The sequence below is a fragment of the Kordiimonas aestuarii genome, assembly GCF_025574465.1.
Taxonomy (GTDB): domain Bacteria; phylum Pseudomonadota; class Alphaproteobacteria; order Sphingomonadales; family Kordiimonadaceae; genus Kordiimonas; species Kordiimonas aestuarii.
In genome coordinates, this window is sequence record NZ_JAOBPP010000020.1 from 290,549 (window position 1) to 348,219 (window position 57,671).

General features: G+C 56.2%; 50 protein-coding genes and 1 pseudogene (1 of these 51 cut by a window edge). 38 read left to right on the top strand and 13 right to left on the bottom strand.

Going from position 1 to position 57,671, the window contains the following annotated elements:
• Positions 1-1,931, bottom strand: a pseudogene (locus OEU85_RS10765) (hypothetical protein); the annotation flags it as partial.
• A 182-nt stretch (positions 1,932-2,113) separates the two neighbouring features.
• On the opposite strand from OEU85_RS10765, the gene OEU85_RS10770 reads away from it, so the two are divergent.
• The 14 genes from OEU85_RS10770 (at position 2,114) to OEU85_RS10835 (ending at position 21,618) form a co-directional block, all read left to right on the top strand.
• Positions 2,114-3,049 carry a nicotinate-nucleotide--dimethylbenzimidazole phosphoribosyltransferase gene (locus tag OEU85_RS10770; protein WP_262691484.1) on the top strand — a complete coding sequence of 312 codons (936 nt, stop codon included), beginning with the start codon at positions 2,114-2,116 and terminating at the stop codon, positions 3,047-3,049.
• 146 nt (positions 3,050-3,195) lie between these two features.
• Positions 3,196-4,593 carry a TIGR03013 family XrtA/PEP-CTERM system glycosyltransferase gene (locus tag OEU85_RS10775; RefSeq protein ID WP_262691485.1) on the top strand — a complete coding sequence of 466 codons (1,398 nt, stop codon included), beginning with the start codon at positions 3,196-3,198 and terminating at the stop codon, positions 4,591-4,593.
• A gap of 2 nt (positions 4,594-4,595) precedes the next feature.
• Entirely contained in the window at positions 4,596-7,418 is a 2,823-nt protein-coding gene (gene prsT / locus OEU85_RS10780; RefSeq protein ID WP_262691486.1) for an XrtA/PEP-CTERM system TPR-repeat protein PrsT, read from the top strand.
• An 8-nt stretch (positions 7,419-7,426) separates the two neighbouring features.
• Entirely contained in the window at positions 7,427-8,632 is a 1,206-nt protein-coding gene (locus OEU85_RS10785) for a glycosyltransferase (protein ID WP_262691487.1), read from the top strand.
• Between the two features lie 449 nt (positions 8,633-9,081).
• Positions 9,082-9,666, top strand: a complete 585-nt coding sequence (locus tag OEU85_RS10790) for an XrtA/PEP-CTERM system exopolysaccharide export protein (protein WP_394805414.1) — start codon at positions 9,082-9,084, stop codon at positions 9,664-9,666.
• Positions 9,667-9,708: 42 nt separating this feature from the next.
• Complete coding sequence (locus tag OEU85_RS10795) at positions 9,709-11,334, top strand: XrtA system polysaccharide chain length determinant (protein WP_262691489.1); 1,626 nt, start codon at positions 9,709-9,711, stop codon at positions 11,332-11,334.
• Between the two features lie 21 nt (positions 11,335-11,355).
• Positions 11,356-12,525 carry an XrtA-associated tyrosine autokinase gene (locus tag OEU85_RS10800; RefSeq protein ID WP_262691490.1) on the top strand — a complete coding sequence of 390 codons (1,170 nt, stop codon included), beginning with the start codon at positions 11,356-11,358 and terminating at the stop codon, positions 12,523-12,525.
• 12 nt (positions 12,526-12,537) lie between these two features.
• Positions 12,538-14,007, top strand: coding sequence for a TIGR03016 family PEP-CTERM system-associated outer membrane protein (locus OEU85_RS10805; RefSeq protein ID WP_262691491.1), 1,470 nt, complete (start codon positions 12,538-12,540; stop codon positions 14,005-14,007).
• Between the two features lie 7 nt (positions 14,008-14,014).
• Complete coding sequence (locus OEU85_RS10810) at positions 14,015-15,058, top strand: XrtA/PEP-CTERM system-associated ATPase (RefSeq protein WP_262691492.1); 1,044 nt, start codon at positions 14,015-14,017, stop codon at positions 15,056-15,058.
• Positions 15,048-15,959, top strand: a complete 912-nt coding sequence (locus OEU85_RS10815) for an XrtA system polysaccharide deacetylase (RefSeq protein ID WP_262691493.1) — start codon at positions 15,048-15,050, stop codon at positions 15,957-15,959. The genes OEU85_RS10810 and OEU85_RS10815 overlap by 11 nt, the downstream gene beginning before the upstream one ends.
• Positions 15,959-17,005, top strand: coding sequence for a FemAB family XrtA/PEP-CTERM system-associated protein (locus OEU85_RS10820; RefSeq protein WP_262691494.1), 1,047 nt, complete (start codon positions 15,959-15,961; stop codon positions 17,003-17,005). The genes OEU85_RS10815 and OEU85_RS10820 overlap by 1 nt, the downstream gene beginning before the upstream one ends.
• Positions 17,006-17,009: 4 nt before the next feature.
• A complete protein-coding gene (locus tag OEU85_RS10825; RefSeq protein ID WP_262691495.1) occupies positions 17,010-18,227 on the top strand; it encodes a TIGR03087 family PEP-CTERM/XrtA system glycosyltransferase in 1,218 nt (405 codons plus the stop codon).
• The gene (xrtA, locus tag OEU85_RS10830) at positions 18,224-19,738 is read left to right on the top strand and encodes an exosortase A (RefSeq protein WP_262691496.1); all 1,515 of its coding nucleotides are present in this window, start codon (positions 18,224-18,226) and stop codon (positions 19,736-19,738) included. The genes OEU85_RS10825 and xrtA overlap by 4 nt, the downstream gene beginning before the upstream one ends.
• Positions 19,726-21,618 (top strand): XrtA/PEP-CTERM system amidotransferase, encoded by a 1,893-nt coding sequence (locus OEU85_RS10835; RefSeq protein ID WP_262691497.1) that lies wholly within the window; start codon positions 19,726-19,728, stop codon positions 21,616-21,618. The genes xrtA and OEU85_RS10835 overlap by 13 nt, the downstream gene beginning before the upstream one ends.
• A gap of 5 nt (positions 21,619-21,623) precedes the next feature.
• Here OEU85_RS10835 and phoB read toward each other — a convergent pair whose 3' ends face one another.
• The 7 genes from phoB to OEU85_RS10870 all read right to left on the bottom strand — a co-directional run bounded on the left by phoB (position 21,624) and on the right by OEU85_RS10870 (position 29,192).
• Positions 21,624-22,313 (bottom strand): phosphate regulon transcriptional regulator PhoB, encoded by a 690-nt coding sequence (phoB, locus tag OEU85_RS10840; protein ID WP_262691498.1) that lies wholly within the window; start codon positions 22,311-22,313, stop codon positions 21,624-21,626.
• A gap of 24 nt (positions 22,314-22,337) precedes the next feature.
• A complete protein-coding gene (gene phoU / locus OEU85_RS10845) occupies positions 22,338-23,048 on the bottom strand; it encodes a phosphate signaling complex protein PhoU (RefSeq protein WP_262691499.1) in 711 nt (236 codons plus the stop codon).
• Positions 23,049-23,059: 11 nt separating this feature from the next.
• The gene (pstB, locus tag OEU85_RS10850) at positions 23,060-23,830 is read right to left on the bottom strand and encodes a phosphate ABC transporter ATP-binding protein PstB (RefSeq protein WP_262691500.1); all 771 of its coding nucleotides are present in this window, start codon (positions 23,828-23,830) and stop codon (positions 23,060-23,062) included.
• 31 nt (positions 23,831-23,861) lie between these two features.
• On the bottom strand, positions 23,862-25,178 hold the full coding sequence (gene pstA, locus OEU85_RS10855; protein ID WP_262691501.1) for a phosphate ABC transporter permease PstA: 1,317 nt from the start codon (positions 25,176-25,178) through the stop codon (positions 23,862-23,864).
• An 11-nt stretch (positions 25,179-25,189) separates the two neighbouring features.
• Positions 25,190-26,569: a phosphate ABC transporter permease subunit PstC gene (gene pstC, locus OEU85_RS10860; protein WP_262691502.1), complete on the bottom strand. Its 1,380-nt coding sequence runs from the start codon at positions 26,567-26,569 to the stop codon at positions 25,190-25,192.
• Positions 26,570-26,694: 125 nt separating this feature from the next.
• Positions 26,695-27,768: a PstS family phosphate ABC transporter substrate-binding protein gene (locus OEU85_RS10865; RefSeq protein ID WP_262691503.1), complete on the bottom strand. Its 1,074-nt coding sequence runs from the start codon at positions 27,766-27,768 to the stop codon at positions 26,695-26,697.
• A 134-nt stretch (positions 27,769-27,902) separates the two neighbouring features.
• Positions 27,903-29,192 (bottom strand): sensor histidine kinase, encoded by a 1,290-nt coding sequence (locus OEU85_RS10870; RefSeq protein WP_262691504.1) that lies wholly within the window; start codon positions 29,190-29,192, stop codon positions 27,903-27,905.
• A gap of 295 nt (positions 29,193-29,487) precedes the next feature.
• Here OEU85_RS10870 and OEU85_RS10875 point away from each other — a divergent pair, with 295 nt between their 5' ends.
• From OEU85_RS10875 to OEU85_RS10890, 4 genes are read left to right on the top strand one after another with little or no spacing between them, the layout of a single operon-like run.
• Positions 29,488-30,303, top strand: coding sequence for a hypothetical protein (locus OEU85_RS10875; protein WP_262691505.1), 816 nt, complete (start codon positions 29,488-29,490; stop codon positions 30,301-30,303).
• Between the two features lie 16 nt (positions 30,304-30,319).
• Positions 30,320-30,625, top strand: a complete 306-nt coding sequence (locus tag OEU85_RS10880) for a hypothetical protein (protein ID WP_262691506.1) — start codon at positions 30,320-30,322, stop codon at positions 30,623-30,625.
• A complete protein-coding gene (locus tag OEU85_RS10885; protein ID WP_262691507.1) occupies positions 30,622-31,551 on the top strand; it encodes an HprK-related kinase A in 930 nt (309 codons plus the stop codon). The genes OEU85_RS10880 and OEU85_RS10885 overlap by 4 nt, the downstream gene beginning before the upstream one ends.
• Positions 31,548-32,588, top strand: coding sequence for a nucleotidyltransferase domain-containing protein (locus tag OEU85_RS10890; RefSeq protein ID WP_262691508.1), 1,041 nt, complete (start codon positions 31,548-31,550; stop codon positions 32,586-32,588). The genes OEU85_RS10885 and OEU85_RS10890 overlap by 4 nt, the downstream gene beginning before the upstream one ends.
• Here OEU85_RS10890 and gph read toward each other — a convergent pair.
• Entirely contained in the window at positions 32,545-33,210 is a 666-nt protein-coding gene (gene gph / locus OEU85_RS10895; RefSeq protein WP_262691509.1) for a phosphoglycolate phosphatase, read from the bottom strand. The two genes, OEU85_RS10890 and gph, sit on opposite strands and share 44 nt — an antisense overlap.
• Positions 33,211-33,625: 415 nt before the next feature.
• Here gph and OEU85_RS10900 point away from each other — a divergent pair, with 415 nt between their 5' ends.
• A complete protein-coding gene (locus tag OEU85_RS10900) occupies positions 33,626-34,999 on the top strand; it encodes a class II 3-deoxy-7-phosphoheptulonate synthase (protein WP_262691510.1) in 1,374 nt (457 codons plus the stop codon).
• A 249-nt stretch (positions 35,000-35,248) separates the two neighbouring features.
• On the opposite strand, the gene OEU85_RS10905 is transcribed toward OEU85_RS10900, so the two are convergent.
• Positions 35,249-37,252, bottom strand: coding sequence for a calcium-binding protein (locus OEU85_RS10905; RefSeq protein ID WP_262691511.1), 2,004 nt, complete (start codon positions 37,250-37,252; stop codon positions 35,249-35,251).
• Between the two features lie 430 nt (positions 37,253-37,682).
• A complete protein-coding gene (locus OEU85_RS10910; RefSeq protein ID WP_262691512.1) occupies positions 37,683-39,311 on the bottom strand; it encodes a VCBS domain-containing protein in 1,629 nt (542 codons plus the stop codon).
• Between the two features lie 183 nt (positions 39,312-39,494).
• On the opposite strand from OEU85_RS10910, the gene OEU85_RS10915 reads away from it, so the two are divergent.
• From OEU85_RS10915 to OEU85_RS10935, 5 genes are all read left to right on the top strand, one after another.
• On the top strand, positions 39,495-41,183 hold the full coding sequence (locus OEU85_RS10915) for an NAD+ synthase (protein ID WP_262691513.1): 1,689 nt from the start codon (positions 39,495-39,497) through the stop codon (positions 41,181-41,183).
• 32 nt (positions 41,184-41,215) lie between these two features.
• Positions 41,216-42,547, top strand: a complete 1,332-nt coding sequence (gene gltX, locus OEU85_RS10920) for a glutamate--tRNA ligase (protein WP_262691514.1) — start codon at positions 41,216-41,218, stop codon at positions 42,545-42,547.
• A 9-nt stretch (positions 42,548-42,556) separates the two neighbouring features.
• Positions 42,557-43,894: a cysteine--tRNA ligase gene (gene cysS / locus OEU85_RS10925; protein ID WP_262691515.1), complete on the top strand. Its 1,338-nt coding sequence runs from the start codon at positions 42,557-42,559 to the stop codon at positions 43,892-43,894.
• The gene (locus OEU85_RS10930; RefSeq protein WP_262691516.1) at positions 43,894-44,634 is read left to right on the top strand and encodes an RNA methyltransferase; all 741 of its coding nucleotides are present in this window, start codon (positions 43,894-43,896) and stop codon (positions 44,632-44,634) included. Before cysS ends, OEU85_RS10930 begins: the two co-directional genes overlap by 1 nt.
• 98 nt (positions 44,635-44,732) lie before the next feature.
• Positions 44,733-45,326 carry a C-type lectin domain-containing protein gene (locus OEU85_RS10935; protein WP_262691517.1) on the top strand — a complete coding sequence of 198 codons (594 nt, stop codon included), beginning with the start codon at positions 44,733-44,735 and terminating at the stop codon, positions 45,324-45,326.
• A gap of 4 nt (positions 45,327-45,330) precedes the next feature.
• Here OEU85_RS10935 and hemB read toward each other — a convergent pair whose 3' ends face one another.
• Complete coding sequence (hemB, locus tag OEU85_RS10940; RefSeq protein WP_262691518.1) at positions 45,331-46,320, bottom strand: porphobilinogen synthase; 990 nt, start codon at positions 46,318-46,320, stop codon at positions 45,331-45,333.
• A gap of 249 nt (positions 46,321-46,569) precedes the next feature.
• Between hemB and OEU85_RS10945 the strand changes: the two genes are divergently transcribed.
• The 3 genes from OEU85_RS10945 to OEU85_RS10955 all read left to right on the top strand — a co-directional run bounded on the left by OEU85_RS10945 (position 46,570) and on the right by OEU85_RS10955 (position 48,642).
• Positions 46,570-47,049: a MarR family winged helix-turn-helix transcriptional regulator gene (locus tag OEU85_RS10945; protein WP_262691519.1), complete on the top strand. Its 480-nt coding sequence runs from the start codon at positions 46,570-46,572 to the stop codon at positions 47,047-47,049.
• A gap of 141 nt (positions 47,050-47,190) precedes the next feature.
• Positions 47,191-48,408: a 5-aminolevulinate synthase gene (gene hemA, locus OEU85_RS10950; RefSeq protein WP_262691520.1), complete on the top strand. Its 1,218-nt coding sequence runs from the start codon at positions 47,191-47,193 to the stop codon at positions 48,406-48,408.
• Between the two features lie 15 nt (positions 48,409-48,423).
• Positions 48,424-48,642 carry a DUF6898 family protein gene (locus tag OEU85_RS10955; RefSeq protein ID WP_262691521.1) on the top strand — a complete coding sequence of 73 codons (219 nt, stop codon included), beginning with the start codon at positions 48,424-48,426 and terminating at the stop codon, positions 48,640-48,642.
• Between the two features lie 54 nt (positions 48,643-48,696).
• Here OEU85_RS10955 and OEU85_RS10960 read toward each other — a convergent pair whose 3' ends face one another.
• The gene (locus tag OEU85_RS10960; RefSeq protein ID WP_262691522.1) at positions 48,697-49,110 is read right to left on the bottom strand and encodes a MucR family transcriptional regulator; all 414 of its coding nucleotides are present in this window, start codon (positions 49,108-49,110) and stop codon (positions 48,697-48,699) included.
• 283 nt (positions 49,111-49,393) lie between these two features.
• On the opposite strand from OEU85_RS10960, the gene rpiB reads away from it, so the two are divergent.
• The 11 genes from rpiB to OEU85_RS11015 form a co-directional block, all read left to right on the top strand.
• On the top strand, positions 49,394-49,831 hold the full coding sequence (rpiB, locus tag OEU85_RS10965) for a ribose 5-phosphate isomerase B (protein WP_262691523.1): 438 nt from the start codon (positions 49,394-49,396) through the stop codon (positions 49,829-49,831).
• 69 nt (positions 49,832-49,900) lie between these two features.
• Positions 49,901-51,193, top strand: a complete 1,293-nt coding sequence (glyA, locus tag OEU85_RS10970) for a serine hydroxymethyltransferase (protein ID WP_262691524.1) — start codon at positions 49,901-49,903, stop codon at positions 51,191-51,193.
• A gap of 85 nt (positions 51,194-51,278) precedes the next feature.
• On the top strand, positions 51,279-51,761 hold the full coding sequence (nrdR, locus tag OEU85_RS10975) for a transcriptional regulator NrdR (protein WP_262691525.1): 483 nt from the start codon (positions 51,279-51,281) through the stop codon (positions 51,759-51,761).
• A gap of 13 nt (positions 51,762-51,774) precedes the next feature.
• Entirely contained in the window at positions 51,775-52,869 is a 1,095-nt protein-coding gene (ribD, locus tag OEU85_RS10980; RefSeq protein WP_262691526.1) for a bifunctional diaminohydroxyphosphoribosylaminopyrimidine deaminase/5-amino-6-(5-phosphoribosylamino)uracil reductase RibD, read from the top strand.
• A gap of 9 nt (positions 52,870-52,878) precedes the next feature.
• Complete coding sequence (locus OEU85_RS10985; protein WP_262691527.1) at positions 52,879-53,478, top strand: riboflavin synthase; 600 nt, start codon at positions 52,879-52,881, stop codon at positions 53,476-53,478.
• 3 nt (positions 53,479-53,481) lie between these two features.
• Positions 53,482-54,588, top strand: a complete 1,107-nt coding sequence (gene ribB / locus OEU85_RS10990) for a 3,4-dihydroxy-2-butanone-4-phosphate synthase (RefSeq protein ID WP_262691528.1) — start codon at positions 53,482-53,484, stop codon at positions 54,586-54,588.
• A gap of 36 nt (positions 54,589-54,624) precedes the next feature.
• Entirely contained in the window at positions 54,625-55,065 is a 441-nt protein-coding gene (locus tag OEU85_RS10995) for a 6,7-dimethyl-8-ribityllumazine synthase (protein WP_262691529.1), read from the top strand.
• Complete coding sequence (nusB, locus tag OEU85_RS11000; protein ID WP_262691530.1) at positions 55,065-55,529, top strand: transcription antitermination factor NusB; 465 nt, start codon at positions 55,065-55,067, stop codon at positions 55,527-55,529. The genes OEU85_RS10995 and nusB overlap by 1 nt, the downstream gene beginning before the upstream one ends.
• A gap of 61 nt (positions 55,530-55,590) precedes the next feature.
• Complete coding sequence (thiL, locus tag OEU85_RS11005; RefSeq protein WP_262691531.1) at positions 55,591-56,550, top strand: thiamine-phosphate kinase; 960 nt, start codon at positions 55,591-55,593, stop codon at positions 56,548-56,550.
• Between the two features lie 17 nt (positions 56,551-56,567).
• The gene (locus tag OEU85_RS11010; RefSeq protein ID WP_262691532.1) at positions 56,568-57,077 is read left to right on the top strand and encodes a hypothetical protein; all 510 of its coding nucleotides are present in this window, start codon (positions 56,568-56,570) and stop codon (positions 57,075-57,077) included.
• Positions 57,078-57,311: 234 nt separating this feature from the next.
• Positions 57,312-57,671 carry the start of a sodium-translocating pyrophosphatase gene (locus OEU85_RS11015; RefSeq protein WP_262691533.1) on the top strand. 1,728 nt of this gene lie beyond the right edge of the window, so 360 of the gene's 2,088 nt are visible here — the first part of the coding sequence; its start codon is at positions 57,312-57,314; its stop codon lies beyond the right edge, outside the window.

Sequence of the window (57,671 nt, forward strand, 5' to 3'; positions counted from 1 at the left end):
GGCGGCTGCGTTGTTGGCGGCTGCGTTGTTGGCGGCTGCGTTGTTGGCGGCTGCGTTGTCGGCGGCTGCGTTGTCGGCGGCTGCGTTGTTGGCGGCTGCGTTGTCGGCGGGTCTGTCGCCGGGGGCGATGTGGCCGGAGGATCAGTTGCAGGAGGCGATGTCGAAGGTGGTGCCGTTGTTGGAGTTTCCCCCAAGTCAGGTGTCAGGTCATCGGGTGTGTCAACTGGCTCCTCGACGGTGGGTTCAGGCGTCGGCGAGGGCTGTGGTTCCGGATCCGGCTCAGGTTCCGGCTCAGGCGACGGTGTGCCAGTTTGTGGTGTGGGTGTCGCAGCTTGTGCCTCCGGTGTTGGCAAGCCACCGGAATTGTCAGCAAACACCGCGACCGGGTCAATGATTGGCGTTTCGATGCCGAGGACACTTTCAACCGATATGTTTTGACCGGCAGCAGGGGCGATACGCTCAATGAAGTCGGCGACTTCCTCCGCCAGCTCTTCTTCAATATCGTTTTCCGGTTCGGGATAGATAATGACAGCGGTGATATATGTATCCTGCCCACCAAGCTGGCGGAAGCTGATACGAAGGGTTCCATCGGTAACTTCGGCGCGCGTTACCAGCATGTGGCCGGCTGACGAGCCGCCAGCCCCGCCATCACCCGCTTGCATGAAGGGGCCAAAGTCATCCAGTGATTTTGCCCCGCCGATACTGAAGACTGACGAACTGAAGCTGGCAATGGCACCGCCGCCCAGGCCCAGGCCTGGCATGCGGGGCAGGTCGCTTGCTTTTTGCGCGATCAGTTGACCGCCTGCCGCCGCGGACATTTGGTAATCAAACGCTGGAACGGAGTTATGAGCTGTGGGCTCTGATCCGGGTGTACCCTTGCTGCTGGGCTCGCCTTTGGCGGGCGCGTCTGACAAGCGTCCAGGGCCCCCCGTCGTTAGTTTCATCACGGGTACGAGATCATCAGTGGCACGGGTGTCAACGAGGTTGACATTGCCGCCGTTGCGCTTGACGTCAACGCCAAACGGATAAAGTGGTGACCGGCCATTTGGCCTTGGTGCTGTCAGGATAACGACACGGTACCGCCCATTCGGGATGTTGGAAGCGACAAATTGTTCTACGTTGTGCACACCGTTTGACAAGATGGATGGACCCGCCTCAGCGGCCTCGTCCGACATCTGCTCCCCAACCAGCATCTTGCTGTCGGCAGGGACACGGGTGAACTTGTCATAGGGTTCTCGGCTCGCTGGCCCAAGATCCCAGCCCATCGCGCCTTCTGTAAGTTTGAAGTTATCGTCCAGTACGAAGGGCGCCATAAAGGCAGTCCAGTGCGTCCGGGCACCTGCTTCAATGATGAGGTTGGCTGCGTCGGAAATTGTCGCGAGATCGTAGTCCCCCGCTGCTTCTTCAATTTTATTAAGCAGAGCTTCCATGCGGACTTTCAGTGCTTCATCATCCCCCATCGCCTGATTGAGGTATGACTGGACAACCTGAAATCCCCACTCGTCTACCGCAAGCGCGCCTTCGACGGCTTCCTCAAGCGTGACGGTCGGGAAGGTTTCAATCCTGGCTTCAACAGGCGAGCGAATGAGGTCGGCGCTGCGGGTGCCGGTCAGGTAAAAATCTGTTGCCTGTTGGGCTGTCGTGCCGTCGGCCGGGACACCGGCATCTGATCCTGTCACCGCAGGGTTGGCAAGGGCCGGCCTTACAATTCTCAGCCTGCGAATGCCGGGAATTTCCACCGGCGGCGGTGTGGTCATCGCATATGTCGCCGGCGGAGGAAGCACACCGTTACCAATGACCGGAGGCAAGGTGTCATCAAGGATACTGAGTTCCTCGTCTTGCTGATACATGCCATAGATCAATGTGCCTGTGGCGACCGCAGTACCGGTCAGCAACGTGGAAATGACCAACGACCTATTGCTTTTGAACATCCTGTTACCCTTACCCCGCAGGCAAAATTTAAGTAGAATTGTCTGTAGTTTAGCCGCTTGTGCAGACAGCGCCAAACATATTTTCATTAGCCCGGGCTTTGATGTTGCAGTATAGCATGCCACAAGCGTGGGCTTTGAGCTGCACGAAACCAGTTTCAGTATAAAACCAGGGTATAAACAACATGTTAACAGGCCAGCCGTTTGAAGACCTCCGAGCAATCCTCGAACAACTTCCCCCAGCAGATGAGTGCGCAGCGCGAAAATTCAGCGAGGCCTGTATCAACGAGGCTTTTACCGATGATCAGGGGCTGGTGGAACTGGGTGGCTGGCTGGCCTCCTGGCAGGGGCGCGACGCTCCTGCCATGAAGGACGTGCATATCTGTCTGCTGGCCTCCAGCTATAAAGGCGCGGGAGCGCCCGAAGATGTGCTTGGATATATTGCGGCGACCGCGAAAGGGCGCGCGCCGGTTAATCTGATGTGTGTGGATGGCGGTATCGGCCTTCGTGCCCTCGAGATGGCGCCCCAGATGCCGCATGACCCAAAGGCCGACTGGCAACAGGCAGACTGTATGGCAGCTGTTGCATTTGGCATGGAGGCCGCCGCGTCAGGCGGTGACTTGCTGGGGCTGGCGGCGCTTGCGCCGGGCGGCGCAGTCCATGCGATTGCGACTATTATGGCGGTAACAGGAATGACGCTCGATGACCCGGCCCTGTTGTCCTTGCAGGACCAGGAGCGGCATAAAATCCAAGATCTGCTTGACCAGGCAGTCGGCCAGAAACTTGATGCTCTTGAAGCGCTTCGACGTTTTGGCGGGCGAGAGATTGCTGGCGCGGTTGGCGCGGTTGTTGCGACACGAAGCCGCCGCCTGCCAATGCTGATTGAGGGCTGGTCACCGCTCGCGGCTGTTGTGGTCCTTGAATCGACGATGCCAGGATCGTGTGCCCATGTCAGGGTCACAGCGCCTGAGAATGGGGTGCAACGGGAAATGCTGTTGCGGCTGGGCATGGTGCCACTTATTAACCAGCCGGTAGGCGTGGGGCCGGGGTGTTCGGTGCCTGTGGCGTCAAGGCTGCTGGCATTGGCCTGTTTGCTGCCCAGCGTCCCACATTTTAAGTGACCTGCTTGGCCTGCGTTGTTCAGCCGAACTACTGCGATGTTCGAAATTAGACCGGCCACACAATAGCTTGAACAATCGCCTGCAAGCGCATAGGGTTGCTGAGCACGGGGGAGACTATTGTTGGGGCAGGGGTTTATTGGCATCGTATGGTCCGGATTTTTCGCCACTATGTATCGACAGTTAAGTTAACGCTTGCCCTGGTTGATTTTGGGTTGATCGCCGGCTGTGTGGTCTTGGCCGAGATCGCCAGATATGCGGCCATTGACCAATCAATAGGACTGGCGACCGGTCTTGCGGCATGGGCTGCCAAGCTCCTTGTGCCGCTGGTGTCCGTATCCGCGCTTCTGGGTGTCGGGACCTACCATTCCGACGCGATGCAGGATTTTCGAATTTTCAGCATTCGACTGGCCGTGGGGCTGTTTGCGGCGGGCATTTTTATGTCGGCGTTGCTGTATTTCCTGCCTATGCTGCCGCTGTGGCGTTCTATTCTGCTACTGGCACTAGTGTTCTCGTTTGCCTCTTTATTCACTGTCCATGGCCTGTTTCAGCTATTTGGGAACACTGAGCTTGTGGGCCGCCGGGTGTTAATCCTCGGCGCGGGAGCACTGGCAAAGGAATTGAAGCAATATGCGTCAAACGCCCGCGAGGCGGGGCTCAATATCGTTGATGTCATTGTGCTGCCGGGCGAGACGACACCGCTTGTCAACGCCTTGGTGCTGGACGATATCGATGCGCTTGATGATTACGCAATCAAACGCGAAGTCGAGATGATTATCCTGGCTAACGACGAGGATGGTCTTTCCGTACCGCTTGAAGCCCTTATCGCCTGCAAGCTTGCGGGCATTGAAATCAAGGACCGCCTGTCTTTTTATGAACAGGTGCGGGGCTATGTTGAATTGAACTCCGTCCGGTCTGAGTGGATTATCTTCTCCGACGGGTTTCGTGGAGGCACCGGGATCGAGCGGCTGGGCAAACGGTTGCTTGATATAGCGACCAGTTTGCTACTGCTGACCATCACGTTTCCGGTTATGGTTTTTGCTGCGATTCTGGTTAGGCTTACCAGCCGCGGGCCGGTTTTTTACCGCCAGCAGCGTATCGGGTTAAATGGCACCTCGTTTGATCTGCTGAAGTTCCGCAGCATGCGGGTGGATGCAGAGGCTTCCGGTTCTCCACAGTGGGCACAAAAGAATGATCCGAGGGTAACACCCATAGGGAACTTTCTCAGGAAAACACGCATCGATGAGCTTCCTCAGGTCCTGAATGTATTGAATGGCGCAATGAGTTTTGTGGGTCCCCGGCCTGAGCGTCCGTATTTTGTTTCTCAACTGGAAGAGCAGATTCCGTTTTACCGTGAGCGGCACTGTGTGAAGCCGGGCATTACCGGTTGGGCGCAGATACAATATCCTTACGGGGCGTCTGTGGAAGATGCGCGCAGAAAGCTTGAATACGACCTGTATTATATCAAAAACTATTCGCTGTTTTTGGACCTTCTTATTATCCTTCAAACTGTTAGGGTAATACTCTTCCCCACTGGCGCGAGGTAATAATGGCACGGCACTTTAACATCATGCGTAATCGAATTACCCGTAAAGTATCCCGTATTGCCGTTATCGCGGCGGTGTGGGGAGCGGTACTCAATCCTGCAGTTGCTGCGCAGGAGAAGTATGATGATGTCCGCAAGTTGTTCGAACAACAGCAGTATGAGACGGCGCTGAAGCTTCTTTTGCGCAAGCAAAGCAGTGACGCGGCTGATAGTGAAATGTATCTGCTTTTGGCAAAGGCTTATCTTGAAACCGGTGCGGGCATCGCTGCGGAAGCGAGTATTGAGCGGGCGCGGCGCTTGGGGGCGGACTATGCAGGAACAGCTATACTGTTCGCTAAATCGCTGCTACTTCAGGGAAAATATGCGGACGCGCTTGCTGCCATTCGCGGCGTGACAATTTCCCAAAGCGAACAGGTTGTTGCCTATATCATCGCCGGGGACGCCAACTTTGCCCTCAAAAACATGCGTGAGGCGCGGCGCAACTATGAACTGGCACGTCAGCACGATGCTGAGAACTTTCAGGCATACCTCGGTCTTGCCCGGCTTGAAATGCGGGAAGGGAACCTGAATAAAGCGTCGGAGCTTGTTCGGTCCGCTGCGGAGTATGGCGCGAACAATACCATGGTGCATTATACGTGGGGCCTTGTCGCACGCTATACCGGTAAAATGGACGAAGCAGAGCAGCACTTTATCGAAGCGCGGCGGCTGTTCCCTGCAAACATCATGGCAAACCTTGAGTTGGCGTCAATCAGCGTTGATCGTGGCGCGCTGGAAGAGGCCGAAGAGTATCTGGACGGTGTGTATGCTGTGGCGCCGAACTATCCTATGGCGCTTTACCTTTCCAGCGTCATCATGGCAAGCCGTGGACAGTTTGAGCAGGCCTATGGCCTGTTGAACAAGGCGAGGGACATTACCGAAAATTATTTGCCGGCCATGTATATACGCGGGTTGTTGGCCTACCAGCTCGGGCACTATTCGGTGGCGGCGAGTAATCTGGAGCGCGTGATACAGACCCTTCCGAATAGTTTGTCGCCGAGGATGGCTCTCGCGGGAACCTACCTGCGACAGGAACGCGCGCAGGCCGCATACCGTGTGCTTGAACCAATTCTCGAGACGGGCAAGCCGGACACTAATGTGATAGCGATGGCTGCCGCTGCGTCGATGGCGGCGGGGCAGCCGAAGCGTGGCCACGACCTTTATGAGTTGCTCGCGGAAGAGGAGAGCAAAACACCAGACGATGTCCTCAAGGGCTTGGCCAGCAAGCTTGCCCTGGCCCGCTTTGTCGCCGGTAACAGCACGTCGGCCGCGAATGCAATTCTGACCCAACCCCCAACCGAAGGGGTTGATGTACGCGAGCTTGGGGTGCTTGGAGGGATCCAATTGCGTTCCGGCGATTATGAAGGTGCTCAGCTGACAATTGATAAAATACTGGCCGCGTTGCCAGACCGTGCACTTGGATACAACATGCGCGGCACCCTTGAGTACCAAAAGGGCGACTTTACGCAGGCCTTAAACAGCTTCAAGCAGGCGATTTCGAAAAATCCCGACTATTATACCGCTACGCGCAACAAGGCGTTGGCAGAGGTCCGGCTGGAGCAATATGCGGACGCTGAGAAGGATCTCAAGAGTTTATTGAAAGCCCAACCGACTGATGCGCGCGCGAAAGCCCTTCTGGGGCGGGTGCTGTTGCGCCAGAAGAAGGGTGAAGAAGCGGTTTCCTACTTTGAAGAAGCTATTCGGGTCATTCCCGGCTCGCCCGATATGGAGGCTGACTATGCCGAGGCCCTTGCGATTGCCGGGCAGACAGCGCGCGCGATAGAACAAGCACGTGAGACCGCAGTGTTGGTTTCGGACAGGCCTGACCTGTTGAAGCGGATGGGGTTGTTGTTGCTTGACCTCAATCAGGCGCGACTGGCAGTCAGGCCGCTTTCGCGATTTGTGGCCTTCAACCCGGATAACGGTGAGGCTCACATGCTTCACGGCAGGGCTCTGCTGGCGTTGGGCTTGAACACAGGGGCCAAGATTTCCTTTGCCCGCGCCGAGAAGGCGGAATTCAACAAACCAGACCAGGGACGCATTGTTTGGTATCTTTTTGCTGTTGATGCCTTTTCCGGCAAATATGGCGAAGCGCTGGCTGTATTGTCAAAGCTGGATCCGGCGCTGAAGCCGGATGATATAAAATCAAGCGTGATTGGCGACGCTCTTGTCGCCGCAGGGCGTTATGATGAGGCGATTGACGCATATACAGCGTCAATACAACGGGCGCCAACTTCCGATCTGGCGATTGGACTGGCCTCGGTTTACGAGCGTCAAAACCGCGGCCAAAAGGGCATCGAGGTGCTGGAGGACTATGTCAAGACGTATCCAGGCGATCGTGCCGCGCGTATGGCGCTTGGCAATATGCTCGAGAAAGCGGGTTTGCCTGGGGCTGCCACGAGCCAATATGAGGCAGTCCTGCGTGCCGGGGTCGCAGATGCCCATGTTGTTGCCCGTCTTGCCCGGGCATATCTTCGTCTGGGTAATAAAAAGAGCGTGCCATTGGCAGAACGCGCGTACCTTATTATGCCAGAAGATCCCTTTATCCTTGATATCTATGGTTGGGTAATGTTGCAGGCAAACAGAGACGCTGAGCTTGCGGAAAAAGCGATTTCAAAGGCTAGCCGACGGGCTCCCTCCGTCGCACTATACAGGTATCACCTTGGCATGACCTATCTTGCGCAGGGCAGGCGTGGTCTGGCGCTTGATACCCTTCGGCAGGCAGTGCGCCTTGACCCGAACTTTGAAGAAGCAGACGATGCAAATCGGCAGATAACACTTCTGGAATAAGATGAGATATGACCGATAAGAGGCTGAATATTCTTGTCTTTTCCAGCTTATTTCCGAATGCGGTTGACCCTGTCCTTGGGGTGTTTGTCGAAAATCGCCTGCGGCATTTTCTTCGGGACACTGGACACACCGCAACCGTGGTGGCTCCTGTGCCATGGTTTCCGTTCCGTGGGCGCATATGGGGGCGTTACGGCCGTTATGCAGCCGTCCCGGCGCGTGAAATACGCGCGGGGGTCGAGGTGTTTCATCCAAGATTTCTGGTCCTTCCGAAGGTGGGTATGGCATTTACACCCGGCAGTCTGGCGCGGGCGGGCGAACGCTGCATTCGTGGCCTTTTGAGGTCCGGTAAAAAATTCGATCTTATCGATGCCCACTATCTGTACCCGGACGCTGTTGCGGCAACAGTGGTCGGACGCAAATTTGATTTGCCGGTGGTGATGACGGCGCGTGGAAGCGATGTGACCGAAATCGCCCGTATGAAGGGCCCCGGAAAGCGCATCGTAAAAGCTGCGGATGATGCCGCTCATGTTATCGCGGTAAGCAACTCGTTAAGAGACGAACTGCTGACAATGGGGGTAAAAGCCGCCAAGGTCACGACGCTCCGAAATGGTGTTGATGCGGAAAAGTTTTCGCCCGCCGCACGACAGGAAATACGCGCGAAATGGGCGGGGACAGGCTCGGTGGCACTATATGCTGGCTGGCTCATATCGCGAAAACGTGTGGATATTTTCATCGACGCTGTTGCGAAACTGGGACCAGATACAACGGCTGTTGTCGCCGGGGAGGGGCCTTTATTGGCGAGTTTGCGGCAACGGGCCGAAGCGCGGGGCATAGCTAACCGTACAGTATTTCTCGGCAAGGTGGCGCCTGCGGACATGCCCGGGGTCATGGCCGCGGCAGATGTGCTTGTACTACCTTCTGAACGGGAGGGGTGGGCGAACGTCCTTCTCGAAGCAATGGCTTGTGGTACCCCCGTCGTGTCGCGGGCGGTTGCCGGTGCTTTGGATCTCGTGACGGTGCCCGAAGCCGGGGCGCTTGTCGAAGGCGACGACCCGGAGGCATATGCGGACGCTATGGCGCGGCTGTTTGCTGATCCGCCGGACCGCGGGAGCACACGCAACTATGCGCTGTCGTTTGGCTGGCGGGAAATATCGTTGGCGCAAGAACGTATATTTATGTCCGTGACCGGGGATGAATACCCGACATGGGAATGAATATCTGGGGTGGCTGCCTGGCACAACGCACAGGATTGGATGCTCTTTGTTAACCAAATTATGTGATAGTGTGTGAGAATAATCGGCCGAAATTAAAGTGAAACTGGGGTTAGGGCTATGGAATCTATATATTTTTTTGCTTTCTGCGGCCTCAATGCCTTTATTATATATTGGGCGCTGCGCAATGATGATCTGACCGCATTTACAGGCGAGGAAGTAATGGAAAATGACGTGGCTGAAGGCGGGGAAGGATGACTGGTTGGACACAGGCATAAATCCCTGATTTTCGGAGTTTCCCGTAATATTGTCTTGATTTTCCGCTGCGTCGCTTGGCATAGTAAATATATGTTAGCTGTCAAGTCTTTTGACTTACTTTTCAAGGGTTTAAAGGAAAGCCGACCGTGACGACGATTTTGAAAAAGGGATTTCGGGTGCTTTGCGCCGCCTTTATGGTATGTGCATTGGCCAGTTGCGGACCAACCGCAATGCTGCCACCAGCACCCTTTGTGCCGCCGGATGAAGGGCCTGGCCCCAATTATGTCATTGGTCCCGGTGACGGATTATACATCCATGTGTGGCGTAATCCGGAATTGTCGACAACCGTAACGGTGCGCCCTGACGGACGGGTATCCATTCCCCTTGCCGAGGATTTGCCCGCAACGGGTAAGACGCCCAGCCAGCTGTCTCGCGATATTGAAGAACAACTGAATGTTTATATCCAGCAGCCAATCGTTACCGTTATGCTTCAGTCGTTTTTTGGCCCTTTTTCACAACAGGTGCGTGTTGTGGGTGAAGCCGCCAGCCCACAGGCGTTACCGTACCGGGCGAATATGACCCTGCTTGATGTGATGATCCAGGTCGGGGGGTTGACCGAGTTTGCCGCGGGCGACCGGGCATCCCTTATTCGCTTTGAAGACGGGGAACAAAAGGAATATCGGCTAAAAATTGAATCATTGATCAAGGACGGTGAGATCTCGGCGAACGTTAAAATTCTGCCGGGTGACGTGCTGATTATACCGGAGAGCATTCTGTAAGTATGTTATCTTGCGGTGTGAGTAGCTGAACGGAGAGAGTTAATGGCAGCACAGAGCGGCCTGCACGACGTTTATCAACAGGTTAAAACCATCGCCTACGGCATCTGGCGTAAGCGATGGTACATGTTGTTTACAACCTGGCTTGTCAGTTTGCTGGGGTGGGCGCTTGTGTCGACAATGCCATATAAATATCAGGCGTCGGCTCAGGTGTTTGTCGACACAGAGACCATTCTACCTGCGATCGCCAAGGACATGGGCATCAATGTTGATCTCAGTCGCAAGGTTGACATCGTCCGGCGTACGCTCGTCACACGCCCGAACCTGGAGAAAATCATCCGCCGTTCAGACTATCTGGACCGGTTGGCAAAAGACGACAAGGAACTGGACTCGCTTGTCGCTGACCTCCAGCGGGATATCCGTATTGTATCCCTGGAAGAGGGCATGTTTCGCATCCAGTTCGAGATTGACGACGACCGCCTGAGTGACCGGCAGCGCGCGGAAGTGGCACGGCGGGTTGTCGCGAACCTGCTGTCGTTCTTCCTTGAAAGAAACACCGAGGAGGGGGCCCAGAAGTCCGAGAGCGCGATTGAATTTATGGACCAGCGTATTCAGGAATATGGCAAATTGTTGAGTGACGCCGAGACCCGGCAGGCGAAGTTCCAGCAGGACAATATCGAGTATCTTGGCGGGCAGGGCAGCTTTTTGACTCGTCTGGATAGCGCGAAGAACGAGTTGCGCAAGACACGGAACGCCATCGCCGAAAATCAGGTGACGCTGCAAACACTTGAAGCAAATATCAAAAACGTACCGCCGACCATTCGGGAAGCGCGTTCGAGCCGTTCCGGAGGCGGCGGAGATAAAGATCCGCTTGAGGACCGCATCTCCGATCTGCAGAAAAAATACGATGCCCTTAAAACACTGGGGCTGAAAGACCGACACCCTGATGTTGTCAATGTCAGCCGCCAGATTGAAGCGTTGCAGGCGGAGTTCAAGGAAAAGCAGGCTGCGCTGGCCGAGGAACTAGCCGCGTCTGCAGAAGCTGGGCGCAACTCCAATCTGACGACGGAAACACCGAACCGTCTGTACGAACAGTTGATGCTGCAGATTATTGAGACAAAAACGTCGGTTGAGACGCTCAAGCAGCGCGAAAGCGAGCAACGCAATATCGTTGCGGAAATGGAAGAGAAGGCGAAACGGGTTCCTGAGATAGAAGCTGAAGAAAGCCGATTGAACCGTGATTATAAAACTATCCAGCGTCAGTACAAAGAGTTGGTGCAACAGAAACAGTCGCTGGACTTGCGTGCTGACGTGGAAGCGACCGATGAGGCTATGTCGCTCCGGGTGGTTGAGGAACCAATTACACCACAAAGCCCCAGCGGCCCTAACCGTCTATTGTTTTTTACAGCGGTGTTGGTAGGCGGGATTTTTGCCGGGCTTGGTGTGGCTCTGGTTTTGTCGCAGTTGCGACCCGTGGTGATTACAGTGGAACAGTTGCGCGGGCATTTTGATATGCCGGTACTGGGAAACGTGACCAGGACCTTGTCCGAACAGGAAAACAGGCAGCGCAGTATTGAACTGCTGGCGTTTGCTGGTTCAACAATGTTGCTGATGATAATTTTCGCCGCATTTCTCGCCTTTGACATTTTTGGCGGCCTTTCGGCAAGTTGATGGTAATGAGTGGATTGTCCGATGGATCTGATTGAACGCGCAGAACAGAAAAAGAAAAAAGAGGGTGAGAAGCCCAGTTCGCTTGTTGAGCGCGCTGCGGCCAAGTCTGGCAACTCAAAAGCGATCGGCGTGGGTATTGGCAATCCTACGGACCGTAAAGAGCGCCGTCCGGACCCATCATCTTTAAACCCTGAGGCGACCGAAGATAAGCCGGCCAACAGTTTTCGAGGTATTGGCGAGCCTGGCGCGCCGCGTAAGCTGCGCGAGCAGGAAGGGGCGGAAGCCAAACCGGAGCCGAAGGAAAGCGCGTTTGAAAAAGCTGCCGCAGCGGCGGGAGCTGGCCCCCTGAAGGCAGGTGGCGGGCTGAAGCCGCAAGCCGAGGCTGTCGAGAGTGGTCTGGCGCCGGGGAAAAAAGCGGATAGCAGCGTTGGCTCGAAGAAAAAAGCGGCCAGCAAACGTAAGGTGGAGGAGGTCGACCTCGTGGCACTTCGCGAGGCAGGCTATATCACACCTGATATGCCCCCAAACCTGATGTCGGAGGAATTCCGTATCATCAAGCGCTCGATTTTGCTGAATGCATTTGCCAAGGGTGACAAGAAGATCGACAACGGTAACGTTATCCTTGTCACCAGCTCAAGCCCGGGTGAAGGCAAGACATTTTGTGCCATCAACCTTGCTCTTTCCATCGCGACCGAGCAGGACGTAACCGTGCTGTTGGTTGACGCTGACTTCTCCAAACCGGAAGTCTTGAACCGGCTGGGGGTCAGTGGTGGCCGTGGCTTGATGGATGTGGTGGCCGATGAGGAAATCGACCTGGCCAGTTGTCTCATCCGCACAAGTGTGCCCAACCTCGTCTTGCTGCCTGCCGGGCGCCAACATAACCTGACGACAGAACTGTTGGCGAGTGACCGCATGGAAACCATGGCGCGGGAAATTGGTTCTCGTTATCCTGACCGCCTTGTGATTTTCGACTCTCCGCCGGTCTTGGCGAGTTCGGCTGCTTCGGTACTGGCGCTTTACATGGGGCAAACGGTCTTTGTCATTGAAGCCGAGAAAACGACCGAACCACAGATTAAGGAAAGCCTGAGCATGATTAGCTCTTGCGAGAATATTAATCTTATTTTGAATAAGACCCGTTTTAGCGGCAGCAATAAGAAGTTTGCGTCCTATTATGGGTACGGGGGTCGATAAGGATCGCACTTTGTGGGGCAGGTAACCGGTAAAGTTTGCAGTGGTTTTTTGACGCTGTTGGTGGCTCATGCTATGGGTGCCGCTCCTGCATTTGCGCAGCATGTATGGATCGATCCGAGGGCGGAAAGCAAGGTTACGTGGTCCGACAATGTCGATTTGACCAACGCCAACAGAAAAAGCGGTACCGTGCTCAATGCTTCTGCAGGGCTCAACACTCGGATAGAGGGGCGCAGGCTCAAAGGGGCACTCGATTACGCGCTCGATTATTATTATTTTCTGAATGATGGGGACACCGACCTTCGGCACAGCATGTTTGGTGTGCTGGATGCGGAGATCTGGAAAAACCATCTTTCGATGAATGCCCGGGCCAACCTGCAGCAGGTTTTTCTCAGCCAGAATGCAAGTATTTCGCATAGTGCTGCCAACCGAAGTGATAACCGCCGGCTGGTGCAAAATTATACGGGAAGTGCCCTGATGAAGGGTGGCATGCGCGATTTTGCCGATTGGCGGGTGAATTATCGCTATGGCCTTACCCTTACCCCGGCAGATAACCTGGATGACGAGACGTTGACGACCAATTTTTCGGATAGTCAAAGTCACGAACTTCAGGCATCCATGGGCTCTGGCAAGCGCTTCAATAACCTTGAATGGCGGCTCTTTGCGCGCAGCACAAGAATACTCCGCAACCTTGACGTCAATGACTTCCGGACCGAGGAGGCAGGGGCTGAACTCTGGTATAAATTTAACCGGCATTTCTCGATCGTTGGTGAAATATCACGCAGTAGCAACGACTTCCAGTCAGACACGTTGAGCGAAGAAGGGCTGGGTTGGGAAGCTGGCTTCCGTTGGACTCCCGGCCGCAAACTTGACATGACGGTACGGCACGGGGAAGTGGGAAACCGGAAAACCTGGACAGCGCGCCTGCAATATCTCTTTACCGCCCGGCTTAATCTTTCAGGCAGTTACACGGATACCTTATCTTCAGATTCAATCGTATTGAACGATAATTTGCAGCGATATCAGTTCGATGAAAATCAGGGGATCACGGATGGTAACGGGTTGCCGGTTGATGAACGCGATCCGACCTTCACCTTGACTGACATTGATTTTAGGCGACAGAACGCTACCGCCTTGCTGTCATTGCTGAGGAAAAGGGGCAGGGTTTACATAAGCGGCAACTGGGAACGGCGAACCTATGATGATGATAGTGGCACATCTTCCAGTTGGGGGGCATCGGCTGGATTTCTGCATAAAATCAATAAAACCACCAATTTGACTGGCGTTTTTTCTTATCGGCAGAGTAGATTTGCCAGCCAGCTTCAGGTAGACAACTACATTGTAGGAAACTTACAGTGGAATCGAAGTGTTTCGCGTTATTTCAAGGTGACGGTCTCGGCAGACCATACACAACGATTAAGCAATCAGCCAGGCAGTGACTTGATGGAAAACGCGATTACGTTACATCTTCGAGGGACATTTTAGGGGCAGCATGTACGAAAGTTTTTATAATCTTCAGGGCAGGCCTTTTCAGCTTACGCCGGACCCGCGTTTTTATTTCAGCTCGCGCACCCATAAAAAGGCGATGGCTTACCTTACCTATGGCATGAACCAAGGGGAGGGTTTCATCATTGTGACCGGCGACGTGGGCACCGGTAAAACCACGCTTGTACGCCACCTGTTTGAAACTCTTGATCGCAACGAATATATCGCGGCCATGATCGTGAGCACCCAGTTGAGTGCTGAGGACCTGCTCAGGAGTGTGGTGGCAGCGTTTGGCCTTGATGCGCAGGCTGAAGACAAGGGTCAACTGCTGGCGCGCCTTGAAAAATTCCTGCGCGAGCAGTTTCGCATGGGGCGGCGTGCGCTGCTCGTGGTTGATGAAGCACAGAACCTGTCCAACGCAGCACTGGAAGAGATGCGCATGTTGTCCAACTTTCAGGAAGGCGACAAGGCGCTTATCCAAAGTTTTCTGGTCGGGCAGCCGGAATTTCGCGAGCGTATTTTCTCGGCACCGGAACTTGAGCAGTTGCGCCAGCGCGTTATTGCAACCCACCATCTGGAACCGATGGAGGAAGAGGAACTCGCGGGTTATATTGAGCACCGTTTGAGCCTTGTTGGGTGGGATAACGACCCCTGTTTTACCGCCGATGCCGTTGAGGCAATATACCGCCATAGCGCCGGGGTGCCGCGCCGGCTTAATACACTGTGTTCTCGGGTGCTGCTGTATGGCGCTCTGGAAGAGGTCCATACCATAGACGGCGATACAATCGACGCTGTGGTTTCTGACATGGCCAGTGATACTAGGCAGGTTACGGCGACATCCTCTGCGTTGCCGCACCGCCCTTCGCCTGTGAACAGACAGAATGATTCGACGGTGCCGCTTGAAGCCAAGCAAAACACCAAAGAGGTCAAGGAAATGGAGAACCGGCTGGATCAGTTGGAGTCCATGATGAAAAATCAGGATGAGACACTTCGCCGGCTAACTGACTTGATGTCAAATCTTGCGGGCGGCGGCGCCAAGGATGACAAATAGGGTAACACCCCCTCATGCCCAGGCCGAGGAAGTCCCGGCCGACGTGCGATATGAAGACGTTCATGTGTTTTCTGTCGATGTTGAAGAGTGGTTTCAGGTTGGCGCGTTTGAAAAAACACTCTCCCGCGACGACTGGCCAGGGCTTGAAAGCCGTGTCGAACATCAATGCCACAGTATACTTTCCCTGCTCTCCGAATACGGCGTAAAGGCGACCTTTTTCTGCCTTGGGTGGGTTGCGGAGCGACATCCCCTCCTTATCTCGGCTATCCACAAGGAGGGCCATGAGGTCGCCTGTCATGGCATGGACCATGAACGTATCTTCCGCTTCAACAGACATGAATTTCATGAGGACGTAGGCCGCGCCAAAGGCTTGCTTGAAGATGCCATGGGCGCTGCGGTATCTGGCTATAGGGCACCGAGTTTTTCCCTCACGGCAGATATCTGGTGGGCCTACGAAGTGCTGGAGGAGGCTGGTTTTACCTATTCGTCCAGCCTCTATCCGCTCAAGACAGATCACTACGGTATGCCGAATGCGCCACGTCGTCCGTTTTGGCCGATCGGGTCTGGGCGTATCCTGGAAGTCCCCATGACGGTCTGCAAGCTTGCCGGACGTGCGTTGCCCGCATCCGGTGGGGGATATTTCAGGTTGTTGCCCTACCAGCTTGGCGAAGGATTGCTTCGGCGCGGTGCGGCACAGACCGGTAGTCCGGGTGTTTTTTACATGCATCCGTGGGAAATAGACCCTGGCCAGCCATTCATTGCAAAGGCTCCATGGCTCTCTCGTTTCCGCCATTACACCGGCCAGCGCGCCTTACCGGGAAAACTCAGAAAGCTTTGTGCCAGACATAGCTGGAAGCCGATGCGGGATGCGGTCGTGGCGCCGATCAGGGATGGCGGCTGATGGCGATATCAATACGGGAACTTGACCGCGGCAGCATGGGCGTCTGGGACAGGTACGTACAGTCCCACCCGGAGGGCACCTTCTGTCACCGTGCGGGGTGGAAGTTTGCCGTGGAAGCCGGCACGGGCCACAAATGCCCCTTTTTGTACGCTGACGACGGTGGCACTGTGGTTGGCGTGTTGCCTTTGAGCATGCGAAAAAGTCTGCTGTTCGGCAATGCCCTGATCTCCAGCATGTTCGCGGTATATGGTGGCGCGCTATATAGGTCTGACGGGGTCCGCGATCAGTTATATGACGCTGCGTGGCGCATGGCGGAAAAGGCCGGCATCCGTTTTTTTGAAAACCGGACAATTACACCAGACCACGACGACACGCCGGGATGGCATAGCCTGGGCGGCAAATCGGCGACCTTTATCCGCGATATTCCGTCGGAGGATGATGACGCTGTACTGTTGGCTATCCCAAGGAAGCAGCGCGCCGTGGTGCGCAAGGCTCTGGCAAATGATTTAACGTGCAACTGGCAGCCAGATATTGCGGATGTGTACTCCCTCTACGCTGAAAGCGTTAGAAACCTGGGAACACCGGTGTTCCCGCTGAAGCTCTTCAGCGCATTCACACATGAGTTTCCAGACAATACATGTATGCAGTTGATCAAGGCCCCTGATGGTGTGCCCGTCGCCAGCCTTTTCAGTTTTTATGACGAGAAGACGGTGTTGCCATATTACGCGGGCGGCTCGCCTGGTGCGCGGCGGTATGGCGCCCATGATTTCATGTATTACACGTTGATGTGCTGGGCGCGGAAACGCGGCATCCAGCGCTTCGATTTTGGCCGCAGCAAGGTGGATAGCGGCCCGTATTCCTTCAAGAAGAACTGGGGGTTTGAGCCGCAGGAACTGGCCTATGAGTGCCGGCTTGCGCCGGGGGAGGACGTGCCGAACCTGTCTCCACAGAATGGAAAATATGCGCTTATGGTCAAAGTCTGGAAACAGTTGCCGCTTGCGATAGCCAACAGGTTAGGGCCGATATTGGCCCGCCATCTGGGGTAGGCTGATGGCGCGGATATTATTTTTGGCGCACCGGATACCCTATCCACCGAACAAGGGAGATAAAATCCGTAGTTGGCATTTCCTGAAGCACCTGTTTGCCAATCATGATGTGCATGTCGGGTTTTATGTCGACCAAAAAGCGGACCTCGCACATATTGATATTTTTGCAAAGTTGGCAAAAAGCGTTTGCGTTGAAAGCGTTGATAAACGGTGGCAAAAAATCAGGGCGGTCAGCGGGTTGTTGGATGGACGCCCACTGACCTTGTCGGCCTATCCTGCAGGCCGGTTGCGTGCGTATGCACAAAAGCTGTTGGGCGCGGGCGAGGTTGACCTCGTTTTTCTCTCTTCCGGTGCAACGGGGCCCATTGTTGATGGTTTAACCGAAGCTGTGGCTACTATTACTGACCTTGTTGATGTCGATAGTGCCAAATGGGCCATGTACGCGCCACGCGCGAGGTGGCCGATGAGCTGGATCTACCGGCGAGAAAGTGTGAAGCTGGCAGTCTATGAACAGGCGTTGGCCGCACAGGCTGATGCCACCTTGCTGGTTAGTGAAAAAGAAGCTGTTTTTTTTCGTGCGCAATTGCAGCCCGATGTGGCGCATCGTGTGATAGCGGTGAGGAACGGTGTCGATCTGGACTATTTTGACCCGGCAAGGGTTCGTGCCAAGGAGAACGACACCCCCGAGGTGATATTTACCGGTGCCATGGATTATGCGCCAAATATCGAAGCCGCAATATGGTTTGTACGTCAGGTATGGCCAACTGTCCGGGCGAGCGTGCCGGACGCAATCTTTACCATTGCTGGTGGCCCGAGAACTTCGGCGGTGAATGCGCTGGCGCGCGAACCGGGGGTTCGCGTGCTGGGCTATGTCGATGATATGGCAGAGTCAATTGCCGGAGCACAGGTTGTAGTGGCCCCGCTGCTGACGGCGCGTGGCATCCAAAACAAGGTGCTGGAAGGCATGGCCATGAAAAAGGCCGTTGTTGCCACTTCTGGTGCGCATGAAGGAATAGAGGCGGAAGCGGGGCAGGCGCTTCTGGTTGCCGATGATGCCACGGCGTTCGCCTTTAATGTTGCCCGAGTGTTGGAAAACCCGCCGTTGCGGCAAAAGCTGGGCGATGCCGCGCGAGATTTTGTCTGTGCGCATCATTGCTGGCAAAATGTCTGTGAAAATCTGGATCAGGTGATCGAGACAGCGTTGAGAGGAAACAGACAGTGAAGCTTGGCGATGTGAGGCTGTTGCCAAATATGGTGTTTCTGGCGTGTGTGGGGCTTGTGTGTTTTGCCTGGCAAGATACCTTAGAGCATATATTTTATATCGTATGGAACAGAGACGTTTATTCCCATGGCGTCACTGTACCCGTTGTTACCCTATGGCTGGTTTGGCGTTGCATCACGGAGGCAGCCATACCGCCGCCGCAAGCGTATGGACGCGCCGCGTCGCTGGTCTTGCTGGCCGTACTGCTTTGGATGTTGGGGGCCGCGCTGGAAGCCCGTGTTCTTGAGCATGTTGCGCTTGTGGGAATCTTGCAGGCCTTGGTGATTATGGTGTATGGCCCCGCGGTTTATCGCCAGATACTCTTTCCGATGTTGTTTCTGTTTCTGGTGATCCCGGTTGGTGGGGGGCTGGTACACCCGTTGCAGAGGGTGACTGCGGAGTCAGTTATCTGGCTATTGGATGTGGTGGGTGTACCTCATGAAGCGGAGGGCGTGCTGATACGCCTGCGAGGCGGGCTTTATGAAGTGGCGGAGGCTTGCGCCGGACTTAAGTTCTTTTTTGCAAGCGTCGTCACAGGTGTGCTGTTGTGTCATCTGGCGTTTAAAAGTTGGGACAGGCGGGCTGTAATGCTGACGGCAGCTCTTATTGTCCCAGTTGTGGCTAACATTATCCGTGTCTTCACTATATTGCTGATCGCTGAGGCGACGGACCAGGACTTTGCCAAAAGCATCGATCATATTGTGTATGGCTGGGTGTTTTTAAGCATCGTGCTGTTTATCCTGATCATCGGCGCCTACCGGTTTTCAGACCGGGCAGAGCAGGTAGTAGTCGCAACGGCACCCGTAAACTGGTCAGTTTGGCAACCCCGCGTCTTCTTCCTGGTCGCATTTTTACCCCTGGGCGCCAGTCTTTGGATGTCCGGGACGGAGAGCGCACTGATATGCAATATTGCGCCGGTTGCCCAACCCTTGTGCGATGATTGTGGATACCGGCCCTTGCCAGACCTGATAAATCAACAGCCGTATGGTCTGCAGAAAGTTGATGCGAGTGAGACATTTTTATATCGACACGGGGGGCAGCGTATTGCGGTCTATGTGGCAATGGTGGCACCGGACAGAAAAAACCACCGGCTGATACAAACCGCCCATACAACGTTGCGCGATGATTGGTTGGAGTTGGGGGGCGCGCCAACCCGCGATATTACTCACGAGGATGTAAACTACCGGGAAGCGGTGCTCAGGCGCGAGCGTGAGCGGCTGCTGGTATGGCGAGCCTTCTATGTCGGGGGCGAATTCAGGGGCTCGGTCGCAAGTGCCAAGGCGGCGTTTGGCAAGGCGCGGTTATTGGGGCGCTCCGCGAACGGTGCCGAGCTAATCATTGCGACGGACATGTCTGAGGATATCGACGCGGCGCGCGCTCAGTTGCAAAAATTCCTGTCGACATTCCCGGCGGATAGTTTTTTATGGAAGCAACTGAGGAACGCAGAGGGACGAGCTATATGTGCGGAATAACGGGTGTCATGGTTGTGGGCGAACGGCAGGTCGATCAACCAGCCCTTCGCCTGATGACAGACCAGATTGCACACCGTGGCCCCGATGATGACGGCTTCTTCTTTGGCGCAGGGGTAGCGTTTGGCCACCGGCGACTTTCCATCATTGATGTCAGTGGCGGCCATCAGCCCATGTTCAGTCCCGATGAGCGGGTGGTGCTGACCTACAACGGCGAGATATACAATTTCCAGCAACTCCGGCGCGAGCTTGAGGCACTGGGCCACCACTTTAAAACCCACTGTGACACTGAAGTGTTGCTGACCAGCTATCTTGAATGGGGGCAGGAGTGCGTAACCCGCTTACGCGGCATGTTTGCTTTTGCGATATGGGATAATCGGACCGGCGAACTGTTTCTCGGTCGGGACAGGCTGGGCATCAAGCCACTATATTTTGCGAACCTTTCCGACGGTACTTTCATCTTTGGGTCGGAGCTGAAGGCGCTGATGGTGTATCCCGGTGTCAGTCGCCGGATGCGTATTGATGCCATTGAAGATTATATGGCGCTTGGCTACGTACCGGACCCGAAGTCAATTCTAGACGGCGTCGAGCAGCTGTCACCGGGCTACACGCTCACCGTCAACAAACATACTGGCCAGCAGCGACAAAAACCCTATTGGCGGCTTGACGTGGTCACCCCGGCGGTTGCTGACGAACAGCCAGAGGAGCTGCTGGAAAGGCTGGAGGAGGCCGTCAAGCTGCGTATGATTGCTGATGTGCCGCTCGGCGCATTCCTTTCAGGCGGGCTTGATTCCAGTACCATTGTTGGCTTGATGAGCCGCAATAATCCGGACCCGATCGAGACCTGTTCCATCGGTTCCGATGATCCATTGTTTGACGAAAGTGGCCATGCTCAGCTTGTCGCGGACCATTTCGGTACCCATCATCGCATGCGCCTTGTCTCCGCCAAGGATAGCTCGCTGCTGGATATTATGGCGAGCGTCTATGACGAGCCTTTTGCAGACCTGTCGGCGCTGCCGACATACCGTGTCTGTGCGCTCGCCCGTGAAAAGGTAAAAGTAGTGCTTTCGGGTGATGGCGGTGATGAACTTTTCGCCGGTTACAGGCGACACCGCTTTCATATGCTGGAGGAAGAACTGCGATCACGTATACCACTGGGGCTCAGAAGGCCCGTCTTCTCTGCGCTGGCTGCCGTTTATCCCAAGTTTGATAGCGCTCCTCGTTTCCTGAGGGCCAAATCAACTTTTGAAGCCTTGGCGCGATCATCGGCCGAGGCCTACTTTCAGTCGGTCAGCAAGACACCGGACAGCGTGCGTTTGAAACTCTACAGCCAGAAAATGAATAACCGCCTGTTTGGGTACCACCCGCAGGAACGCTTCCAGAAACTGGCGGCGGAGGTTGCAGACGCTCATCCGCTTTCGGTTATTCAGTATATAGACTTCAAAACCTATCTGCCCGGCGACATACTCACCAAGGTTGACCGGGCAAGCATGGCACACTCGCTTGAAGTGCGGGTACCTATCCTTGATCATAAATTTGTCGAATGGGGCTTGAGGCTCGACCCCGAAGCGCGCATCAGAGACGGGATTGGTAAGGCTGTTTTCAAAGAAGCCGTGCGCAACTTTGTACCTGACAGCATTATCGACCGACCGAAAAAGGGGTTTGACGTTCCCGCCGCGGTCTGGTTGCGGGAGGAACTGTCAGGTGAGGTCAGAAAGCTGTCGTCAAATGAGCGGCTTCTCGACACAGGTTTGTTCAGCCGCAAGGCCATCCAGAAAATGATTGATGAGCATCTGAATGAAAAAAGGGACCACCATACAAGTTTGTGGTCCCTTTTGATGCTTGAGCGCAGTATGGAACAGCTCAACCTGTCCTGCGTCTGACGACCTTAACCGCGGCTGTCCAGGGCATATCCCGCTGATCGCACCGTGCGGATATAGTCATTGGTATTGTCGAAATTCATCGCCTTGCGCAGGCGCCGGATGTGTACATCAACAGTGCGAGGCTCCACATAGACGTCGTGGCCCCAGACACTGTCCAGCAACTGCTCTCGCGAGAAAACCCGGCCCGGGTTTTCCATGAAATGCCGCAAAAGGCGGTATTCGGTCGGCCCCAGGTGCACGAGGGTTTCACCGCGGGTCACCCGGTGGGAAACATTGTCAAGCATGATGTCTTCAAAACGCAGTTGCTGACCGGCAAGGGCAGGGCGCACCCGGCGCAGTACCGCCTGGATACGGGCAATCAGCTCCTTCGGCGAGAAGGGCTTGACGATATAGTCATCCGCACCGGTTTCGAGGCCACGAATGCGATCTGGCTCGTCAGCGCGCGCGGTCAGCATGATAATGGGCACGTTTGCCGTCTCTGTATTGCGGCGTAACTGGCGGCAAATCTCGAGGCCGGACAGGTTGGGCAACATCCAGTCAAGCAGAATGATGTCAGGGGTTTCCTGTGTGGCGCGGTACAGGCCATCTTCGCCATCTGCGACGGCCTCGACAGAATATTCGGCACGCTCAAGGTTGTAGCGCACCAGTTCTGTGATGCTCTCGTCGTCTTCTATCAATAAAACACGCGTCTTCACTTAACTGCCTCCAGTTATCAAAACCTATTGCTCTTCAACCAGCTCTGTGCTGGTGAAGTCTTTTTTAGGCCGCCGGGCGTCTTCAAGCATGATGCCGGTGATTGTGTAATATACCTGTTCCGCGATATTGGTTGCCTGGTCGCCAATACGTTCCAGGTTTTTCGCGATCATCAGGAAGTGCGTCAGGGCGCCGATCTGGCTCGGGTTTTCCATCATGCGCGCGAGAATCTGGCGGTAAGCCGCGTTATGAAGATTGTCCAGCGCTTCATCGCGCTCCCACACTTCCATGGCGGCTTCGGCATCACGGTGTACATAGCTATCCATCACGTCCTGGATCATGCGACGGGCTTCATCCGCCATTTGTTCCAGAAGCTGTGGCATGACCACAGGCGCCGCTTCATTAACCGCAAGCGTGCGCTTGGCGATATTTTTGGCGTAGTCGCCGATGCGTTCGATAATGCCTGTCATTTTGAGCGAAGACACCACTTCGCGCAGATCGTCCGCGACCGGTGCGCGGCGGGCGAAAACACCAATGGCGGTGCGTTCTGCCTCAAGCTCAAGCTGATCAAGCGCGCGGTCGCTTGCGCGTACGTGCCACGCTGCGTCGGCATCAATTTCTTTCAGGGCTTTCATCGCTGCGACAAGCTGCTCTTCCGCAAGGCCACCCATGCGGCTTACAATGCTGCGGAGGTCTTTGAGTTCGTTGTCGTAGGCTTTAACGATATGATCGTTCATTTGCTTTTGTCCTAACCAAAGCGGCCAGTAATATAATCACGTGTGCGCTCTTGTTTTGGCGACGTGAATATCTGAGTTGTATCGCCATGTTCCACAAGGTCACCCATGTGGAAAAACGCTGTTTTCTGCGATATGCGGGCTGCCTGCTGCATGCTGTGGGTCACGATGATAATGGCATACCGACCCTTCAGTTCATCTATCAGCGCCTCGACTTTTGCGGTTGCGATCGGGTCAAGCGCTGAGCACGGTTCATCCATCAGGATCACCTCGGGGTTCACGGCAATGGCACGTGCGATGCACAGGCGTTGCTGTTGACCGCCGGAGAGGGCTGTCCCTGGGCTGTCGAGACGATCCTTCACTTCATTCCATAGGCCTGCCTTCTCCAGCGAGACTGCAACAATCTCATCCAGGTCTGTGCGCTCGCGCGCCAAACCGTGAATGCGCGGGCCATAGGCAATATTATCATAAATCGACTTCGGGAAAGGGTTGGGCTTCTGGAAAACCATGCCAACCCGTGCGCGAAGCTGCACCACGTCGATTTTGGGGTCATAAATATCGTCGCCGTCCAGTGTGATGTTGCCTTCAACCCGACAGGTTGCAACCGTGTCATTCATGCGATTGAGGCAGCGCAGGAACGTTGATTTTCCGCATCCGGAAGGGCCGATCAGCGACGTTACTTCATCACGGTAAAGATCAAGTGAGATACCTTTCACGGCGTGGTTGTCGCCGTAAAATACATTCACATCCTTGGCTGCCATCTTGGGCGTGCGAGAGTCAGTCATAGGGTCCACTTTTGTTGCCATATCAAGCATATTACCACTGCCGTTCAAATTTCTGACGAAGCCAGATAGCCAGCCCGTTCATTGCAATAAGGAATGTCAGCAGCACCAGAATAGCGGCTGATGTTTTTTCTACAAAGGCGCGCTCGGGACTATCGGCCCAAAGGAATATTTGCACAGGCAATGCTGTTGCAGCATCGGTGAAGCCGCCCGGAATATCAACGATAAAGGCTACCATGCCGATCATCAGAAGCGGTGCGGTTTCGCCCAGCGCCTGAGCCATGCCGATGATTGTGCCGGTCAGGATGCCGGGCATCGCCAGCGGCACTACATGGTGGAAAACCACCTGCATCGGCGAGGCGCCGAGCCCGCGTGCCGCGTCGCGGATTGATGGCGGTACAGCCTTGATGGACGCCCGGGCCGAGATAATGATTGTCGGCAGAGTCATGAGCGCGAGCGTCAGGCCACCGACGACGGGCGCAGATCGCGGCAAGTGCATCACGCCGAGGAACACAGCCAGCCCCAACAGGCCGAATACGATCGAGGGCACGGCCGCCAGATTGTTGATATTGATTTCGATAATATCTGTCAGGCGGTTTTGCGGGGCAAATTCCTCCAAGTAGATCGCCGTCAGCACACCAACCGGGAAAGCGATGAACAGTGTCACCACAAGGGTGAGAGCAGACCCCATGGTCGCCCCCCAAATACCGGCGAGTTCGGGATCGCGGCTGTCTCCACTGGTGAAGAAGCGTGTATGGAAGTTCAGCGATACCCGGCCTTCTTCATCCAGTTTGCGGTACCAGGCCAGTTCCTTGTCCTTGACCTTGCGGTTTGCTTCTTCCTCTGCCGCGTCGATCTTGCCTTTGCGCAACTGGTCGATATCATCGGCCGCGAGCAGGCGCACGGTACGGGTTGAGCCCACGATGGCAGGGGTTTCCAGCACCATCGTGCGAAGCTGCTCACGCGCGCCACCGCTGATCATGCGGATCAATGACCTTCGGTCCCGGCGGCTTGTTACCTCGGGAAATTCTGTTGTCAACGCTTCGTCCAGAAGGCGGATCATATTGGCTTGCCGCACGTGGTCTTCAAAGGCCTCCGCACTCATGGCGCGCGGGTCGCCAAGAATTTCTTCACTGAAGGTCACGTCGATATCAATGCTGGTTTGCAGAAAGCCCATGGCACCGTCGCGGGCAATTTTTCCAATCAGCAGGAACAGGAACAAAGCGGCCAGCAATACGGCTGAGACGCCCATTGCCTTGAAATTACGGTCGCGACGATAGCGGCGGCGCGTGCGCGCCTGCATCTCAGGTGAACCCCAGTCCGTCGGTTTGAATTCTTTGGTGTTAGACATATGGACCAGCCTTAATCATAAACTTCGCGATATTTGCGAACAATGCGCAGCGCAAAGATGTTCAGCACCATGGTGGACAGGAAGAGCGCCAGACCAAGAGCAAAAGCCGAGAGGGTCTTCGCGCTGTCAAATTCCTGGTCACCAGTGAGAAGTGCAACAATTTGTACGGTCACAGTGGTTACCGCTTCAAACGGGTTCGCCGTCAGGTTCGGCTGCATGCCTGCGGCCATCACCACGATCATGGTTTCACCGACAGCGCGGCTGATCGCCAGAAGGAAGGCGCCGACAATGCCGGGCAGGGCGGCAGGCAGGATCACGCTGACGATGGTCTCGGAGCGCGTTGCCCCAAGTGCCAGCGACCCATCCTTCAGTGATTTGGGTACGGCCGTGATGGCGTCATCTGACAGGGACGATACAAAGGGGATGATCATGATCCCCATGACAAAACCTGCGGCCAGGGCGCTCTCGCTGGCAATCTCGACGCCGATAAGGTCACCAAAGTCGCGGAACAGCGGAGCCACTGTCAGGGCGGCAAAGAAGCCGTATACAACCGTCGGCACGCCCGCGAGAACCTCAAGCAGGGGCTTGGCAATCTTGCGGGTGCGTGAGCTTGAGTATTGCGTCAGGTAAACCGCAGACAAAAGACCAATCGGCCCCGCGACCATCATGGCGAGGAAGCTGATGAGCAGGGTGCCGGCAAAAAGCGGCACTGCGCCAAACGCGCCAGCGGCTGCCACCTGGTCCGAGCGAAGGGCTGTTTGCGGGCTCCAGTGCAGGCCAAAGACGAAGTCGACAACAGAAACTTCCTGGAAAAAGCGGAGGCTTTCAAACAGGAGAGACGCCACGATGCCGAGGGTGGTGATGATTGCGATGACAGAGCTCAGGATCAGGAGCACCGTGAGCACGCGTTCGAATGAGTTGCGGGCGCGGAAGTCCGGGGAGGTCTTGAAATTGGCAAACAGAAGCCCAGCCAGAGCCGACGACAGCGCCAGTGCAAATGTCGCCCAGATGCCTTTGACATAAAGCGAATGGAAGTGCTGTGCCGCGGCAAGGATGTCTGGGTGTTTTTCGCCCGACACAGGGTTCTCTACGGCGAGGCGGATCCGGTTCAATACAAGGGTAGCCTGTTCCATATACTGGCTGTGCAGACCTTCAGGCAGGCCGGAGATCACCAGCCCCTCAATAATGTTTTTGCCAAATACCAGCCAGACGATAAAAATCAGTAGCCCCGGGATCAACGCGCAAACCGCAGCATAATAGCCATAGTGCCGCGGAAGGCTATGAAGTTTGGACGTATCGCCGGAAACCGCTGAAAGCGAACGTTGCCGCACGGTGACAAAAGCAATGATTGCCAGCAGTATAAGGGTTAAAAAGATCGCGGCACTCGTCATCTTGATCTGCCTTCCGGAGTGTCGTGGTAGGGATAAGCCCTGTCAGCACTGGGTAATTTGGTACTTTGAAGCGGGCCTGCGCCTTTATGCAGTGGCGCGACCCGCTTCCTCATTGCCTTTCAGCCTTAGTCAAGGCTCAGGTTTGTCAGGGCCTTGGCTTCAGCCCGATATTTTGCGCGCTCTTCTTCCGAAAGCGGGATCAGGCCACGGTCGGCAAGGTAACCAAAGTCACCCCACGCCTGATCGTTGGTAAATTCGGCCAGAAATTCACGGATACCCGGTACCACGTCAACATGCGCCTTTTTAACGTAAAAGAAAAGCGAGCGGGAAATTGGGTAGGCGCCGTCTGAGATCGCCTCGAAAGTTGGTGCCTGAGGCTCGTCACCTTCGGCCGCAACCGGGAATGCCTTGAGGGCGTCAGCGTTCTGGTCAAGGAAGCTAAACCCGAAGATACCAACAGCTTCGTGATTGGCCTGAAGCTTCTGGACAATCAGGTTATCGTTCTCGCCCGCTTCAACAAAGGCGCTATCCTCACGGATGCCGCGGCAAAGCGCTTTGTACGATCCGCTGTCGGTTTTCTTCAAAGCTTTCATGCCCGAGAATGTTTCACAACCGCCTTCGATTGCCAGCTCGTTAAATGCGTCGCGCGTGCCGGAGGTCGGCGGCGGGCCAAGTACAACGATCGGACGATTGGGAAGCTCGGGGTTAACATCGGCCCAGGTCCTGTTCGGGTTGGCAATCATATTGCCAAGGCCACCTTCCGTACCCGGTGCCGGGATCTTGGCCGCGAGCGCGAGATACAGGTCCCGAAGTGTCAGGCTCATGTCCGGCGCGCTTTTGTCTGAGGCAATCACGATTCCGTCGAAACCAATCTTTACCTCTACGATGTTGGTCACACCGTTTTGCGCGCATAGTTCAACCTCGGATTTTTTAATCCGGCGCGACGCGTTGGTGATATCGGGGTGGTTGGTGCCAATGCCCGAGCAGAAAAGTTTCAGACCACCACCGGAGCCGGTCGATTCGACGATTGGGGTTTTGAAGTTCGATGAGCGGCCAAATTCTTCAGCCACAGCTGTCGAGAAAGGGAAGACGGTTGAAGAACCGACGATACGAATCTGGTCTCGTGACTGGGCCAGGGTGCCCGAGGATGCAAAAAGGGCTGCCCCTGCAACGGCAGCCGCGATGGCGATTTTTTTCATGTCAAGTTCTCCAAGTCACCTGAGGGTGACGATAACTCTTGTTTTAAATGCGCTGGCTTATGGTAGCGCCCAAATATTTCGATTTTATGCCAGCACCGGTAGCCCTACGCGCCTATTGTTACAGGAAAATGACACTAGCCATTCTGCGGTTTATTTTGCGGAATAGGCAATTTGAAGCTGAAAGACGTACCGGTGCCCAGTTGGCTCTTGATGTCCAGCGAGCTGTTATGCCGCAGCAGGATATGTTTTACGATCGCCAGCCCCAGGCCCGTGCCGCCCATCTTACGCGACCGCGCTGTATCGATGCGATAAAAACGCTCGGTCAGGCGGGCGAGGTGTTCCTGCGCGATACCCGGCCCTTCGTCGGTAATCGAGAGTACAACATGCTTGCCGGTCCGGCCCAGTTCCGTGGCCACATGTACAGTGGTGTTCGGGTCGGCATATTTGGCAGCATTGGTCAAAAGGTTAAGGAAAACCTGGGTTATCTGGTCGCTGTCGGCTACAACATCTCGCACCCCTTCAGCCTGTTCGAAGCTCAGGGTGACCCCGCGCTCGGCCGCGACGGCCTTGACGGTATTGATGGTGCTGATAATCAGTTTGTTGATGTCGGTTGTGGCATTGGGCGCCATATAGCGCGTCATCTCGATCCGGGAGAGTGACAACAGGTCATCGATGAGTCGCACCATGCGTTCGGCCTCGGTTTGCATGATGCCCAGAAAACGTTTGTGGGCTTCCATGTCGCCGACGGCGGGTCCGCGGAGTGTTTCAATGAAGCCGAGGACAGAGGTAAGGGGCGTACGCAGCTCATGGCTTGCATTTGCGACAAAGTCGGCGCGCATGCGCTCGGTTCGTAACAAACTTGTAACTTCGTAGAAATAGACGATGGCACGCACGCCGTCCTGTTGCTTACGGCCTGCAAGCACGGGTGCGACTGTCACATCGAAGCTGCGGTCCTTGCTGGTGGTGTAGCGAATGACGCCGAAATCACCGTATTGGCCGTTCAGGATATTATCAAGTGCTGCAACAAAGTTGGACTGGCGCAGATACAGAAAGGCGTCGTTTCCGACAATGTCGCTGCCCAAAAGGTCTCGGGCGGATTCGTTGGCAAAGGCGATTTTCTTGTCGGCGTCGACCAGCAAAAGCGGTGAGGGGAGGCGGTCCAGCGCGCCCGCACCCAGTAATACGGATGAGCCCGATTTGGATTTGCGTTTTTCCCTGATTGCATGGCGCCGGTTTTCCAGTCGTTCCATTCGGCGCTTGATTTCAAGCTGAAGCAGGAAAGCAGCCGCAACAGCCCCGACGAAAAAAGCGCCGATGAATGTCACCTGACCGACCGACCACATAAGTGCCAGGGTAAAAATCACAGCTGCAACGGTAGACCGTTCGGTCAACAGCCCTTGATATTCTTTAAAGGGTTCGCGCATAAGACTATCAGAATCCTGGGGTGGCTAAATCCTGGGGTGGCTAACCGGCGTTCAGGGAACAGAGGAAAGCCAACAGTTATATAACAACCCATACCCTTTAAATTACAAGCATTGCATTTTTGTGACATTTTTATTTCGTGCAAATTTGTGTCCGGTCCTGTTAATTAGGGCTTGCTTACACTAAAATAGTCGATAGACCCTTATTTGTATTGTGCTGTTAAACTATATTTAACATCATCAATTTAATGCTAGGGTAGCTCGCACGATTGGGATCGCTGCTTGGAGGCCGCAACAGGTGGATAAAAAGAGTAACCAAACTCACGATTTTCTGGAACGGCGGCGCCAGCTCCTGAAGATGGGTGCTGCTGGTATGCCGATGATCCTGACGCTCAAGGCGTCGGCCAATCAGTCGGTCCATTCCGCGTTGGACTGCTCATTCAAAATAACATCGGCTGTCAATTTGCTTGTAAACCATGAAGGCAAGGTGTGGGTTGGTGATGGAAGTATTCGTCAGCACAGCGATGGTCGTTTAAATACAGCTGACATCGCCAGTTTCAAAAGTGACGCCGACTTCGCCTTTCCATCCGGCTCCGCGCCTGACGGTTATGTGCCGAGCGAATGCCCGGACGACGGCTGCAGCGGCGGCGGTGGTGACGGCGACTGGGATGACGATGACTGGTACTTTGGCGGCAGCGGCAAGGATCTGCTGGAGCAGCTTGAGGAAAGTGGCAGCGTCGTTGCCTTTACGAACAACAAGAATAAGAATAAAAATAAGGGCGGTGGCTCTGGCGGCGACGACGATGATGATGATTGTGGGTCCGGTGGCTCCCACGGCGATGACGACGATGACTATTGGGACGATGATGACGGTGGGTCCAGCAGCTCCGGTAGCGAATGGACTGATTGTGGCTACAATTTCTACCAGATCAGCGCCAACACCACGATCACGCCCCTTGAGTATATGAATTCAAGCGGGGATTGGCAGATTTCAGGCACCAAGGGCCTCTACATCGTGCTGGGTGCCAAATATCTGGACTATTATGGCAATGATGGTGGCTTTCCTGGTATCTCTTGCCTGCATTCGATCCTGACTTACCTCGAAACCGCATAAGCGGGGCATCGCCGCGATGTCTTCAAGCGTAGAAAAAGAATGGCTTTGGTTTGCTGACCAAAGCCTTTTTTCTGTCCGCGAGATGGGCGAGGTGACTTATATATACAGCCTTCGGTCAGGCAATACCCATGTGTTTAACGCCGTCTCCATGGCGATGTTGCAGTATTTTGTTGCAGCCCCCCGGGGCGTTGATGAACTGATTGCTCATTTCCCTGACCTTATGGGTGTGACACGGGAAGAATGCCCGCGTGGTGTTATCAGGCGCATCTTCGGCGAGTTGGATGACGCAGGTCTGGTACAGCCCGTGGAGAAACGGGCATGACCGCAGTCAGGGTCGGGACGCTGGCCACAAGGCGGGTAGGGGCGGCATTGGCGGCCGGCCGGTTGAACCTGCATCTGGGGCCCTTTTCAACCGCGTTACAATCGCATAGCGCCAAGGTTACTCGCTATTTTTGCGACCTGTACCGGGATTGTCTGGTCACCTTGAATGAAGACGAAATTGTGGACTACACCTTGAGGGTGGGAGCGCCAAATTTATTGCGTCGTTTTGTCCGGCCGCAGATTGTCCCTGACCCCGGCTTTCATTTCCCCGCGCTTCCTCTGCCGGCCCATATGGCACCTCTTGCGCTTGAAATGGGCATGAACCTTACGGCGGCTTTGCAGTGTTTCCGGTTTGTCATGTTCCATGCTGGCGTGGTGGCCAAAAACGATAATGCCGTTATGATCGCGGCGCACTCCGGCGGCGGAAAAAGCACCTTGACGGCGGCGATGATGGAGGCGGGCTACCGCCTGCTTTCCGACGAATTTGCCATCCTCCACCGAAGCAGGCCGGTGTTACAGCCCTATCCGCGACCGGTCTCGCTCAAAAACGCGTCCATTGACGTGGTGCAGGCGTTCGCCGGCAACGACGCGGTGAGTACGCGCCTTGAAGGAACACCAAAAGGCACGATCGCGTATCGCCGTGCGCGGCGCGCGGATGTTGAAGCGATGAATCAGGTTGCAGTACCCAAGTTATTGATATTTCCGCATTTTACAGACGGGAGGCAGCCTGGAGTGACGCAAGTGGAACCCGCCGACGCCGCTATGCGGCTGGTGGCCGGGTCGCCGAATTATCAGGTGGTGGGCGAAGCCGCGTTCGAAAGTACCATGGCGATGTTCGACAGCCTCGCCTGCTACGAGATCAGCTATGGCAATACAGAGGACAGCGTGCGACTGGTTGAAGACCTGTTCCAGGAGACCGGTGCATGAAGCGCGCATTTTTCAGGGCCGCTGTCGGGCTGACGGCCTTGCCGGAAAACCAGCTTGACCTTTCCCGCTTTCTGCGCTGGGCCGCCCACGATCATATTCTGGGGCAGGTTGCCGCCGCACATGTTGATGAAGCGGGCGGGAAGCTGAAGGATGTCCTTGAAAACGCCCGCATACGCAGCGCTCATGACAGGCGTATGCTCACCTTTGAAGCCGACCGGATTTCGCGGGCGCTGCTGGGCAGCGGCATTGAACCGGTCCTGCTCAAAGGCGGGGCTTATGTGGCGGCGGGGCTGAGAGCCGGGCGCGGCCGCAGGGTCAGCGATATCGATATTCTCGTTGAAGACCAGCGACTTGCCGAAACCGAAGTGCTTCTGCGTGAGGCGGGGTGGCAGGGTGACAGCTCGACAGCGGGGGATTACGACCAGCAATATTACAGGCGCTGGATGCATGAACTGCCGCCGATGCGGCACGGCACGCGCCGGACTCTGATTGATGTACATCATCGTTTACTGCCGCGCACTGCACGGCTGCAACCTCGCCATGACCTGATGATGGCGGCATCCGTCAAGCTTGAAAGTACCGGTTTGCGGGCGTTTAGCCCGATGGATCGCTTCATCCATTCAGCAATCCACATCTGCGCGGATGGAGCCTTCGAGACGGTGGCCCGTAGTTTCATTGAGCTTTATTACCTGTTTGGCGACCTGGAGGCGGATGACCGAAGGCGTCTGATCGACAGGGCTGCCGAGGTTAATGCACTCAAACCCGTTGCGAGTGCGCTATGGGCTGTAAGCCATTATTTTGGCTCGGCAAATGCACATGCGGCCTTGCGTTCCATGGGGGTGATGAAGGTTGGTGTCGCGCTCAGGTTTATCCTGCGGGTTGTGGTGCGGGGCGGTCGGCTTGCGCCTGTCGCGCGCCTTGCGCTTTATGTCCGCAGCCACTATATGCGCATGCCGCTGGCCATGCTTGCCAAGCACCTGTTTTCAAAGGCTTTCAAGCGCGGCGGACAAGCGCGGGCAACGCGCTCAGGTGGCTGATCAGATGATCGGCCCCAAGGTCGTGGGGGGCAATGTCGGTATAGCCAAAATCAACAGCGACCGAAGGGGCAGCGGCATCCCGCGCGGCGGCGATGTCATTGATGCTGTCGCCAACCATCAAGAAAGGCCCGTCGCCGGGTAAAAGCCTTGCTGTTTCAAGGAGATGGCGTGGGTCTGGCTTTTTGAAATCGAAGCTGTCGCCGCCGGTTACCGCATCAAAATAGCGCGCGATATCAAGTGATTGCAGGAGCGGGCGGGTAAGGGCTAGGGGCTTGTTGGTGCAGATGGCGAGGGAAAACCCTTTGTCTTTCAACGCGTTGAGCATAATAAGCCCACCGTCAAACACTCGGGTGCCATCGGCGATATGGTCGCCGTAGTACTTGAGGAACACCGGCAGCAGGTCGGCTGCCTGATGGGTGTCACGGCCGCCCGTGGCCTCAAGCCCCAGCTCGATCAGCCGTTTGGCACCATGGCCCACCATGTGCCTAACCTGTTCAAGCGTGACGGTTTTCCGACCCACGTGGGCCAATACATGATTGGTGGCGGCATGCAGGTCTGCTGCACTGTCCACCAGGGTACCATCAAGGTCGAAAATAATTTTATCAACTGAAAAACGCGTCACGATATGCTATCCTGAAGTCTGTCTTAATGGCGGTTTTGTGCGAAAAACTGTGCGGAAACTGTGCGCAGATTGTGCGAAAACTGTGCGGCAAAACCCGCCTTTTTAGCCAACTATATGCCATTTCTGTGCGGCAGCGTGCCAACCGGGCCGATGAGGCAGATGAACACACTGTTTCAGCGCTACAATAGCGTGCCTGAAGCTATAGATTAGAAATAGGTGCGCGCAAGTGTTAATCTTCGCTGATATAAAAGTGAAAATTTTCGAAGCCCCGGTTTCGGGCGCAAAATGGCTTGCGCGACATAAAATGTCGTGGTCTAAAAGGTAAGATTAGTGCGTGGAAAGAGTTTCTTGTGAAACTTTTGGAAACTTGTAAACGGGTGCCCCGAGAGGGGTACGGTAATGTTGAGGTAAAGTGATGAGTGACTGGCGGCCAGACAGCTGGAAATCGCGGCCTATTGTACAGGTCCCCGAATACCCTGATGCCGATGCGCTGATGCGTGTGGAAGGGGAGCTTTCGAGCTATCCGCCGCTTGTATTTGCTGGCGAAGCCCGCAATTTGAAGGCGCAGCTTGGTGAAGTGGCGGAAGGTCGAGCTTTCCTGCTGCAAGGCGGGGACTGCGCCGAAAGTTTTGCCGAATTCCACCCCAACAATATTCGCGACAGCTTTCGCGTACTGCTGCAAATGGCTGTGGTGCTGACCTTCGCGGCCTCGTGCCCCGTGGTGAAGGTGGGGCGCCTTGCCGGCCAGTTTGCCAAGCCACGTTCAAGCGACACCGAAACGCAGGATGGTGTTGAGCTGCCAAGCTACCGGGGTGATATCATCAACGGTCCGTCATTTGATGCGGCGAGCCGTATCCCTGACCCGGCCCGCATGCTGAAGGCCTATAGCCAGGCGGCGGCGACATTGAACCTGTTGCGGGCGTTCGCGCAGGGTGGTTATGCCAACCTGATGTCGGTGCACCGCTGGAACCTCGATTTCGTCTCGCAAAGTGGCGCGGGTGAAAAATACCGCGAGCTGGCAGACCGGATCGGCGAAGCGCTGTCGTTCATGCAGGCCTGCGGCATTGACCCCGACAGTGTGCATCAGCTTCAGGGCACGGATTTTTACACCAGCCACGAAGCGCTGCTTCTGGGCTACGAGCAGGCGCTGACCCGCGTGGACAGCACGTCGGGAGACTGGTACGACACTTCCGCCCACATGTTGTGGGTGGGTGACCGCACCCGACAGCTTGACGGCGCGCATCTTGAGTTCCTGAGCGGCATCGGTAATCCGGTGGCGGCCAAGGTTGGCCCGACCACGGAAATTGACGGTCTGTTGAAGCTTATTGACAAGCTGAATCCGAAAAACGAAGCCGGGCGCCTGACACTGATCACCCGCTTTGGCGCCGACAAGGTGGACGAGCACCTGCCGCGCCTGTTGCGCGCGGTGAAAGCCGAGGGCCGCAAGGTCGTCTGGTCCTGTGACCCGATGCACGGCAATACCCAAACGTCGCAAAGCGGCCTGAAGACCCGACCGTTCGACCGGGTGCTGAAGGAAGTGAAACAGGTATTCGCCTGTCACCGCAGCGAGGGTACCTATGCAGGTGGCATCCACCTTGAGCTCACCGGCCAGAATGTGACCGAATGCATCGGCGGTGCCGTGGCGATCACGGAAGAGGGGCTTTCAAGCCGCTATCACACCCACTGTGACCCGCGCCTGAACGCCAGCCAGTCGATCGAGATGGCCTTCCAGCTTGCCGAAGCGCTGAAGGAAGAGCGCCTCGCCATGAGCGAGACGGCCGCAGCGTAAAACCTGAGTATATGGAAAATGAAAAGGCGACCTCAGGGTCGCCTTATAGGAATAGCCGATGAGACGTCGGTAGGAAGGTATGAGAGATGAGAATGCCCGGTTCCGCTGACCAGATCTGACCTTGGGTGGTTGCCAATTTGAACATGTTGTAAGGCCATAGGGAAGCCTCCCTAAGGCCTTTGTTATTTTGGGGCCTGCTGCTCCGGTGGGCAGGATTGCTTCCGGCGCACCAAGTTCGTTTTGCTAAAGCTAACTAATGGTGGTCGCACCTTCAATCTCGCTGATGCTGACACCCGCGACAAAGATGAAGTCAATGCCTGAGGTATGCAAGAGCACGCCGGACTGGCCGCGCATGCTGGCATTCTCGGCCGAGAGGTCGGCAAAGCTGTCGATGCCAGTGAGGGCCGTCAGGTCGAGCGTGTCTTCATCGGCGTTGAAATCGGTGATGAAATCACCGCCGTGGCCGTCCGCATAGAGCAGGGTATCAGCCCCCGCGCCGGTCTCGATAATATCATTGCCAAGGTTACCGGTGAGGCTGTCATCGCCGCTGCCACCCAGCAGGATGTCGCGGCCATCACCGCCGTCGAGCGTATCGTTACCGGCTTCGCCATAAAGCACGTCGTTGCCATCTTCCGCTGTCACAAGATCATCGCCGTCCCCGGCCCAGAACTTATTTCCGCCTGTGCTGCCGGTGAGGGTGTCATCAAAGGCGGAGCCCACCACTTCCTCGATCCGGATCAGCACATCACCTGCCGCATCGCCCGCATACCCGCGGCCTGCGTCAAGGTCGACATTCACGGCGGTCGCCGATGCGCCATAATTCACCCGGTCGTGGCCACCACCGCCATGCAGGTAATCCGCTCCGGCGTCACCCGCGAGCAGGTCAAAGCCGTCCCCACCCATCAGGCGGTTGTCGCCTGCGTCACCGATGAGGGTGTCATTGAAGGCAGTGCCTGCCACATCTTCCATGCCCGAGAAGCGGTCACCTTCGGCATCTCCCGCGCGCGCACGTCCACGGCTAAGGTCTGCCATTACGCCCGCGGAGGAGGCGGTATAGTCAAGCAGGTCCTGGCCCGCACCGCCCTCCATCGTGTCAGCGCCCGCGCCGCCAGCAAGGGTGTCATCGCCACTACCGCCCGCGAGCGCGTCATCGCCCGCGCCGCCATCGATGGTGCCCGTAACAAGGCCACCGCCTGTGAGTACGTCATCGCCCGCGCCGAAGCTGACCGCTCCATCAAGTGTGCCGGTGTTGTTGACCGTGATGCCAACGTCTCCGCTTCCCTGAATTGCATATGCCGACCCCGTGACGGTGCCGGAGTTCGTGATGGTTAGCGCACCGAGATCAATTTCGGCATAAATGCCGACCTCAGCCGTGATCTGGCCGCTATTAGAGATGGTGCCGCCGCGGGACGCTGCGCGAATGCCAAAAGAGGCCGAACCACCTGACGCAGTGATTGTGCCACCATTGTCGATGTCGACGATCCCCGAGCTGTTATTAATGCCATAGGCACGGCCACTATCTCCGGCCCAGATAGTCATTGTGCCGGTATTGGCAACCTGTGAGCCAGCCATGGTCACACCCCAGGCTCGCTCGGCCGCAATCACTGTCATGTCGCCCTGATGATTGATGGTGTTGCCGCCGTCTGTGATAATGCCGATGCCAGTCCGGTAACCTGCGACAACAACCATCTCGCCCGCGACAGTTAACTCATTGCCCGCGCTGGAAATGCCAAAGCCGTAATAGGTGCCTTCTATATAATCAGCATCGGCCCAGCCACCGATCCAGACATCGTCTTCGTAAGATACGTTCAAGTCACTTCCGTCAATCAGCACGGCAGACTGCGAACTTGCTGTCGTATGAAGGAAGAAGGTGGCGTCGCCACCCGAGATCGTGCCGCTTGAGGTAATGCTGATACCTTCGGATACGGTCTCCGGTCGGGCGCCTGTTGTCGGCATGGCGCTCTCGCCATTGTTGGTATCGGGCACAAAGAAAGTGGCGAAATCGTCGCCAATGAAATTGACATTGAGCATGTCGAAAGGCGCTACGTCTTCAAGGGTGAGGACATTGCCGTCACCGTCAGTGACGGTTGTATCTGTATCCGACTGCTCGATCGTGAGGTCGGAATACGTCAGCCCCGAACCTCTGAGGTCGAGGACATCCTCGTCCACGTTGAAGTCGGTGATGGTGTCGTCGTTCCAGCCGCTTGCAAATACGAAATTGTCAGCGCCGCTGGTGCCGGTGAAAGCTGCCACGATATTCCCCAATCCAGTTCTAGCCGATTTTAGACCGTGTATCAGCAGTTTGTTGCAATAGTGATGCACCTGAAGAGACACATTCGAGGCAAATTAAAACTTCCAGCGTCAAAACGGGGCCATGACGGGCTGTGCCAATCCCACGAGAAAGCCATTAATCACTTCATAACACTAACTTGAAGGTGATACAAACTCGACAAGAAACATTACCGGCTATTGCCAATTGCCGGTGCGGGCGAGGTAACTTTATATCGTATTAATGTAACTGAGCAGATGACAAGGGCTTATAGGCGGCAAAAGCGCGGCAGGCAAAGGCGGGATCCGTGCCCCACTATGGCCCCGCCACTTCTAGCGCCGTCGGGCAAAAGGGCACGGCGGTCTGGCTGCTGTGTCCTTTTTACATCCTGTGTATTGGCCGGCCGAACGCGGGTCAGTTCACAATTGTCGCCGCTTCCGCGTCCCCGCTCGTGAGCCCGATGATGAAGATGCTTGTGCTTTCCGAGGTATGCAGTAGCACACCAGCCTCGCCGCCCGAAGTGCTGTCTTCCGCCCTAAGGTCGGAGAAGTGGTCAATATCTGCGATCAAACTGAGGTCGAGGCTGTCTTGCTCGGCGTTGAAGTCGGTGATCACGTCGGTGCCATGGTCGTTTGCGAAGACAAAACTGTCCGCCCCGTCACCGCCCGCGAGTGTATCGTCGCCCGCGCCGCCCCACAGGGTATCGTCGCCCGTGCCGCCCGTGACACTGTCGTCACCCGCGCCGTTATAAATGAGGTCGTCGCCCGCGCCGCCTGAAAGCGTGTCATTGCTGCCTGCGCCATAGAGCGTGTCGTCGCCGCCCATGCCGTTGAGCACATCGTCGCCGTCATGGCCGCCGATGAGGTCGTCACCGCCGGAACCGGTGGCCTCGTCATTGCCGAGCCCGGCCCACAGTTGGTTGGGTGCGCTGTCGTCGTCATCTTCACCCGCGCTACCGGCAAAGAGCGTGTCGTTGCCTGCGCCCCCCACCAGCGTGTCGGAGCCCATGCCGCCTGTGAGCGTGTCGTTATCCTCGGAGCCACGAAGGGTGTCGTTGCCGTCGGTGCCGGGCAGGGCAACACTTTCGTCCTTGTCGAGAACGCGGACGGTTTGAAAGCGCACACTCGTGGCGCCAACGCTATCGGTTGCGGTGATGCGCGCGGTGAGTTCGGACGCGGTTTCATAGTCAAGCGCAACTCCGTCCGCGAGCCAGAGTTCGTTGCCTTGTACGCGGAACCGCTCGTCGGATACACTGAAGCTGACAGCATCGCCGTCCACATCCGTGGCAGAGAGCGTGCCGATAAAGGCACCGGCCTCATTCTCCGCCACACCATCGCTCGCGAGTTGCGGGGAGGAGGGGGCGTTGTTTGCCTTGACGTAGGTAATATTCATGGTGCCGCTTGCCTCGGACCAGGCAAAGACATCTTTCACGCTGAAGGTGAAGCTTGTGGTTCCATCGGTATCGGGCGCGGTGAAACGCAATGCGCCAAGGTCGGCGACGTCAATCTTGTCGCCTGCGTGCACGGCATTGCCGTTCAGGGTGAGCGAGCCCTGCTCGGGCAGGCTGTCGATGCGGATGGACTGGACGCCACGCAGCTTGGCAAGGCTGTCTACATCCTCGAAAGGAAAATTGCTGGCGCTGAAGGTAAAGCTGTCGCTTCTGTCGAAACTAATCTCGGCATCGCCGGTTTCGGGTGCGTCGTTTTCCCCTGCAATCAAGAACTTCAGGTTCACGGTATCATTCCCGACCGTGGCAACATTGAAGGAGTCGATGGCCACGGTTGTCGGTTCAACGTAGATGCCGTTTATATAAACGCTGTGCCGGTCGTATGTGAGATAGTTGAGATCGCCGGTTTGTTCATATACCCAACTGCCGTCAGAGGCGATGGTGAGGGTGCCATGCTGTCCGACAATAACGGACGCGACAAACCCGTCAGGATCGTCGGTGGTCATGCTGCCGGTTTTGCTGCTCTGGTCTTCATCGATGACGATGAAAGTCGGATCCCAAGAGCGATCGTCATGAGTGATTGGCTGTCTGTTCATGATAAAATTGGCTCTGTCGCTAACATCATATTTGTTCATGGAACACTATTCGCAATATAATGCCATTGCAAATGGAAAAGCGGGGCTGCAGCACATAGGGCCCCAAGCGGGCATGACGATGGGGCGGCAGTTGCGCGCATATCTCCCCTTGTTCGCCATGGCCTTTGAGGGTAAAAGCGCGGCATGAGCGAGACTTTATCCATATATATAGCGCAACTGAATGCGACCGTGGGGGCGATCGAGGCGAATGCCGAGCGTATCCGCGCGGCTTATGCCCGTGCAGCGGAGGCGGGCGCCGACCTTGTGTTGACGCCCGAGTTGTCGCTGACCGGCTATCCGCTTGAGGATCTTGTACTGAAGCCATTTTTTGTGCGCATGGCGGGCGAGGTGCTGGAAGACCTCGCGGCTGTCACCAGGGGTGCGGGCAAGCCGGGGCTGATTGTGGGCGCGCCGTGGTATGCGGGCAAGGCGCTGCATAATGCCATTTTCCTGCTGGAAGACGGCGCGGTGAAGGCCGTGCGCTATAAGCAGGAACTACCGAACTACGGCGTGTTTGACGAAAAACGCGTGTTTGTGCCGGGCAGCGCACCGGAGGTCATCGACTTCCGCGGCCACAAGCTTGGTGTGCTGATATGCGAGGACATGTGGTTCCCCGGTGTGGCAGGCGTGCTGAAGGCGCAAGGGGCCGAAATATTGCTGGTGCCGACCTGCAGCCCGTTTGAACTTGATAAACACCCCGAGCGGCAGGTGCATGCGCGCAACCGCGTTGATGAAACCGGGCTTGCGCTGGTGTTTTGTAACGAGATTTGCGGGCAGGACGAACTGGTGTTTGATGGTGCCAGTTTTGTGATGAACCCGGACGGCAATGTCCCGGTGCAGATGGATGCCTGGCGCGAGGCTGAACTGCTGACCGTATGGCAGGGCGCAGGTACAGGCGTTGGTGCAGGCCTGAGGTGCGAGACCTCGCACGCGGGTTATATGCCGGGCCAAATGGAAAGCATGTATCAGGCCATGGTGCTGGGCTTGAAGGATTATGTCACCAAGAACCGTTTTCCCGGTGTGGTGCTTGGTCTCTCGGGCGGGATCGACAGCGCGCTTTCAGCCGCTGTGGCGGTGGACGCATTGGGGCCTGACAAGGTGCACTGTGTGATGATGCCGTCGCGCTACACCTCCGGCGAAAGCGTGACGGACGCGGAAAAATGCGCAAAGGCGCTCGGTTGCCGGTATGACACCATCACCATCAAGCCAGGTGTTGAGGCGTTTGGCGAGATGCTGGGGCCGATTTTTGAGGGCACCAAGCCGGATACCACGGAAGAGAACATCCAGTCGCGCCTGCGCGGCCTTATCCTCATGTCGGTCTCCAACAAATTTGGCGCCATGGTGCTAACCACCGGCAACAAGTCCGAAGTGTCGGTGGGCTACGCCACGCTTTATGGCGACATGTGCGGTGGGTATAATGCGCTGAAGGATGTCTATAAGGCCGATGTGTTTGCGCTGTCGCACTGGCGCAACGCCCATGTGCCTGCTGGCGCACTGGGGCCGGGCGGTGAAGTTATCCCCGAAAATATTATCACCAAACCGCCGACTGCCGAACTGAGGGAAGAGCAGAAAGACGAAGACAGCCTGCCACCCTATGACAAGCTGGATGATATGCTCAGGTGTCTGGTCGATGAGGAGATGTCGGTGGCCGAGGTTGTGGCGCGCGGGCACGAATTTTCCGATGTTGCCCGCATCGAGCACCTGTTATACATCGCCGAATACAAGCGGCGACAGGCAGCGCCCGGCGTGAAGATCACCCGCAAGAATTTTGGCCGTGATAGGCGCTATCCTATCACCAATGGTTTCCGCAGTGCGCGAAAACACAATATATAGTAATTACTTAGCTAAGCTAACTGGATAAAATCATGACTGTTAAGGTTCGTTTCGCCCCGTCGCCCACCGGCAAACTGCATGTGGGGAATATTCGCGCAGCCCTCGTGAACTGGCTGTTTGCGCGGCAGCAGGGTGGCACCTTTGTCCTGCGTATCGACGACACCGACCGTGAGCGGTCGACGGTCGAGAATGAAGAAGCGATCAAGGCGGACCTCACATGGCTTGGCCTTGAGTGGGACGAGACCTTCCGCCAGAGCGAACGCTTCGCGCGTTATGACGCCGTGGTTGAGAAACTGAAGACTGAAGGGCGGCTTTACGCCTGTTACGAGACCGCCGAAGAGCTGGACATGAAACGCAAGATCCAGATGGGTCGCGGCAAGCCGCCGGTGTATGACCGGTCCGCGCTGAAGCTGACGGACGACGAGAAAGCGAAACTTGAGGCCGAGGGCCGCAAGCCGCATTGGCGTTTCAAGCTGGCAACACCGGCACGGGTGGAATGGACCGACCTTATTCGCGGCGATGTGTCCATCGATCTTGAGGCGCTCAGCGACCCGATCCTGATCCGCGAAGATGGTTCCTACCTTTATACGCTGCCCAGCGTTGTGGATGACGTGGACTATGGCATCACGCACATTGTGCGCGGCGAAGATCATGTGACCAACTCGGCGGTGCAGGTACAGATATTCGAAGCTGTTGGCGGCAAGGCACCAGAGATGGCGCATTTCGCCCTTCTGACCGGCAAGGGCGGCGAGGGGCTGTCCAAGCGCCATGGTGCCATGTCGATTGAGGAATACCGTGACGAGGCGGGTGTTGAACCGATGGCGATTGTCAGCCTGCTGGCGCGCGTGGGGACATCCGAGCCGATTGAACCCTTTGCCGAAGTTCAGCCGCTCATTGATGGTTTTGATTTCGGCAAGTTTGGCCGTTCAACCGCGAAGCTGGACCCGGCGGACCTTGATACACTCAACGCCAAAATTCTGCACATGACGCCCTATGACGCCATCAAGCACAAGCTTGACGGCGTGGATGAGGCTTTCTGGGCCACGGTGCAGCCAAACCTCAACAAGCTGGCGGATGTGGGCGAATGGCTGGCGATTGTGAATGGCCCGGTCACCCCTGTGATCGAAGACGCTGACCATATCGCCAAAACACGGGACTTGCTTCCTGAAGGTGAACTGAGCACGGAGACTTGGGGCGCGTGGACAAATGCGATCAAGGAAGCGACGGGCGTTAAAGGCCGTGCGCTCTTTATGCCGCTGCGGCAAGCGCTGACTGGCCAGAATCACGGGCCGGACATGGGCGCGCTCTTGCCGCTGATTGGCCGCGAGAAAGTGTTGGCGCGGCTTGAGGGCAAAAGCGCGTAAGGGGGCGGCATGAGTGATATCTATCTCTACAACACGCTTGCGCGCGAAAAGCAGACGTTCGCGCCCATAAACGACAAGAATGTACGCCTTTATGTGTGCGGACCCACGGTGTGGGACTATGCGCACATTGGTAACGCGCGCCCGGTTGTGGTGTTTGACACCTTGTTCCGCCTGTTGCGCCATGAATACGGCGCGGACCATGTGACCTACGCGCGCAATTTCACCGACATTGACGACAAGATCATGAACCGCGCGCTGGATGAGGGTGTGTCGATCAAGGCGATCAGCAAGCGGTATGCCAAGGCCTATGAAGAAGACATGGCCACGCTTGGTGCGCTGACGCCGACGATCCAGCCCAAGGCGACGGAACACATCCCCGAGATGATCCGCATGATGCAGACCTTGATTGAGCGCGGCCACGCTTACGCGGCAGAAGGCCATGTGATGTTCAGCGTGCCGTCGATGGAAAACTATGGCCGCCTGTCGCGCCATAGCCGGGATGAGCTGGTGGCGGGTGCCCGAGTTGAAGTGGCCCCCCTCAAGCGCGACCCGGCGGACTTTGTGCTGTGGAAACCTTCGTCTGAGGAGCAGGTGGGCTGGAACAGCCCCTGGGGCCGTGGCCGACCTGGCTGGCACCTTGAATGTTCCTGCATGATTGAAAAGCATCTGGGCGAGACGATCGACATTCACGCGGGTGGGCAGGACCTTATCTTTCCGCACCATGAAAACGAGATCGCGCAAAGCGAATGCACCCACGGCAAAACTTTTGTGAATTACTGGATGCATAACGGCTACCTGACGGTGAACGGCGAGAAGATGTCCAAGTCGCTGGGCAACTTCCATACGGTGCATGACCTGATCGCCGAGCATCCGGGCGAAGCTATCCGCATGAGCCTCTTGGCCGCGCATTACCGCCAGCCGGTGGACTTTTCGGTGGAAAGCATGCGCGAGCAGAAGCGGCGGCTGGACCGCTGGTACCGCCTGACGGACGGTGTTGTGGCGTCTGCCCATGTGCCGGAAACAGTGATTGCCGCGCTCAAGGATGATCTCAACACGCCCAAGGCCATTGCGGCGCTTGATGCGCTGGCGACACCTGAGGGCGCCCCAAAACTCAAGGCCGGGGCCCAGTTCATGGGTTTTCTGTCCGTTGGCGCTTCGGTATGGTTTCAGGGCGACGCACCTGCGGGCATCACGGCGGCTGAGATTGAAGCCAGGATTGCCGAGCGACTGGAGGCGCGCAAAAACAAGGATTTTGCCGCATCCGACCGTATCCGCGATGAACTCGCCGCGGTGGGCATTGTGCTTGAGGATAGCGCGGGCCTGACCACATGGCGCAAGGCCCACTGATGAGTGAGAACAAACAACCTGCTATCATCCTCGTACGGCCGCAGCTTGGCGAGAATATTGGCAAGGCGGCACGCGCCATGCTCAATTTCGGCCTCACCGACATGCGGCTTGTGGCCCCGCGTGACGGCTGGCCCAACCCGGCGGCCGGCCCCGCGGCCGCGGACGCCGATATCGTGCTTGAACGCGCACGCGTGTTCGGTACGGTTGAAGATGCGGTGGCAGACCTTGCCCACGTCTACGCCTCCACCGTGCGGGACCGTGACATGCCCAAACCGGTGGCCACGCCGCGAGAGGCCGCAAAGCAAATGCACACCGCGTTTGGCGAGGGCCGCACGGCGGGCATCCTGTTCGGGCCTGAGCGCTCGGGCCTGACCAATGATGACGTTGTGCTGGCGGATACCATCCTGACCGTGCCGGTAAACCCGAAGTTTGCCAGCCTCAACCTGGCGCAGGCGGTGGTTTTGGTGGCTTATGAGTTTTATCACCTTGCGGACGGTACACCCGCATATCAACCGTCTCACCCTGAAGGTGTGGCGTCAAAGGAAGAGCTGATTGGCCTGATGGAGCATCTGGAGACAGAGCTGGATAAGCGCGGTTTTTTCCGTTCCGAAGACCGCCGCGCGCCGATGCGCCGCACCTTGCGAAACCTGATCCAGAATGCCAGTTTTTCCAAACAGGAAGTCTATACACTGCGCGGCGTGGTGAAGTCGCTGGCCCGACCACCGAAAGAAGATCGCTAATTCATCCAGAAAACGAGCCTGTTCATCTTTGATACAGGCTCTTTCGTTTTTAATAGCCTTTCTGTAGGCTAGGGCCTTGAGAAGATGATGGAGGGTTTATGTCGGTTCTTGCAAGCATGATGGTCGCGGTCACGATGATGATGCAAGGCGTTGATGATACCGGCACGGCCATCGCGCGCCCCATCGGTGACGTGTATCTCAATGAAGAGACCGGCAGCTACTATCAGGTTTTCGATTTTGTCGGCAAACCGCCGCACACTTGGGAACACGCTCGCCGCATGGTCAAGGGATACCGCTATGAGGGCAGGGAAGGTCGTCTCGCCGTTGTGCGTGACATCAGCACCCATTATTTCCTCATCATGAAATTCCCGAAACTGCGGCAGCAAAAAATGTGGATTGGCCTGCGCGCGACATGTAACGAAACGGCCGACCTCGAATGGGTGGATGGGACATCGTTGATGGACCAGAGCTTCCGCGGGTTTGGCGATGGCGTGCTGCGCGATATCAGCCGTGTCTGCCGTGCCCGCAAGGATAGCGGCGACATTTTGCCGGTTTATTATGAGCCGGATCAGTTTGGTGTGCGCTGGCAGGTTGGCAGTGCACGGACGGACATGGCCTACATGATGGTGGAATTCCCTGTCCCGGGAGACGACGACGAACAGCCGCTCGACGAAGCGGCTGCGAAACAGTAATGCGCTAGCCCTGCAACAGTCTCGCTGCCTCGGGCGCAAAATAGGTCAGCACACCATCCGCACCAGCCCGTTTGAACGACAGCAGGGCTTCCATGATCACGGTATCCCGGTCCAGCCAGCCGTTTTGTGCAGCGGCGGTCAGCATGGCGTATTCGCCTGACACCTGATAGGCGTAGGTTGGCACACCAAAACGGTCTTTCACTTCACGGATGATATCAAGGTAAGGCATACCCGGCTTGATCATCACGCTGTCAGCACCTTCATGAATGTCCAGTTCAACTTCACGGATCGCTTCAAGCCGGTTGGCCGGGTCCATCTGGTAGGTTTTTTTGTCGCCCTTCAGTACGCCGGTTGAACCCACCGCGTCGCGGAACGGGCCATAAAAGCCGGAGGCATATTTGGCGCTATAGGCCATGACCTGCACATGGGCAAAGCCCGCTTTGTCAAGTTCATCCCGGATGGCGCCAATACGGCCGTCCATCATGTCCGAGGGAGCGATGATGTCGGCGCCTGCTTCGGCCTGCACGACCGCCTGCTGGACCAGCATGCCCACGGTTTCATCGTTGAGGATGCGCCCGTCTTCTACAAGGCCGTCTTGTCCGTGGCTTGTGTAGGGGTCCAGAGCCACGTCCGCCAACAGTCCTACCTCGGGCACGGCATTCTTGATCGCCCGCATGGCGGTGTTGATCAGGTTATCGGCGTTCAGCGCTTCGTCACCGCGGTCACAGCGCAGGCCTGCAGGGGTGTTGGGGAAGAGGGCAATACACGGGATGCCAAGGCTACGGGCTTCTTTTGCGGCTTCGACAGCCTTGTCGACCGATAGCCGGTTTACGCCGGGCATGCTTGCGACAGCTTCCACTTCGCCTTTGCCTTCACGGATGAAGATCGGCCAGATCAGGTCATTCGCCGTGACAGCATTTTCGCGCACCATGCGGCGGGACCAGTCGTGCGCGCGAGGGCGCCGCATGCGGGTGGCAGGAAAACGTGCTGTCATGGCTTGTCCTTCAGGCTTATCACAGAGGGTGAAATCTGGCAGCTACTTTATGTGCTAACGTGCTGCCTGTCACCTCCCGTCATAGGCGCCGCGACACCGGGCCGCAAGACCTGAATAACTGTGAGTGATCATAGGGCGTATTGTGATAATTTAGCGCTAATTTTATTATTAACATTGCGTTAAATCTTATCGAACACAGTGTTTTCTCGAAGATTCGATGAAAATCTAACCTAAATCGGGCGAAAGAACATGACCGGCTACGACTTTAACGACCCAAAATTTCTCTTTCTAGACATACTGTCGCTGGTTGAGCGCCTGCACAGGCGGCTGCTTGACGTACTCAAGAACCATCTGGAGCATATCGGACGCAACGACCTCAATCCGGTGCAGGCTCTGCTTCTGCATAATATCGGCGAACATGAGATGACCGCGGGTGAGTTGAAGACCCGTGGGTATTACCAGGGATCGAACGTGTCCTATAACCTCAAGAAACTGGTTGAAATGGGGTATCTCAGGCACGAACGTTCCGACTATGATCGTCGTGCTGTGCGTATTTCCTTAACTGATAAGGGCTATGAAATACGTAAAATGATTGACGATCTTTATATGCAACACCTTGAAGAGCTGATGCAGGATGATCTTGTTAGCCATGACGAACTGAAGAATCTGCGCAAAAACCTGCGTAATCTGGAGCGTTACTGGTCGGATAAATTGCACTTCGGTCTTTAAATCTTCCGTCATTTGACTTAAGTCATTGGCAGAGTCGATTTCTGAGTGCGACAATTTCGCAGGTAGACGTGCCTTAGGTGATTGCGTTACAAGGCGCGCACCGGTAAACTCCGAAGTGTTGCACAGAAGACGGAATGCCCGATGGATTACGAAAAGATCTTTGCTGACGCGATTGAAGCGGTGAAGGCTGAAGGCCGGTACCGTGTATTTGCGGATATCTCGCGCGAGCGCGGCAACTTTCCCCGTGCCTTGCGGCACGACGCGGGTGACAACGCCCGCGCCATCACCGTCTGGTGCTCAAACGATTATCTCGGCATGGGCCAGCACCCCAAGGTGCTTGAGGCAATGCACGCTGCGCTTGATGAAACAGGGGCTGGCGCAGGCGGTACCCGCAATATCGCCGGCAATAACCATTATCATGTGCTTCTTGAAGAAGAGTTGGCGGAACTGCACGGCAAGGAAAGTGCGCTGCTGTTCACCTCTGGTTACATCTCCAACGAAGCGACGCTTTCCACCATCGCAAAGCTTTTGCCCGGCTGCGTTGTATTCTCGGACTCGATGAACCACGCTTCGATGATTCAGGGCATCCGCAACTCTGGTGCGCAGAAGCATATCTTCCGCCACAACGACCTTGAACACCTTGAAGAGCTGCTGAAGGCCGCCGATCCGAAGGCGCCGAAGATCATCGCCTTTGAATCTGTGTATTCCATGGACGGTGATATTGCGCCGATTGGGGCGATCTGTGACCTGGCGGATAAATACGGTGCCATGACCTACCTTGACGAAGTGCATGCGGTCGGCCTTTACGGCAAGCGCGGCGGTGGTGTTTCGGAGCGCGATGGCGTTGCGCACCGCTTGACAATCGTTGAGGGGACGCTCGGTAAGGCATTTGGTGTGATGGGCGGCTACATCACTTCATCAAAAGCCCTTGTAGATGTGGTCAGGAGCTATGCTTCCGGCTTTATCTTTACGACCGCGCTCAGCCCTGTGCTGGCGGCCGGTGCCCTTGCCAGTATCCGCCACCTCAAGGGCAGCAATGATGAGCGCATCGCCCATCAGGAACGTGCGGCGAAGCTGAAGGCGCGTCTGCGCGCTGCCAATATTCCTGTCATGGACTCGGAAAGCCACATCGTCCCTGTGTTTGTAGGCGATCCCGTTCTGTGCAAGGACGTGTCGGACCTTCTTCTCAACGAATATGGCATTTACGTTCAGCCCATCAATTACCCGACTGTGCCCCGCGGCACCGAACGTCTGCGGTTTACGCCAGGCCCGCTGCATGATGACAATGTCATGGATGGACTTGTGGAAGCGCTGGGTGATGTTTGGTCGCGCCTTAGCCTCAAACGTAAAGTCGGCTAGGCGGAGATACTGGCCATGCCAGTCCCCACACGTATCATTATTGAATTTATCCCCGTCGGCAATTCGGTGAAGGTTTGTGCTATCTGCGAAGATACTGGCTTTGAGGTCAGTATTGTCGGTGATCGGCGTGCCAGCCAGAAAGAGCTCGAAGCGGTGGCTGTCAGGAAGCTCAAGTTCATGATGGCCAAACAGGACGAGGCGGCAGCAAAAAAAGGCCGAGGCTTCATCGTTTGAGTTAGGTGAGATTTTTCAAGTTTTGAATGTTTCGGTTTTCGCGATGATTGTAGCTTAGCGTTTTTTACCAAGGCCAATCTTTTTCGCGAATGCAGAGCGTTTTGCAGCGTATGAGGGTGCAACCATGGGGTAGTCGGCGGGCAGTCCCCATTTGGCGCGGTACTCCTCAGGGCTCAGATTATAGCGTGTGCGCAGGTAGCGCTTGAGCATCTTGAGCTTTTTACCGTCTTCAAGGCAGATGATATAGTCGTTACTGAACGATTTTTTCACCGGTACGGCAGGTGTCAGAGACTGGTCCGGGCCAGCATCTGCATCGTTCAGCGAATATAGTGTGGAATACACTGTCTTGATAACTTCCGGCAGCTTTTCAGACTCGACTGTATTGTTGCTTACGTATGCCGTTACAATATCAGCAGCCAAGCCGAGCATTAGGTCGTCGCCGTTTGTTTCTAATCTATTATCAGGCATTTAATCGGCGCTCCGGTAGGAAGTTAATATGCGATGTTTATTGCAGCATTTCATGTGGGAATTCAACAGTAAATAGTCGCCGTTAATGATTTTAGTTATTAATAAATCGTTAATAAAAAAGATTAACAAGTAATTAAATCAGATATTGTTATGCGCGCTACGATTGCTGCTTGTGACGAACAGTATGCTTGGGTTCGACTTGGAACTATGTTAATCAGGCGCTGCTTTTAAAGGTTTGCCGCTTTGGCATATGTCACAACCTCCAGAACCGGATCAGAAAATCATGGGTGCAGAAACGATTGCCGTTGCCAGCGACCACGCTGGCTTCGATCTCAAGGAAGACATTAAAGAAGATCTCAAGGCCCGTGGCTTTGACGTACTTGACCTTGGTTGTCATGGCCCCGAGTCCGTTGATTATCCGGATTTTGGTATCGCAATGGGAAAAGCAATCGCCAGTGGTGATGCAAAACGTGGCGTTGTGGTTTGCGGCTCCGGTATCGGTATTTCAATCGCGGCCAACCGTAACCCGGCAGTGCGGGCTGCACTCGTGCAAACAGGCCTTGCCGCACGGCTCGCACGCCAGCACAACGACGCGAATGTCCTGGCTCTGGGTGCGCGGCTGATCGGCGTTGAGACCGCCCGGGACTGCGTGGATAATTTCCTTAATACCGATTTTGAAGGCGGCCGCCACCAAAGGCGGGTCGACAAACTCGGCGCTTGAGGGTAGACCAAGTCACTGCTCAATTCATGCCTAGTTACATGCCCACATATCTGCTCAGGGATTTACGCCATGACCAAATTCACCCAAGCCGGATTTTTCACCAGTCACCTCTCTGAAACCGACCCGGAATTGCTCGCGTCGCTGGATGGTGAGCTGAAGCGTCAGCAGGATCAGATCGAACTCATTGCGAGCGAGAATATCGTCAGCCGCGCCGTGCTCGAGGCGCAGGGTTCTGTTCTGACCAACAAATATGCCGAAGGTTATTCAGGCCGCCGTTACTATCAGGGCTGTCACCATGTTGATATTGCAGAAGACTTGGCGGTGGCGCGCGCGAAAAAGCTCTTCAACGCGGGTTTTGTCAACGTGCAGCCCCACTCGGGCGCGCAGGCAAATGGTGCGGTGATGCTGGCGCTGACCAAGCCGGGCGACACCATCATGGGTATGTCGCTCGATGCTGGTGGCCACCTGACCCACGGTGCGGCGCCTGCCCTTTCCGGCAAGTGGTTCAATGCCGTACAATATGGTGTGCGCCGCGAAGACGCGCTGATCGACTATGATCAGGTTGCCGAAATGGCGATGGAGCACAAGCCGACAATCATCATCGCCGGTGGCTCGGCATACCCGCGTGTGATCGATTTCAAGCGTTTCCGCGAGATCGCGGATAGCGTTGGCGCGCTGTTGATGGTTGATATGGCGCACTTTGCGGGTCTTGTGGCTGGTGGTGAGCATCCAAACCCGCTTGAATACGCCGATGTTGTTACCACAACGACACATAAAACCCTGCGCGGCCCGCGTGGCGGAATGGTCCTGACCAACCGCGAAGATATCGCGAAAAAGATCAACTCCGCGGTCTTCCCCGGCTTGCAGGGTGGCCCGCTGATGCATGTGATCGCGGCCAAGGCTGTGGCTTTTGGCGAAGCGCTGAAGCCCGAGTTCAAGGACTATGCGGCACAGGTTGTCAAAAATGCCAAGGTGCTGGCAGCGCGTCTGAAGGAAAACGGTTTTGATATCGTCTCCGGCGGTACCGACACCCATGTTGTGCTTGTTGACCTGCGGCCCAAAAAGCTGACAGGGAAAGCAGCCGACGAAGCGCTTGAGCGGGCATTCATGACCTGCAATAAAAACGGTGTGCCGTTTGACCCCGAGAAGCCGTTTATCACTTCGGGCATCCGTCTTGGCACGCCAGCAGGCACCACGCGTGGTTTTGCCGAGGCCGAGTTCACGGCAATTGCAGACATGATTACAGAGGTGCTTGACGGTCTCGCCGCCAACCCCGACGATAACACCGCAGCCGAAGAAGCCGCCCGCAAAAAAGTTGCCGAACTTTGTGAACGCTTCCCCATCTATACACAATTGGGCTAAGCTGGTTGCAGGTAGGTGTGGGTCAGGCTCATCGGGGCGTGGCCCATGCTGAAAAAGGAAGAAATCAGGGGGAGTTAGGGGCGCCATGCGTTGTCCGTTTTGTCAACACGAAGACACTCAGGTCAAGGATTCACGGCCGACCGACGATAAGTCGGCGATCCGCAGGCGGCGGTTTTGCCCTGCATGCGGAGCTAGATTCACCACATTTGAACGGGTGCAACTGCGCGAGCTTACGGTTGTCAAAAAGACGGGCCGCAAGGTGCCGTTTGAACGCAACAAGCTGGAGCGCTCCCTTGATATCGCGCTGAGGAAACGTCCGGTTGACCCGGACCGGGTTGAGCGCATGATCAACGGTATTGTGCGACGGCTCGAATCGATGGGCGAAAATGAGGTGGACAGCGAACAGATAGGTCGCCTCGTGATGGAAGGGCTTGAGAGCCTCGATCAGGTTGCTTATGTGCGCTACGCGTCCGTGTACCGGAACTTCCGTGAAGCGTCTGATTTTGAAAAGTTCCTCGGCAAAATGACCGGTACCGAGGAAGACGAGGTTTTCCGCGAGGAACCCTGAACGGGAGCCGACGGTGGCAACTACCCGTGAAGACGAGAAACATATGAAAATCGCGCTGGGCCTTGCCCGGCGCGGTCTTGGCATGGTGGCCCCAAACCCTGCCGTAGGCTGTGTTATTGTAAAAGATAACCTCATTGTCGGCCAAGGCTTTACCCAAAGGGGTGGCAGGCCGCATGCCGAAACCGTGGCACTTGCGCAGGCGGGCGACCGGGCACTTGGTGCGACGGCATATGTGACGCTTGAACCCTGTTCCCATACCGGCCATACCGGGCCGTGCGCCCAGGCGCTCATCACGGCAGGCATCAGTCGCGCAGTGTGCGCAACCGGTGACCCCGACCCGCGCGTGTCCGGTCGTGGCTTCGACATGCTGCGGGCAGCAGGTATTAGGGTGGACGTTGGCGCTGGGCAGGTTGAAGCCGCGCGTATCAACGCGGGTTTTTTCCTGAAAGTGCGCGAAGGTCGTCCGCTTTTCACGCTCAAGATGGCGTCCAGCATGGATGGCCGCATCGCGCTTGCAAACGGTGAAAGCAAGTGGATTACCGGGCCCGAAGCGCGCGCCTGTGGCCACCTTTTGCGCGCGCAGCACGACGCCATCCTTATCGGCGTGGGCACAGCACTTGCCGATGATCCCGCCCTTGACTGCCGCCTTCCAGGGCTGGAAGACCGGTCGCCCACCCGCATCGTTCTGGACCGCAGGTTACGCATCAGCGCCGATAGCACGTTGGTTGAAACTGCAAGGAATATCCCGACATTGGTTCTGTGCCAGTCAGCGGATGCCCAAAAACAACAACGGCTTGAAAGCGCAGGTGTCGAGGTCATGCAGCTTAATGACCTGAGCGATATGATGTCGGTTGCCACGGCACTGGGCGAACGCGGCTTGACCCGCGTGCTGGTGGAAGGCGGGGGGCAGGTGCATGCGTCGTTTCTGAAAAGCGGGCTTGCAGACAGGGTTGAGCATTTTACCGCGCCAAAGCTGATTGGTGGTGACGGCAAAGCCATGACCGCAGATTTGGGACTTGCCAGCTTGGGGGATGCGCTCCATTTAACGTGCAAATCAATTCGCCCTCTCGGGGCGGATATGCTTGCATCCTATGAAAAGCCGGAGTAACTCAGGCCCATGTTTACCGGAATTGTAACAGATGTTGGCCGCGTGACGGCCACCAAAGGCACATCGGATGTGCAGGCTACCATCTCCACCCGCTATGATATGAGCCGGGTGGACATTGGTGCCTCCATCGCGTGCGCGGGTGTGTGTCTCACCGTTGTTGACAAGGGTGATGGCTGGTTCAAGGCCGATGTGTCAGCAGAAACGCTGAAGGTTACCAACTTGGGCGACTGGCGCGAGGGGTGCGAGATCAACCTTGAACGGTCCCTCAAACTAGGGGACGAACTGGGCGGACATATCGTCACAGGCCATGTTGATTGTGTTGGCGACATTGTACGCTTTGACCAATTTGGTGAATCTGTGGTGATGGAGGTTGCGGTACCGCATGCCCACGGTGCCCATGTGGCACAAAAGGGTAGTGTGACGATCGACGGCGCGTCGCTGACAGTGAATGAGGTTGTGGACGAAGGCGGAGTGACCCGCTTTTCCATCAACCTGATCCCGCATACCCAGTCGGTAACAAGCTTTCGCAATTCCAGGCGCGGTGACCGCGTGAATGTAGAATTTGATATTCTGGCGCGCTACGTCGCACGCCTGCAGGACAGAGGGTAAGCTGTGCCACAAGATTTTCTCTCCCCCATCGAAGATGTGATCGAAGATGCGCGTAACGGCCGCATGTATATTCTCGTGGACGATGAAGACCGTGAAAACGAAGGTGACCTGATCATTCCGGCCCAGATGGCCACACCGGAAGCGATCAATTTCATGGCGCGTCATGGCCGCGGGCTTATCTGCCTGCCAATGAGCCGCAAACGTGTGGAAGCACTTGAGTTACCGCTGATGAGCAGCAACAACCAGGCCCGCCACCAGACCGCTTTCACGGTGTCCATCGAGGCAAAGCAAGGTGTTACCACCGGTATTTCCGCGGCAGACCGGGCGCGTACTATTGCTGTCGCGATTGATGCCGCGAAGGGCAAGGATGACCTTGCAAGCCCTGGCCATGTCTTCCCGCTTGTGGCGCAGGACGGCGGTGTTCTGGTGCGTGCAGGGCACACCGAGGCATCTGTGGATATTTCCCGCCTCGCGGGGCTGAACCCGTCAGCTGTTATCTGCGAGATTATGAATGAAGACGGTACGATGGCCCGACTGCCGGACCTTGTAGAGTTTGCCAAGGAACATGACCTGAAGGTGGCTACCATCCGCGACCTCATCGCGTATCGCCTCAAGAACGATGTACTGGTGGAGCGTGTCTCGGAATCAAGCTTCCCGCGCAGAAGCGGTAAAGAGTGGAAGGTGATCGTCTACCGGGCGACGGCAGACCGCCGTGAGACCGTGGCCCTTGTGCTGGGTGACATTGATGGTGAGGTAGCAACACCGGTGCGCATGCACTCGCTGAACCCGTATGAAGATATTCTCGGGCTTGACCACCCGCGCACAGGCCAGTTGCAGCGGGCGATGGACGCCATCGAGGCTGACGGGCAGGGCGTTGTTGTGCTGTTCCCGGGGCTTACTGCCATGCGGCCAAGCCAGCTTCTTGAAGGCGAAAAAGCGCCGGCGGCCAAAAAGGAAGGCGCGCTCAAGGAATACGGTATCGGCGCGCAAATCCTGCGCGATATCGGTGTGCGGCACATGGTGCTCTATTCAAATACGCCAAGCCACATTGTTGGCCTTGATGGATACGGCCTTGATGTCGTAGAACAGCGGCCAATTCCGACGGCCTGATCTGGCCGCCAATTATAGAGTTAAGGATTAAACGTTATGGCATCGCCCCATCTGTTGATTGTGGAAGCGCGGTTTTATCAGGAACTGGCCGATGAGCAGGCCCAGGGCGCGATTGAGGCGATTGAAGCCGTCGATGCGACATGGGACCGTGTTGCGGTGCCGGGTGCCCTTGAAATCCCGGCGGCAATCAAGTTTGCCCACATCGGTAAAAATGTCTCATACGACGGTTACGTGGCACTTGGGTGCGTGATCCGCGGCGAGACCAGCCATTATGATACCGTTTGTGACGAAAGCGCCCGCGGCCTTCAGGATCTTGCGCTTCGGTATGATCTTGCGATCGGCAATGGCATACTGACGGTTGAGGACGACAGCCAGGCATGGGCGCGCGCTAACCGGTCTGACAAAAACAAGGGCGGGGGCGCGGCGGAAGCTGCGCTGGCCATGATAGCCCTTAAAACAAAGTTTGGAGCAAAATAATGGCCGAACGCGGCAAAAAGAAACCAGTAGGTGGCCCACGTAGCGCGGCCCGCCTTGGTGCAGTGCAGGCGCTTTATCAACTGGAAATGTCAGACGAGCCTAAAGTGCCGATGGTGATTGAAGAATACCTTCGCCATCGTCTGGGTGCCGAGATTGAAGGCGACCAGTATGTGGACGCGGATGGTGATCTCTTCTCCGATATCGTGGCCGGTGCATGGAGCCGCGTGGACGAGTTTGACGAGGCAATTGCGCCGTGTCTGGCAAAAGATTGGCCGCTTGATCGCCTTGAAGCCATTATTCGTGCTATCCTGCGTGCCGGTGCCTATGAACTCACCGCACGGCCGGATGTGCCGACGGCGGTGATCATCAACGAATATGTCGACATCGCCCATGCTTTTGTTGAGCGGGCGGAAGCTTCATTCGTCAATGGCGTGCTCGACAAACTGGCAAAGGCTGTCCGCTAAGGCGCCTGCCTGCCTTTGCCTCCCACACGGGCGGGGAAACCTGCCCATCTGAGAGGATTATATGGCTGGCGAATTTGACCTGATCGCAAAATATTTTGCCCCGCTTGCGGGCCCCGAAGGACTTGGCCTGACGGATGATGCCGCCTGCCTCAGCCCGCAACCGGGTAAAAGCCTGATTGTGACCAAGGATGTGATCGTCGGCGGGGTGCATTTTTTTGACAATGACACGCCCGGAAGCATTGCTCACAAAGCGCTAGCGGTTAATCTTTCCGACCTCGCCGCTAAAGGCGCTATACCAAAATGTTATTTCCTTGGCCTTTGCCTGCCCAGAGATATTGATGAAATCTGGCTCTCAAGCTTTGCGTCAGGGCTTAAAAAAATGCAGGAAGAATACGGCATCACCCTCGCCGGCGGTGACACCACCTCCAGCCCCGGGCCGGTGATGGTCAGTGTGACGGCAATGGGCGATGTACCGGTTGGGCAAATGCTGCGACGGAACGGTGCAGGCGCTGGCGACCTAGTTTTTGTGTCCGGCACTTTGGGCGATGCCGCCTTGGGCCTTAAATGCCTGCTGGGGGAGCTGGACCCGGATGACGGACTGGCCCGGCGCTATCATTATCCCACGCCGCGCACAACACTGGGTCCCGCGCTTGTGGGGCTTGCAAGCGCATCTGCCGACATCTCGGACGGACTGCTGGCTGATCTGGGCCATATCTGTGAAACGTCGCGACTGGGCGCGGATATAGAGGAAGCCAAATTGCCGGTGTCGAGCCGTGTGCGGGAGCTTGTGGGCGAAAACCCGGACCTTGCGGGATTGGTCTACACCGGCGGTGACGACTATGAACTGGTGTTTACTGCACCTGAGGAAAAACGCCGCGAGATTGATGCCGTTGCCGGAAAAACAGGTGTGCGGGTAACCGTCGTTGGTCGCATCTCCGACACGGCTGGCATACGCCTTGTTGATCAAAACGGCGAGCTGGTGCAAAGTGCACGCACCGGCTATCAACATTTTGAAACTTAGGGATAAAAGGCGCGCATATGGCACAGGATCCATCTTCGATTGAAACTGAGGGCGGCGGATCAGGCAAGGTACTTCTGGTGCTTGGGCTACTCGGCGGTTTAGCCGTCGGTGGTGGGCTTGGATATTATTACTCCAAAAGCGCAGGTGGCGGTGAAGATGGCACCAAGACGGAACAGGTCAAGAAGGCGCCCAAGGGGCCTCTCATTGATATTGATTTCGAACGCATCGCTGTGCCGATTTACGCAAAAACTGAAAACGGTCAGCGTTTCCTTGGGAACTATTTTGTTGATCTGGCTGTACAGGTGCGGGGTGATGATCACCAAATTGCGGTGCGCCGGGCGGAAACACAACTGCAACATGCGTTTGTGTCCGCGATCAGCCGGACAGACCTGATGCGAGAAGACTCGCCGCTGGAACTGGATGTGGACAAGATTGGCACCACCCTTACCGCCAAAGCCAATGAGATTCTCGGCAAGGGCGTGGTTGAGGCCGTTCGGGTTAAAAACGCCATGCGGCTCAATCGTTAAAAGCGCGGAATCTAGCCAAAAATATAAAAAACATCGCCGTGCTGCAGGGCGGCGCCTCACTTTGGCGGTTGCAAGGCCGCATTTTGCTCCATAAGGTGATTGGTGGCCACCCTGTCTAGTTTTTAGTTAGTCAGGAGTATGGGGTTCGCCTAATCAATCTGGGCGGCATGTATAGGGGAATTTCTCCGCCCGGTAAGACCAACATTTGGGTCCGTTTTAGGGAGGGGATATCCCATGGAAGTATTATACGCCGCTATTGCTTGCGGTGTTGCGGCCGTAATTTACGGCATTGTAACGCGTCAATCTATTCTGTCTGCCAGCGCAGGCTCCGAGAAAATGCAGGAAATCGCAGCAGCCATTCAGGCTGGTGCCGGTGCGTATCTCAACCGTCAGTATCGCACAATCGCCATCGTTGGCGTGGTTGTCGCGATCGCGCTGTTCTTCGCCATCAGCCCGCTTGCGGCGCTTGGCTTTGTTATTGGTGCCGTACTCTCGGGCGCAGCCGGTTATATCGGTATGCTCATTTCGGTGAAAGCCAACGTACGCACCACGCAAGCTGCCAGTACAGGGCTTCAGGAAGGTCTGACCATTGCC

Bases quoted from the DNA above. Each gene is read 5' to 3' on its own strand.
- OEU85_RS10770 (WP_262691484.1), top strand. From the start codon at position 2,114: ATGTTAACAGGCCAGCCGTTTGAAGACCTCCGAGCAATCCTCGAACAA.
- OEU85_RS10775 (WP_262691485.1), top strand. From the start codon at position 3,196: ATGGTCCGGATTTTTCGCCACTATGTATCGACAGTTAAGTTAACGCTT.
- prsT (WP_262691486.1), top strand. From the start codon at position 4,596: ATGGCACGGCACTTTAACATCATGCGTAATCGAATTACCCGTAAAGTA.
- OEU85_RS10785 (WP_262691487.1), top strand. From the start codon at position 7,427: ATGACCGATAAGAGGCTGAATATTCTTGTCTTTTCCAGCTTATTTCCG.
- OEU85_RS10790 (WP_394805414.1), top strand. From the start codon at position 9,082: ATGGTATGTGCATTGGCCAGTTGCGGACCAACCGCAATGCTGCCACCA.
- OEU85_RS10795 (WP_262691489.1), top strand. From the start codon at position 9,709: ATGGCAGCACAGAGCGGCCTGCACGACGTTTATCAACAGGTTAAAACC.
- OEU85_RS10800 (WP_262691490.1), top strand. From the start codon at position 11,356: ATGGATCTGATTGAACGCGCAGAACAGAAAAAGAAAAAAGAGGGTGAG.
- OEU85_RS10810 (WP_262691492.1), top strand. From the start codon at position 14,015: ATGTACGAAAGTTTTTATAATCTTCAGGGCAGGCCTTTTCAGCTTACG.
- OEU85_RS10815 (WP_262691493.1), top strand. From the start codon at position 15,048: ATGACAAATAGGGTAACACCCCCTCATGCCCAGGCCGAGGAAGTCCCG.
- OEU85_RS10820 (WP_262691494.1), top strand. From the start codon at position 15,959: ATGGCGATATCAATACGGGAACTTGACCGCGGCAGCATGGGCGTCTGG.
- OEU85_RS10825 (WP_262691495.1), top strand. From the start codon at position 17,010: ATGGCGCGGATATTATTTTTGGCGCACCGGATACCCTATCCACCGAAC.
- OEU85_RS10835 (WP_262691497.1), top strand. From the start codon at position 19,726: ATGTGCGGAATAACGGGTGTCATGGTTGTGGGCGAACGGCAGGTCGAT.
- phoU (WP_262691499.1), bottom strand. From the start codon at position 23,048: ATGAACGATCATATCGTTAAAGCCTACGACAACGAACTCAAAGACCTC.
- pstB (WP_262691500.1), bottom strand. From the start codon at position 23,830: ATGACTGACTCTCGCACGCCCAAGATGGCAGCCAAGGATGTGAATGTA.
- pstA (WP_262691501.1), bottom strand. From the start codon at position 25,178: ATGTCTAACACCAAAGAATTCAAACCGACGGACTGGGGTTCACCTGAG.
- pstC (WP_262691502.1), bottom strand. From the start codon at position 26,569: ATGACGAGTGCCGCGATCTTTTTAACCCTTATACTGCTGGCAATCATT.
- OEU85_RS10865 (WP_262691503.1), bottom strand. From the start codon at position 27,768: ATGAAAAAAATCGCCATCGCGGCTGCCGTTGCAGGGGCAGCCCTTTTT.
- OEU85_RS10870 (WP_262691504.1), bottom strand. From the start codon at position 29,192: ATGCGCGAACCCTTTAAAGAATATCAAGGGCTGTTGACCGAACGGTCT.
- OEU85_RS10880 (WP_262691506.1), top strand. From the start codon at position 30,320: ATGTCTTCAAGCGTAGAAAAAGAATGGCTTTGGTTTGCTGACCAAAGC.
- OEU85_RS10885 (WP_262691507.1), top strand. From the start codon at position 30,622: ATGACCGCAGTCAGGGTCGGGACGCTGGCCACAAGGCGGGTAGGGGCG.
- OEU85_RS10890 (WP_262691508.1), top strand. From the start codon at position 31,548: ATGAAGCGCGCATTTTTCAGGGCCGCTGTCGGGCTGACGGCCTTGCCG.
- OEU85_RS10900 (WP_262691510.1), top strand. From the start codon at position 33,626: ATGAGTGACTGGCGGCCAGACAGCTGGAAATCGCGGCCTATTGTACAG.
- OEU85_RS10910 (WP_262691512.1), bottom strand. From the start codon at position 39,311: ATGAACAGACAGCCAATCACTCATGACGATCGCTCTTGGGATCCGACT.
- OEU85_RS10915 (WP_262691513.1), top strand. From the start codon at position 39,495: ATGAGCGAGACTTTATCCATATATATAGCGCAACTGAATGCGACCGTG.
- gltX (WP_262691514.1), top strand. From the start codon at position 41,216: ATGACTGTTAAGGTTCGTTTCGCCCCGTCGCCCACCGGCAAACTGCAT.
- cysS (WP_262691515.1), top strand. From the start codon at position 42,557: ATGAGTGATATCTATCTCTACAACACGCTTGCGCGCGAAAAGCAGACG.
- OEU85_RS10930 (WP_262691516.1), top strand. From the start codon at position 43,894: ATGAGTGAGAACAAACAACCTGCTATCATCCTCGTACGGCCGCAGCTT.
- OEU85_RS10935 (WP_262691517.1), top strand. From the start codon at position 44,733: ATGTCGGTTCTTGCAAGCATGATGGTCGCGGTCACGATGATGATGCAA.
- hemB (WP_262691518.1), bottom strand. From the start codon at position 46,320: ATGACAGCACGTTTTCCTGCCACCCGCATGCGGCGCCCTCGCGCGCAC.
- OEU85_RS10945 (WP_262691519.1), top strand. From the start codon at position 46,570: ATGACCGGCTACGACTTTAACGACCCAAAATTTCTCTTTCTAGACATA.
- hemA (WP_262691520.1), top strand. From the start codon at position 47,191: ATGGATTACGAAAAGATCTTTGCTGACGCGATTGAAGCGGTGAAGGCT.
- OEU85_RS10955 (WP_262691521.1), top strand. From the start codon at position 48,424: ATGCCAGTCCCCACACGTATCATTATTGAATTTATCCCCGTCGGCAAT.
- OEU85_RS10960 (WP_262691522.1), bottom strand. From the start codon at position 49,110: ATGCCTGATAATAGATTAGAAACAAACGGCGACGACCTAATGCTCGGC.
- rpiB (WP_262691523.1), top strand. From the start codon at position 49,394: ATGGGTGCAGAAACGATTGCCGTTGCCAGCGACCACGCTGGCTTCGAT.
- glyA (WP_262691524.1), top strand. From the start codon at position 49,901: ATGACCAAATTCACCCAAGCCGGATTTTTCACCAGTCACCTCTCTGAA.
- nrdR (WP_262691525.1), top strand. From the start codon at position 51,279: ATGCGTTGTCCGTTTTGTCAACACGAAGACACTCAGGTCAAGGATTCA.
- OEU85_RS10985 (WP_262691527.1), top strand. From the start codon at position 52,879: ATGTTTACCGGAATTGTAACAGATGTTGGCCGCGTGACGGCCACCAAA.
- OEU85_RS10995 (WP_262691529.1), top strand. From the start codon at position 54,625: ATGGCATCGCCCCATCTGTTGATTGTGGAAGCGCGGTTTTATCAGGAA.
- nusB (WP_262691530.1), top strand. From the start codon at position 55,065: ATGGCCGAACGCGGCAAAAAGAAACCAGTAGGTGGCCCACGTAGCGCG.
- thiL (WP_262691531.1), top strand. From the start codon at position 55,591: ATGGCTGGCGAATTTGACCTGATCGCAAAATATTTTGCCCCGCTTGCG.
- OEU85_RS11010 (WP_262691532.1), top strand. From the start codon at position 56,568: ATGGCACAGGATCCATCTTCGATTGAAACTGAGGGCGGCGGATCAGGC.